This window comes from Dyella marensis (assembly GCF_900112865.1).
GTDB lineage: Bacteria > Pseudomonadota > Gammaproteobacteria > Xanthomonadales > Rhodanobacteraceae > Dyella_D > Dyella_D marensis_A.
Genome location: NZ_FONH01000007.1, coordinates 115344 through 172561, shown reverse-complemented (window position 1 = coordinate 172561; position 57218 = coordinate 115344). Strand labels below are relative to the sequence as shown.

The following is a 57218-nucleotide window of genomic DNA, read 5'->3' as shown; positions in this document are numbered from 1 at the left end:
TCCCGCGAGAAGCCGGCGAGAGCCATCGTGATGCGGTACTGGTCCTCACCGATCTTGATGGAATCGAAGGGAGGCCAGTTGTCCGGCTGCGGGGTACGCACGGCTGTCTCGAGCAGGTCGAAGACCCGGTCGAAGCCGATGCTGGAACGATGAAGTGGGGAGAAATCAAGCACAGTGCGCATTGCCATATCCTCTTAGAAGCAACATGGAAGTGAGGACTGTTACCGCGCCGCTGGGCACGGTGTCCGCTGACCCCGTAGCGGTCAGCGGGCAGAAAGATAATCATCCGCGAGGCGCTGGCAAGAGGGCTAGGCGGCCGTCATTTAGCCACCGTTTCGGAACTTGTCTGACGGAAGCGAGGCTGCCGGGCTGGCTCGCCGTGCCGACGATAGTTGCCTCATTCGCCCCCAAGACAGCACATACGTTGTTCTGAAAGACCTCATTCAGAACGCCCGCTTCTTGCTCAGACTCGGGACGAGCGTAATGCTGCTTGTCGTCCCATGAGCGCTCGTGAATGTCACCGCACCTGCCAGGTGCCCTCTCCGAAATGCTCATACCCTCCCTCTCCATACTGGAGCATGCATGATCGGCATTCCCTCAACCGGCGGTCTAACCCAGGCTGTCCTTACCGCGGTCTGCTTCGAAGGCCTTTCTGCTGAAACCCGGGAGGGACGGAAAGCAACCTTCGCTATCATCGACGAGAACGGAAAGGTCATCGAAAGAGGTCCCGCCGTTGCCCGGGAGGCCTGGAATGTCACCCTCGCCTGCTACAAGAATTTCCTTATAGGACAAGGACACCTTCGTGTGTTCTCAGGTCCGCCTAGCGCTATAAACTGAGACACTACAAAGCGGCCTGACGGCCGCTTTTTTTGCGCACGAAGAAGGTTTATTTAGGCTTGACTTTGGGCAAGCAAGAGAAAGTAACTCGGGCCGCGGCAGCGGCACGAAACACTCGCCTACGGCGAGACAAAGCCGCGCGCAACGCGACAATCAGACGTGGTCGTTACTGGATCCCGGCCTACGCCGGGATGACGAGCAAAGGGAATTCCAGCCTGCGCCGAATGACGAGCAATAAATAACAGACCACCAAAAACCATATAAGCAAACGCGCCCCGTCTCACACCTTTTGAACGCGCGCCAGCGCATCCTGCCCGGCCATCCCCCCGATGGAACGCGACTGCATGAACGCTGCTGCGTTATTCGTAAAAGCCCTCGAAGCCGAGGGCGTAAGAAGAATCTTCGGCGTCCCCGGCGAAGAAAACCTCGACCTCGTCGAAGCCCTGCGCGATTCAAAGATCGAACTCATCGTCACCCGCCACGAACAGGCCGCCGGCTTCATGGCCGCCACCTGGGGCCGCCTCACCGGCGAAGCGGGCGTGGCGCTGTCCACCCTCGGCCCCGGCGCCACCAACCTGGTCACCGCGGCGGCCTACGCCCAGCTCGGCGCCATGCCGATGCTGATGATCACCGGCCAGAAACCGATCCGCACGCACAAGCAGGGCCTGTTCCAGCTGGTCGACGTGGTCGACATGATGCAGCCGCTGACCAAGTACACGCGGCAGATCGTCTCCGCGCCGACCATCCCCGCACGCGTGCGCGAAGCCTTCCGCCGCGCCGAAGAGGAACGCCCCGGCGCGGTGCACCTGGAGCTGCCCGAAGACATCGCCCGCGACAGCGTCGACGAGGCGATCCTGCTGCCCACCGAATACGCGCGCCGCCCCTCCCCCGACGACGCCGCGCTGGTGCAGGCCGGCGAGGCGATCACTGCGGCGAAGCACCCGATCCTGATGATCGGCGCCGCCGCCAACCGCCAGCGCACCGCGGTGGCCCTGCGCACCTTCATCGACAAGCTCGGCATTCCGTTCTTTACCACCCAGATGGGCAAGGGCGTGGTCGACGAAGACCACCCGCTGTGGCTGGGCAATGCCGCGCTGTCCGACGGCGACTTCGTGCACCGCGCGATCGACGCCGCCGACGTCATCGTCAACGTCGGCCACGACGTGGTGGAGAAGCCGCCGTTCTTCATGCACAAGGGCCGACGCACGGTCATCCACATCAACTTCTCCTCGGCCGAGGTGGACACGGTCTACTTCCCGCAGATCGAGGTGGTCGGCGATATCGCCCACACCGTCGAGCGCCTGACCGACGCGCTGACGCCGCAGGCGCACTGGAACTTCAAGTACTTCGACCAGGTGCGCGAAGCCTTTCATCGCCAGCTGGCCGAACACGCCGACGATCCGCGCTTCCCGATCCACCCGGTGCGCCTGGTGGCCGACACCCGCCGCTACATGCCCGACGACGGCGTGCTGTGCCTGGACAACGGCATGTACAAGATCTGGTACGCGCGCTACTACCGCGCGCGCCAGCCCAATACCGTGCTGCTGGACAACGCGCTGGCCACCATGGGCGCCGGCCTGCCCTCGGCGATGGCGGCCAAGCTGGTGTATCCGGAACGCAAGGTGCTGGCGATCTGCGGCGACGGCGGCTTCATGATGAATGCGCAGGAGCTGGAAACCGCGGTGCGCCTGAAGATGGACCTGGTGATCCTGCTGCTGCGCGACGACGCCTACGGCATGATCCGCTGGAAGCAGGCGGAGATGGGCTATGCCGACTTCGGCATGCAGTTCAGCAACCCCGACTTCGTCAAGTTCGCCGAGGCGCACGGCGCGCACGGCCACCGGCCCGAAAGCGCCGACGCCTTCCTGCCCACGCTCAAGCGCGCCTTCGAACAGGGCGGCGTGCACCTGATCGACCTGGCCATCGACTACAGCGACAACCACCGCATCCTCAACGAAGAGATCCGCCGCCTCAGCGCGGCGGTGTGACCGGAGCGCCTTCATGCTTGAGAAAAAATATCCCTACTACCTGGCCAACAAGGCGCAAACCTCCAAGGCATGGATGGATGTGCTGGACAAGTACAGCGGCAAGGTCGCCACGCGCGTGGCCGTGCCCGATGCCAAGGCCACCGAGCAGGCGATCGCGGCGGCGGTAAAGGCCGCCGAGCCGATGCGCCAGTTCAAGCCCTGGGAACGCCAGGCGGTGCTGCAGCATTGCGTGCAACGCTTCACCGAACGCCGCGACGAACTGGCCTATGCGCTGTGCGTGGAAGCCGGCAAGCCGATCAAGGATTCGGCCGGCGAAGTGACCCGCCTGATCGAGACCTTCGGCATCGCCGCCGAGGAAGCGGTGCGCACTAATGGCGAGACCATCAACCTGGAAATCGCCAAGCGCCTGAACGGCTATCACGGATATACCAGGCGCGTACCGCTGGGGCCGGTGTCCTTCATCACCCCGTTCAATTTTCCGCTCAACCTGGTGGCGCACAAAGTGGCCCCCGCCATCGCCGCCGGTTGTCCGTTCGTGCTCAAGCCCGCCGAGCGCACGCCGATCGGCGCGCTGATCATCGGCGAGGTGCTGGCGGAAACCGACCTGCCCAAGGGTGCGTTCTCCATCCTCAACCTGGACGGCAAGCATGCGTCGCCGCTGGTCGAGGACCCGCGCTTCAAGCTGCTGTCCTTTACCGGCAGCCAGATCGGCTGGGACCTGAAGACGCGCGCCGGCCACAAGAAGGTGACGCTGGAGCTTGGCGGCAATGCGGCCTGCATCGTCGATGCGGACCAGCTGCCGCGCCTGGACCATGTGATCGAGCGGCTGGTGTTCGGCGCGTTCTACCAGTCCGGCCAGAGCTGCATCAGCGTGCAGCGCATCTACGCGCACGAGAGCCTGTACGACGAGCTGAAGAAACGCCTGGTCGCCGCGGTGAAAGGGCTGAAGGCCGGCGATCCGAAGAAGAAGGAGACCTTCCTCGGCCCGATGATCGACGAGGCCGCGGCCGAGCGCCTGCACGGCTGGATCGAGGAAGCGCGCAAGGGCGGCGGCAAGGTGTTGTGCGGCGGCAAGCGCAAGGGGCCGATGCTGGAAGCGACCTTGATGGAGAACGTACGGGGCGATGCGAAGGTCAACCGGCAGGAGGTATTCGGGCCGTTCGCCTTGCTGGCGCCGTTCAAGAGCCTCGACGAGGCGATCGCGATGACCAACGACTCCGACTATGGACTGCAGGCGGGCATCTTCACGGATAGCCTGGCCAACGCGATGCGCGCGTGGAACGAGTTGGAGCAGGGTGGCGTGATCGTCAACGACGTGCCGAGCTTCCGGGTGGATAACATGCCGTATGGCGGGGTGAAGTTGTCGGGCGCGGGGCGCGAGGGTGTGCGCTATGCGATCGAGGATATGACGGAGATTCGGTTGATGGTGATGCGCGAAAGCTGAGCACCGAACCCGACCCAACACCGGCGTAGGTTGGGGTGAGCCGCAGGCGAACCCCAACAGGCGTGCATACGTGCGAGGCCTGTTGGGGTTCGCCTGCGGCTCACCCCAACCTACGTCGGGCGCTGGGCGCAGCGGGTCACGCCACGTTCGCTTCCACCCGCAACCGCACCACATCGCGCAACGGCGGCGCGCCGAAATGCCGGCTGTACTCGCGGCTGAACTGCGACGGGCTTTCATAACCCACGCGATGCGCCGCGGTCGCCACATCGCAACGCTCCGCCAGCAGCAGGCGCCGCGCCTCCTGCAGGCGCAGCTGCTTCTGATACTGCAGCGGGCTGACCGCCGTCACCGCGCGAAAATGGTGATGCAACGACGAAGTGGACATATTCACCTGCGCCGCCAGCTCGTCGATCCGCAACGGGCGGTGATAGTGCTCGCGCAGCCATTGGATGGCGCGGGTGATCTGATGTCCCTGGCTGCCTGCCGTGGCGATCTGTGCCAGGCGTGCGCCCTGTTCTCCCGTCAGCAGGCGATACAGCAGTTCGCGTTCAAGCAGCGGCCCCAGCACCGGCAGATCCTGCGGCGTCTCCAGCAGGCGCACCAGGCGCAGCACCGGATCGAGCAGATCGCCGGTGACCGTGCTCAGCGCAATGCCGCGTGAGGAGACCGCCGAGGCGCGCGGTGCACGCACCTCGGGCAGCAGCTCGCGCACGCGCTGCAGGTCGTAGCGGATCTTCAGGCACAGGCACGGCTCGTCCGGTTGCGCACGCGACACCTGGGCCAGCACCGGCAGGTCCACCGAAGTGAGCAGGTAGCGCCCCGGCTCGAACACCAGCGCCTCCTGCCCCAGCACGATCTGCTTGGCGCCGCGCAGGGCGATGCCGAAACTGGGCTCGTACAGCGTGCAGGTGGGCGTGCTGGTGGAATCGGCGCGGAACACCGTCAGCGAGCCCCAGGGCGTGTCGTGGGTGCCTTCGCCGGGGGCGTATCGTTCAATTCGCGCTGTCAATTCCTCGCAATACTCCTGCAGATGCGCCGGAATCGATTCGTACAAAAGCTTGTGCTGCATGGATTTGCACCGGGAAGCGACGGTCAGATTTTGCCTATTTCTACGAAAGCTGGCGAGCTCCCCCGGACGACTTTGCAGGATCGGGCAACGATCTCGCAGTATCCGTCTAACCCGGCACGGGGGCGGCGACACATACTTTTCAGGTCACCAGCCACCCTCAATGACCTTAGGAGCATCGCCCCATGGCCCTGACCATCCAAGGCTACGCCGCGCAGTCCGCCACCACGCCGCTGGCCCCGCACCGGTTCGAACGGCGCGACCCGCGTCCGGACGACGTGGTGATCGACATCCTGTATTGCGGCGTCTGCCATTCCGATATCCACCAGGCCCGCAACGAGTGGCACAACAGCATCTATCCGATGGTGCCGGGCCACGAAATCATCGGCCGCGTCAGCGCGGTCGGCGCGCAAGTGAGCAAGTTCAAGGTAGGCGACATGGTCGGCGTCGGCTGCATGGTCGATTCCTGCCAGCACTGCGGCGCCTGCCATGCGGGCCTGGAGCAGTACTGCGTCGAAGGTGCCACCTGGACCTACAACGGCATGGACCGCCGCGACGGCCTGCCCACCTTCGGCGGCTATTCCGAGCGCATCGTGTCGTCCGACAAGTTCGTGGTGAGCATCTCCGACAAGCTCGACCCCAAGGCCGCCGCGCCGCTGCTGTGCGCCGGCATCACCACCTGGTCGCCGCTGCGCCACTGGAAGATCGGCCAGGGCAGCCGGGTCGCCATCGTGGGCCTGGGCGGCCTGGGCCACATGGGCCTGAAGTTCGCCAAGGCGATGGGCGCCGACGTCACGCTGTTCACCCGCACGCCGGACAAGGAAGCCGAAGCGCGCCGCCTGGGCGCCGACCATGTGGTGCTGTCCACCGACCCGGCGCAGATGAAGGCGGTGTCGCGCGCGTTCGACTTCATCCTCGACACGGTGCCGAGCCCGCACGATCTCAATCCGTACCTGGAAACGCTGGATATCGACGGCACGCTGTGCCTGGTCGGCCTGCTCGAACCGATCGAGCCGGCGGTGGCCGCGCATAACGTGGTGCTGGGTCGCCGCTCGATCGCCGGCTCCGGCATCGGCGGCATCGCCGAGACGCAGGAGATGCTCGACTACTGCGCCGAGCACGGCATCGTGTCGGATATCGAGATGATCGACATCCAGGACATCAACAAGGCCTACGAGCGCATGCTCAAGAGCGATGTGCGGTATCGCTTCGTGATCGATCTGGCTTCGCTGAAGAAGGCAGCGTAACGCCCGGCGCAGGTTGGGGTGAGCCGCAGGCGAACCCCAACGATGCGATGCGCTTGATGTTGGGGTTCGCCTGCGGCTCACCCCAACCTACGACGTACGGAGAGGTGGGGCTCAGCGCCCCATCTCCTCCAGCTCCATCCCCTTCGTCTCCCGCACCGCCTTCACCACGAACACCAGCGACACCAGCGCGAAGAACGCATACACCCCGTAAGCGAAGCTCAACCCCAGCTCCGACAGCGCCGGAAAACTGCTGGTGATGATGAAGTTCGCCACCCACTGCGCCGCCGCGGCCACCGCCAGGGCGATCGCACGGATCCGGTTGGGGAACATCTCGCCGAGCAGCACCCACACCATCGGGCCCCAGCTCAGGCCGAAGAACACCACATAGGCATTGGCGGCCACCAGCGCCACCATGCCCCACGGCGCCGGCAGGCTCAGCGCCGCGCCGCTACCGGCAGCCTGCGAGAAACACCAGGCCATCAGGCCCAAGGTCACCGTCATGCCGGCCGAACCGATCGCCAGCAAAGGCTTGCGGCCGATGCGATCGACCAGCGCGATCGCCACCAGGGTCACCAGCACGTTGACCACCGAAGTCACTACGCTGATCGAGAACGCATCCGACTCGCTGAAGCCCACCGAATGCCACAACGTGGACGAGTAATAAAAGATCACATTGATGCCGACGAACTGCTGGAACACCGACAGCAGGATGCCCACCCACACCACCGGCAGCAGGCCGGCCATCGAACCGCGCAGGTCGCGCAGGCCGGGGCGGTATTCGGAGCGCAGGCTCTGCGCGATATCGCCGAGCTTGTGCTGCAGCGCATGTTCGTCCTGCAGGTCCAGCACCTGGCGCAGCACCTGCTTCGCTTCGTCCATGCGCCCCTTGGCCACCAGATGGCGTGGCGATTCGGGCACGCCCAGCACCAGCGAGCCGTAGATCAGCGCCGGCACCACCGCCACCAGGAACATCCAGCGCCAGGCTTCCAGTCCGAGCCACAGCTTCTGCGAGGCGCCGCCGGCGGTGCCGGCCAGCCACGCGTCGCTGAGCAGCGCGGCGAAAATGCCCAGCACGATCGCCAGCTGCTGCAGCGAACCCAGCCGCCCGCGCACCCGCGCCGGCGAAACTTCAGCGATATACGTCGGCGCGATCACCGACGCCACGCCCACGCCGATGCCGCCGACCAGGCGCCACAGCACCAGGTCCCACACGCCGGCCACGAGCCCCGAGCCCAACGCGCTGATGGCAAGCAGCACCGCCGCCACCTGCATGGTGCGCACACGGCCCCAGCGATCCGCCAGCGGGCCGGCATACCAGGCACCCAGCGCCGAGCCGAGCAGCGCGCACGACACCGCGAAACCGATGCGTCCCGCACCGAGCCCGAAGCTGCCGCGCACCGCATCCACCGCGCCGTTGATCACCGCGGTGTCGAAGCCGAACAGGAATCCGCCCAAGGCCGCAGCCGCGGCGATCAGCACCACCCGCGCGGTCGCGCGGCCCTCCCCTTCCACGATCTCCACTGCATTCATGCTGCGGCGCTCCCCGTGCCGTGTCATCGAAACAAAGTCGGCCGATTCTGCGTGGCGCCCGCCGGCGCTGCGGATGAATACGTATGCAGTCTTTGCTGCCGCGCAGCACGTTTTCCGCACCGATCCAGCGGCCATGCGCCCCACCGCCATGTGCGCCGGTTAAGCTGCAGCGCTTGGTGACCGCGCGATGGCGCGCAATGGAATGGACCGATGTCGCTGATCGTACTGCTGTTGCTCGGCCTGCTCGCCTGTCTCGCCCGCCGCAGGCGGCCCCGGCTCGCCCGCGCCTGCGGCATCCTCGCGCTGCTGCTGGTGTTCGCCATCGGTTGCGGACCGGTGCCGGCCTGGCTGATGCGCGGACTGCAGGGCGACTACGCCAGCGCGCCGTCCCTGGTGTGGGGCGCGCATGACGCGATCGTGCTGCTCGGCGCGGGCACCGCCAGGGACCCGATCCACCGCACGCTGGAACCGAGCTTCTTCGCCAACGGCCGCATCCTCGCCGCGGTCGAGCAGTACCACTCCTGCCACGCGGCCGGGGGCGACTGCAAAGTGCTCGCCAGCGGCGGCGACGCGCTCGGCAATGGCGAGCCCGAGGCCGTGGTCTACCGCGATGCGCTGGTCCATGCCGGGGTGCCCGCGGCCGACGTATTGGTCGAAGAGCGCAGCCTCAGCACCTGGCACAACGCCCAGTACAGCAAGCCGATCCTCGCCGCCTACGGCCCGCAGCGCACCGTGCTGGTGACCTCCGGCCTGCACATGCGCCGCAGCCTGCTGTACTTCGCCCACTTCGGCATCGAACCGGCGCCGGTGCGCGCGGACCTGGTCGAGCCGTTGTGGTCGGTCTACCCGTTGTCGTGGAATTTCACGGTGGCGGATGCGGCCCTGCACGAGTATGTGGGGATCGCGCGCTATCACGTGTACAACGCGCTGGGCTTGAATGCACCGAAGGCGAAGTAGCCCGCTCGACTGCACCGGTCGCAGGAAGCGCGACGTCCGGCTGGCATCATCCGTGGCGATCGGCACCGCTCGCTGACGCGGCATACCCATCCTGCAACCCTCAGGACCCCTGGCCCCATGACCACCCTCGTCTTCGTCCACGGCTGGAGCGTCACCAACACCTCGACCTATGGCGCCCTGCCCGCACGCCTGCAGCAGCAGGCCGCCGCGCAGGGCATGGGCGTGCGCATCGCGGACCTGTGGCTGTCTAAGTACGTGAGCTTCGACGACGCGGTCACCATGGCCGACCTGGTGCGCGGCTTCGACCACGCGCTGCGCGACCTGCACCTGGACGGCCCCAGCTTCGCCTGCGTCACGCATTCGACCGGCGGCCCGCTGGTGCGCGAATGGTTGCGCGCACAGCGCGAACGGCCCGGGGCCTACAGCACGATCCGCCTCACGCATCTGGTGATGCTGGCGCCCGCCAACTTCGGCTCGGCGCTGGCGCAGCTGGGCAAGGGCCTGCTCGGGCGCATGCGTTCGGCATTCGACGGCGTGGAGCCCGGGCAGCGCATTCTCGACTGGCTGGAACTGGGCAGCCCCGAGTCGCTGTCGCTCAATGTGGATCACATCCATGGTGCCGATCCGGCCGAGCAGGGGCAGTTCCTGTTTGCGCTGACCGGCGACCGTCCCGATCGCGCGATGTACGACCACGTCAACAGCTACACCGGCGAGGATGGCTCGGACGGCGTGGTGCGCATCGCCGCCGCCAACCTCAATGCCGCGCATGCGGTGCTCACCTGCAAGAGCAACGGCGCGAATGCCGACGTGCTCGGCCTCAATCTCGTGCGTGCGCCGCGCACGGCATTCAAGCTGATTCCAGGCGCATCCCACTCCGGCGCGACGCAGGGCATCATGGCCGCCGCGCCCGCCGCCACCATCGACGCGGTGCTGCGCTGCCTGCGCGTGGCGGATCGCGCGAGCTACACCGCGCTGTGCGATGCCTTCGACGCGGAAAACGCACAGCGCGACGCCGACAAGGTGGAACTCGAACCGGTCGGCCCCTTCCCGCCGCGCGTGCACATCCACGATCCGCGCAGCCTGCTGATCGTGCGGCTGGCCGACGAAGCCGGCGAGCCGCTGCCCGATACGCGCTTCCTGCTCGCCGCCGGCACGCCGGCCAATCCGGACTGGATGCCGCGCGGCTTCATGCTGGATCGCCAGGCCAACAGCCGCGCACCGGCGGTGGTGTCGTTCTTCCTCGACTATTCGCTGCTCGCGGGCGACTCGCGCGTGGCCGATCCGCGCAACAGCCGGCAGACGCTGCGGCCGGTGATGGACGGGCGCCGCCCGTATACCGCGCTGATCCAGCCGACCATCGTCACCGGCCTGGTGCATCACCTGCCGGCGTCGACGGTGGACGACCTGTTCGCCGCGCTGGGCCCGCACCAGACCACCGTGCTGGACGTGGTGCTGCCACGCAAGGTGCACGAGGGCGTGTTCCGCCTGACCCAGGACTTCGGGCCGGAGGACTTCCGCAAGCCCGACCCGGGCGCCGTGATCGGCTGAGCCAACCCCGCCGTCCGCGCGAGGGCGTTGCATCCAGCGATGAACACCTGCGCACCCGCCCTGCCCGCCGCTTACCCGCGCGGCCGATTTCGCTTACCCTCGCCCGCCATGGATACCGCGGTGGACGAGGACGCGACGCTGATGCTGGCCTACGCGCAGGGCGACCTGGGTGCGTTCGAGGCCCTGTACGCGCGCCATCGCGGCACGTTGTACCGCTTCCTGCTGCGCGCCTGCCGCCAGCCGGCCGTTGCCGACGAACTGTTCCAGGAAACCTGGAGTCGCGTGATCGCCGCGCGCGAGCGCTACCAGCCGCAGGCGAAATTCACCACCTGGCTGCTGCAGATCGCGCATAACCTGCTGGTCGACAGCTATCGCCGCAAGCGGCCGACGCTGGACGGCGAAGCGGGCGAGCTGGCGATCGCGCAGATGGAGGCGCCTGCGCAGGAACAGCCCGAGCACGCCCTGTCGGACTTCGAACAGCGCCGCCGCCTGCAGCGCGCCATCGAGCAATTGCCGGACGAACAGCGCACTGCCGTGCTGCTGCGCCTGGAACAGGAACTGAGCCTGGAGGAAATCGCCGACGTCACCGGCGTGGGCCGCGAGACCGTGAAATCGCGCCTGCGCTATGCCATGAACAAACTGCGCGAGCAGCTGGCCGAATGAATACGCATCGCCCTGACGACGCCCGCTCCAATGACGAACGCCTGCCCGGCGAAGACGAACTGGACGCGCTGTACCGCAAGCTGCCGCGCAAGGAGCCCGCTCCCGCGCTGGACGCGGCCGTGCTGCGCGCGGCGGCGGCAGCGGTGCGCAGCGGCGAACCGGCCGCCGCGACGCTGCGTCCGGCGCGCCGCGCGCGCTGGCCGGTCGCGCTGGGCAGCGCGGCGATCCTGGTGCTGGCCGCCGGACTGGGCTGGCGCATGCGCGACATGCCGGCGAGCACGCCGCCCGCGCAGGCAGGCGCGGTGACCGTGCAGGAAGCGAACGCGCCTGCCGCTGCCGCGCCCCCGGCGAAACCTGAAGCGGTCGGGGAAATCCAGGCCGATGCACAGCACGCGCCGCCTCCGCCTCCCGCGCCGCCGCCCGCGCATCTCGCCGCGGATGCCGTGATGGCCAAGCGCGCCGCTCCCGCACCAAGCCCGAATCTGCAGGAACAGGCGACTGCCGTACCCGCCGCGCCCATGGCCGCACCGGTCGCCGGGGTTCCGGCCGCTACCGACCGGGCCGCGCCGGTCGCCGCGGAACAGGCGCCATCGTTCGCGGCGAAATCCGCGCAGCGCGTGATCGAACAGCGCCGCCCCGAACCGGCGGCCATGGCCCATTCAAACGCCGAGGCGGCCTCCGGCGTCACGGCCGCGCGCGCCATGGCTCCGCTCGCCGCGCCGGCCCCGCCGCCGATCGATACCGCCCGCGACGAGCACGACACGCCCACGCAGGAACTGGACAAGATCCGCCGCCTGCTCGCCGCCGACCGCCGCGACGAAGCGCGCCAGCGCCTGGCCGACTTCCACCGCGATCACCCCGACTATCCGCTGCCCGACGACCTGCGCACGCAGCTGCTCACGCCATGAGCGTGAGCCATACGCTCGCCGGTCCCTGCCAGCACCTCGAAGAGATCAAGAAGAGCCGCTTCCTCGCCCAGGCCGCGCCGGTCGACACGCCGGAGCAGGCGCTGGCCTTCGTGCGCCAGGTCGGCGATCCCGCCGCCACGCACAACTGCTGGGCCTATCGCATCGGCCAGGATTACCGCTTCAACGACGACGGCGAACCCGGCGGCACCGCGGGCCGGCCGATCCTGCAGGCGATCGAGGGCCAGGGCATCGACCGCGCGGTGGTAGTGGTGACGCGCTGGTACGGCGGCATCAAGCTCGGCGCCGGCGGGCTGGTGCGCGCCTATGGCGGCACGGCAGCGGAATGCCTGCGGCTGGCGGAACGGGTAGCGATCGTGGCGATGGCGCGCCTGGGTCTGCATTGCGAATTCGCGGAGCTGGCCTTGCTGAAGGCGCGATTGAAAGAAGGCGAGGCGCAGGTCGAAGAGGAGCGCTTCGGCGCCGACGGCGTGGAACTGGTACTGCGCCTGCCGGAAAGCCGCGTGGCGGAAACGCAGGCGCGCATCGTCGACATCACGCGCGGGCGTGCGGTGGCACGGCGACTGGATTGAACGCTTGAGCCCCTCTCCCTTCGGGAGAGGGGTTGGGGTGAGGGTACGGCCGGAGCGCAAGGTTGATATGCACTGCTCCGCCCGCACCCTCATCCGGCTGCCGCCACCTTCTCCCGGAGGGAGAAGGATTCCACCTTGAAGGTTGAGGAAAGCAATCGCAACGTTTGGGCGTGCCGCAACGCGGAGCCCCTCTCCCCCCGGGAGAGGGGTGGGGGTGAGGGTACGGGCGGAGCGCAAGAGTGATGCGCACCGCTTCGCCCGCACCCTCATCCGGCTGCCGCCACCTTCCTCGCTCCTCAGAGCCGCGCACATCCATGTGCGCTTCCCGCGTGCTCTCCCACGGGGACTACCTTCGGGTCGCCGGAAGGAGAAGGATTCCACCTTGAGCACACGTCTCACCCGGTGCCGCACACGCTTCGCCGATTGCCCGCAAAACGCCATCGGCCAGCGCTTGCCGCCGCCACGAGAGCTTCTCAGAATCGCGCCTTTCGCATGGCCGCCGCGGCCGCACACTCAGGGACTGATTCCATCCATGCACCGCCTGCCCGGCCTCGACCTGCTGCGCGCCATCGCCATCGTGTGGGTGATGCTGTTCCATTCGTATTTCGTCGGCGGCCTGGGCGACGGGTGGAGCTGGCTGGAGGACAACGGCTGGGCCGGGGTGGATCTGTTCTTCGTGCTCAGCGGTTACCTGATCGGCTCGCAATGGCTCAAGCCGCTGGCCGAAGGCCGGCCGCCGGCATTCGGGCGCTTCTATCTGCGCCGCGCGCTGCGCACCATGCCGGCCTTCCTGGCGGTGCTGGCGGTGTATTTCGCCCTGCCGTCGGCGCGCGAGGCGCCGGGTATCCAGCCGCTGTGGCAGTTCCTCACGTATACGGTCAACTTCCTGATCGACTACGAGCACAACAAGGCGTTCTCGCACGTGTGGTCGCTGTGCGTGGAGGAGCATTTCTATCTGCTGTTCCCGCTGCTGGCCTGGTGGGTGGCGCGGCGCGGCTCGCTGCGCGCGTTCGTGGCGCTGTGCCTGTTCCTGCTGCTCGGCGGCATGGCGCTGCGCTGGTGGCTGTTCGTGCACATGGGCGAGCGCCCTTTCGTCGAGGTGATCTATTACCCGACCTGGAACCGGCTCGACGGCCTGCTCGCCGGTGTCGTGCTGGCGGCGACGCAGGCATACCGGCCGGCGCTGTGGGCGCGGCTGCAGGCGAAGGCGAACCTCGCGCTGCTGGCGGGCGTGGTGCTTACAGGCATCGCGCTGGCGATCTTCCAGGACCGCGCCGGGCTGCTCGCCTCGGTACTCGGCTATCCGCTGCTGTCGTGGGGACTGGCGCTGATCGTGGCCGCCGCCACCAGCCCGGCCTGCTGGCTGGGACGGCATCGCGTGCCGGGCGCGGGCTGGCTGGCGCTGGTGTCCTATAGCCTCTATCTGGATCACAAGCTGGTGTTTCACGCGGTGCAGACCTGGCTCGCCGCGCATCCGGCGATCCAGGGCCTGGCAGCGTTCGCGCTGTATGCAATCTGCGCGCTGGCCGGCGGCGCGCTGCTGCACTACGCGGTGGAACGGCCGTTCCTGCGCCTGCGCGACCGCCTGCAGGCGGGCCGCGCGACGCGGCCGGCGCTGGCGCCGACGTCCGCCGGGGCATGAGCGTCACCCTTTTCGCCCTGCGCGTGTGATTGAATCGCCTGTTCGGGCCCCAATCTCCCACCGGTCCAGACCCGGCGAACCCCATGAGCGACTCACAGGCGAACGAATCCTCCCCCAAGCGCCGCCTCGGCGCCCTGCGCCAACTGTGGCCGTTCCTCAAGCCGCATCGCGCGCTGGCGATCGGCTGGCTGGTGTTCCTGTCGATCTCCTCCGGCTCCACCCTGGTGCTGCCGATGGCGGTGCGGCACATGATCGACCAGGGCTTCGGCGCCGCCAACGCGGCGACCATCAACCTCACCTTCCTGGGCCTGTTCGGCGTGGCGCTGGTGCTGGCCGCGTCGACCGCGGCGCGCTATTTCTGCATCACCCTGCTGGGCGAGCGCGCGCTGGCCTCGATGCGCTCCAAGCTCTACTCGCACGTGATCCGGCTGGACGTGGGCTTCTTCGAGCGCAGCCGCGTCGGTGAACTGATCTCCCGCCTGGGCACCGACACCGAAGTGGTGCAGGCGCTGATCGGCTCGGGCATCTCGGTGGCCCTGCGCAGCATGGTGACCCTGGTCGGCGCGGTGGTGGCGATGGTGTGGACGATCCCGCGCCTGGCCGGCTTCACCGCGCTGGTGATCCCCGCAATGATGCTGCCGATCCTGGTGTTCGGCCGCCGCGTGCGCAAGCTCTCGCGCGCCAGCCAGGACCGCCTGGCCGACGCCGCCGCGATCGCCAACGAAACGCTCAACGCCGCGCCCGCGGTGAAGGCCTATGCGCGCGAGGACATCGAGAGCACGCGCTACGGCAGCGCCATCACCCGCGCGCTGGCCACCGCACGCAAGCGCATCGGCACGCGCTCGCTGCTGACCGCGGCGGTGATCGTGCTGATGTTCGGCGCGATCACCCTGGTGCTGTGGATCGGCGCGCGCGACGTGCTGGCCGGCGACCTGACGCCGGGCCTGCTCAGCCAGTTCGTGCTGTACGCGATCTTCGCCGCCGGCTCGGTCGCCGGCCTGTCCGAAGTGTGGGGCGACGTGCTGCGCGCGGCCGGTGCGATGGAGCGCATCGGCGAACTGCTGGGCGAGCGTGCCGAGGTGACCAGCCCGCCGCAACCGCAGCCTTTACCTAAGCCGGTGAGTGGCGAGCTGCATTTCGACCAGGTGGCTTTCCATTATCCCAGCCGCCCGGACGCACCGGCGCTGCACGATTTCGAGCTGCGCATCCGGCCCGGCGAGACGGTGGCCCTGGTCGGCCCCTCCGGCGCCGGCAAGAGCACCGTGCTGGCGCTGCTGCTGCGCTTCTACGACCCGCAGCAGGGCCGCATCACGCTGGACGGCGTCGACCTGCGCGCGCTGGCGCTGCCGGAACTGCGCGGCGCGATCGCGCTGGTGCCGCAGGAGACGGTGATCTTCAGCGGCACCGCCGCCGACAACATCCGCTTCGGCCGCCAGGACGCCAGCGACGACGAAGTGCGCGATGCCGCGCGCGCGGCCGAGGCGCACGAATTCATCAGCGCGCTCGACGGCGGCTACGCCTCGGAACTGGGCGAGCGCGGCGTGCGCCTGTCCGGCGGCCAGCGCCAGCGCGTGGCCATCGCGCGCGCGATCCTGCGCGACGCCCCGCTGCTGCTGCTGGACGAGGCGACCTCGGCGCTGGACGCGCAGTCGGAAGCCGCGATCCAGCAGGCGCTGGAGCGGCTGGAGAAAGGGCGCACGACGCTGGTGATCGCGCATCGCCTCGCCACGGTGCAGCGCGCGGATCGGATCGTGGTGATGGACGGCGGGCGGATCGTAGCGCAGGGCACACATGAGAGCCTGCTGGCGGAAGGCGGGCTGTATGCGGAACTGGCGAAGTTGCAGTTCGCCGCCTGAGCGGCACGCATTGGCGAATGCGCCGGCGTAGGTTGGGGTGAGCCGCAGGCGAACCCCAACAGGCGATGGGTGATGGCCAGATCCGTTGGGGTTCGCCTGCGGCTCACCCCAACCTACGCCGTTCGCTTACGCCGTCCGGCAGTTACGCATTGAGCGCTGCCACCAGCGCCCGCACCTGCTCCACATCGCTGCGGATCTCGCCGCCTTCCATATCGTGCAATTCGGGGCGCTGATGCCGCATGCCCGAAGGCAGTTGCCGCTTGGCCGACGCATGCAGCTCCGTGGCGCCGGTGGCTTCGGCCAGCGCGGCGATGTTCTGCGGCGTCAGGCCCGCACCGGGCATCACCGCGATACAGCCGTCCGCCCGTTCCACCAGGCGCCGGATCAACGGCGCGCCATCCATCGCACTGGCTCTTGCACCCGAAGTGAGCACGCGCTCGCAGCCGAGTGCAAGCGCATCCTCCAGCGCCTGTTCCGGATCGACGGTGAGATCGAAGGCGCGATGGAAGGTCACGCCCATGCCGCCGGCCGCGCGCACCAGAGGTTTACAGCGCTCGCTGTCGATCCGCCCATCCGCATCGAGCACGCCGATCACCACGCCGTCGCAACCCAGCGCCGCGCAGGTCTCGATATCCCGCTGCATCATTTCGCATTCGATATCGCTGTACAGGAAATCGCCGGCGCGCGGACGCACCAGCACATACAGCGGAATATGCAGGCGCTCGCGCACCATCGCGATCAGCGCCACGGATGGCGTCAGGCCGCCCAGTTCCAGGCCGGTGCACAGTTCCACGCGGCCGGCGCCGCCATCCTGCGCGGCCTGCGCGGAGGCGACGGAGTTGGCCGCCACCTCGAGCAGATAGCGGCCAGCCATCTCAGTACACGCTCTTGGACGGGAACAGGCCGTCCTGCTTGGCGCCGTCGCAGACCGCGTAGCTGAAACCGGATTGGATCGCGAACGCGCCCACTTCGCCCTCGCGATTGATGGCGAGGAAGCCGACCTGCAGATCCTTGGCGGCCTGCGGCCGCTTCTTGACGATGCGCATCACCGCTTCCTCGCAGGCCTGCTGCGGCGAACGGCCCTGGCGCATCAGTTCCACCACCAGGAAGCTGCCGGCATTGCGGATCACTTCCTCGCCCACGCCGGTCGAGGTGGCGCCGCCGACCTCGCCGTCCACGTACAGGCCGGCGCCGATGATCGGGCTGTCGCCCACGCGGCCGCGCAGCTTCCAGGCCATGCCGCTGGTGGTGCAGGCGCCGGCCAGGCGGCCCTGCGCGTCGATCGCGAGCATGCCGATGGTGTCGTGGTTGTCCTTGCCGCCGGCGCCCTTGCCGTAGTCGCGCACTTCGCTGTTGGCGCTGGGCTGGTAGTGCGCGGTCTTCAGCCACTCGTGCCAGGCCTTTTCGGATTCCGGCGTAAGCAGCTTTTCCTTCTTGAAGCCTTGCTCGACCGCAAACTGTTGCGCGCCCTCGCCCACCAGCAGCACGTGCGGGGTGCGCTCCATCACGCGGCGCGCGACCTGGATCGGATGGGCAATGCCCTCCAGCGCGGCGACCGCGCCGCAGCTGCCGTCGCCGTCCATGATGCTGGCGTCGAGGCTGACGTGGCCGTCGCGGTCGGGATAACCCGCTCGGCCCACGCTGTGATTCTTGAGATCCGCTTCGGGGATCATCACGCCGGCTTCGACCGCATCCAGCGCGCGGCCGCCCTTGGCCAGGACCGCCCAGGCGGCGAGGTTGGCGGGCACGCCGAAGTCCCAGGTGGAGATCACGCGCGGCTTGCGGCCGCCGCTCATGCCGGCGGCCTTGCCGTCGGCCAGCGCCGGTGCGATGCGGGAGGAAAGCGCCGCGGCGGTCACGCCCAGCGCAGCGGTCTTGAGAAAGCGGCGGCGGTCGGCCATGAGCGTCTCCAGGCGGAATTAAGTAATCGCCCGAGAGTACAGGCGAATGCCTGCGGCCGGCATGGGCCGGCCGCAGGACTTTAACGATCGTCAGAAATCGTAGCTGACGCCAAAACGCACGTAGCGCGGCGACTCCATCACCTTGACCGTGTCGTACAGGTCGTTGAGTTTGTCCGGCGTGGCGGTGTTGTTGTAGCGGGTGTACAGCACCAGCGGCCGCTGCTGGTTGAGCACATTGAACACGCTCAGGTTGAAAGCCAGCTTGTGATCGGCGAAGGCCGGACGGTAGGTGACATTGAGGTCGATGCGGTATGTCCACGGCAGGTCGCCCATCGAGCCCGGCACCGAGGGCTTGCCGTTGCACCAGTGGTAATACGAGCCGTAGCCGTCGGGCTGTGACTGGTCGGTGCCGTAGAAGCCCAGGCAGTTGTGCGGACCGCCCGAAGCCAGGTTGGCCACGCCGGAGACCATCCATTCCGGCGAGATGCGGTAGGTGCCGTAGGCCTTGACCTGGTGCGTGCGGTTGTTGCCGAGCACGCCGTTGGCGCGGTCCATCACATACGCGTTGTCCCAGTCCTGAGTCACGCCCACCGAGTCGTTGCCGCGCGACACCTGCAGCAGGCCTTCGGAGTTGCCGTAGCTGCGCGAATACACATAGCTGAGGCGGCCGCCCCAGTCGTCCTTGCCCAGCGGATGCTCCAGGAACATCTCCAGCGCGTAGTACTTGCGCTTGGGACCCTGGGCGAAGCCCCAGTCGCCGTTGCTCATCGGCACGCGCAGGTAGCCCTGGGTGGTGAGCACGTCGAAGTTGTTGGTCTTGCCCGGATTGAAGATGTAGCAGGCACCGCGGTTGGCGGTGATCTGGTCGTCGGTGAGGTTGTACATCGCCTTGGTCTTGGCGATGAGCAGGTTGGAGCTGTCGCACACGTCGTCGGAGATCTGCCGCAGCACGCGGAAGGTGCCCTTCACGCCGGTGATCCACTCCGGCGTGATCGCCTTGGTCGCGCCCAGGATGAATTCGTCCTGGTACTCCGCGCCGAGGTTCTTGGAAGCCACCGTGCGCGGATCGGGCGCCTGGCCGGTGTGGCCGTTGACGTCGTAATAGCCGAACGGGGTCAGGCCGGTGGGCATGCCGTTGGCGTCGATGCCGGTGTAGGTGTAGTAGGTGCGGTTCCAGGCGTAGCCGGTGGCGCCGTCGTAGGCGGTGTTGTTGTTGATCGCCAGGTAGTAGCGGCCGGCGTTGCCGTACACCTTCAGGCTGGCGTCGCCGTACACGTCCCAGCTGAAGCCCAGGCGCGGCGACCAGTTGCGGTTCTGCGAGGTGAATTTCTGCCCGCTGTTGTTGTAGTTGGCGAAGGCGTCGTTGCGCAGGCCGACGTTGAGCAGGAAGCGGTCGGTCACCTGCCAGGTGTCTTCGAGGTACTGCGCGTGCTCGACCGTCTTCACGCCCGCCGCGCCGGTCACCACTTCCTTCATCACGTAGTAGCCGTTGCCGCCCGGCGCGCCGATGCCGTTGGCCGGATCGACCGGCGCGGTGGCGTCGTTGTTGTGCGCATAGGTCCAGGTCAGGCTGTTGCTGCCCTGGTCGATGGTGCGCGGGGTCTGGTCGTCGATGCCGAGGTTGAGCTTGTGGTCGCCCAGGCGCCATTCCAGGTCGATGCGCAGGTTGGTGTTCTGCGAGCCCTGGGTGGATGCGGGCACCGAGAACGTCGACTGGCTGTTGCCGATCGGACGGCCGCCGGTGAGCGCCAGGTTCTGGTCCTGGATGTTCTGCAGATACGGCAGGTTCGGGTCATAGCTGACCGGCGCCGAGTAGTCGTGCAGGCGCATCTTGCCGTACATCGCGCTCAGCGTGATGTTGTCGGTGAGATAGCCGGTGTACTTGATGATGTATGCATCGCCGCCGGTCTTGGTGCGGTCGGAATACGACTGGAAGGCGCCGGCGCGATGGGTGTCGTAGTCGAAGGCATAGTTGCTGCCGGAGCCGTGCTGCTCGCTCTGGATACCGGTCAGCTCGAGCAGGTGGTTGTCGGTGATGTTCCAGTTGAGCTTGGCGTACCACTTCGGCGTGGTGTAGGTGTAGTTGCTGCGCGAGGGGCTGCTGGCGTCGCTGGTGGCGGTGTTGCTGCCCTGCTCCTTGTCGGCCTCGGCGGCGACGAAGAAGTACAGGCGGTCCTTGATCAGCGGGCCGCCGACATAGGCGCTATAGGTGGTGCGCCAGGATTTGTCGTCCTGGCGGTACTGATACAGCTTGCCGGCGTAGCGGTTGCGCGCGTAGACGATGTCGTCCGGGGAGGACATCAGCGAGCGCGGCGTCCACTGCACCTGGGCGCCGTAGTGCCAGTCGTTGGTGCCGCTCTTGCCGACCTGGCTGATCACGCCGCCGTCGGAACGGCCGTACATCGAGCTGTAGCCGCCGGTCAGCACTTCCTGCTGGTCGATCGAGCCGTACGGCAGCTGCAGCGCGCCCTGGCCCTTGTACGGATCGGTCGTGTTGAAGCCGTTGATGTAGTACGCGTTCTCCGCACCCGAGGCGCCGCCGAACGAAACCAGGTCGCCACCGCCGCCGATGCGGCTGGTGAAGTTGGAGCCCGAGGTGACCGTGCCCGGCGCCAGCAGCGCGATGTCCTCGGCGGTGCGCGCCAGCGGCAGCGCATCGAGCTGCTGCGCGGTGATCACCGTGCGCGAATCCACGCTGCTCACGTCGATCGGCGGCAGCGCGCTGGCGGTGACCTGCACGCCCTGCAGATTGGTGGTGCCCACGGCCGCGGCCGCGCCGGCGAAGTCGACCTGGGTGCCGCTGCTGACGCGCAGCGAGACCTGGTCGTGCGTCGCCACCACGGCGCCCTGCCGCTCCAGCATCACCTTGTAGTTGCCGACCGGCAGCGCGCCGGCCTGGTAGCGGCCGTCCGCACCGACCGGGATGCGGCGCGACACGCCGTTGTCGCCCTGCACCACCACGGTGCTGCCGGCGGCGTCGCCGCCGACGGTACCGAAGATCGAACCGGTGGTCGCCTGCGCGAAGACCGTGCCGCTGAGGGCCAGGCCCAGCACGCACGCCAGAATGTTGCGGGACAGCTCGTGTCCGCGATGCTTGATTGCCAACATGCTTCACCTCCCAATGAATGTTGTCGTTGTCATGTCCCCCTCCTGCGGCCACGTCGGGCATGCGGCCATGTGTCCGGACTGGAACCGGTCCTTGTGCGCGGGCGCGGGGCCCGCGCCTTTCAAACTTCTGCGCGCGCGGCGAGACCTGCCGCGCCGAGCACGCCCAGGCGGCCGTGCTCGATCAGGCGCACGGGCACGCCCGCGAGGAAATCGCGCATCACGCCTTTGTTGAAGAAGCGCTCGCGGAAGGCGCTGTACGGCAGGAATTCGCGCAGCTGCGGCAGGATGCCGCCGGCCAGGAAGACGCCGCCGGAGGCCTTGAACAGCACCGCCAGGTCGCCGACGAAACCGCCGAGCATCGCGCAGAACGTATGCAGCGTGTCCAGCGCCAGCGCATCGCCGCCGTCGAGCGCCGCCGCGCTGATCTGCTCGGGTTGCGCGTGGACCGCGGACAGGCCGTCGAGCTCGCCGATCGCGCGATAGAGATTCACCAGGCCGGGGCCGGACAGCACGTGGCCGGTATGCACGTAGTCGCGTCCACGCGAGAGCAGCTGCAACAAGGCCATCTCGCGTTCGCTGCCCGGTGCCAGCGCCACGTGGCCGCCTTCGCTGGGCAGCACGGTGACGCCGTTGCCGTCCGGCACCAGCAAGGCGCAGCCCAGGCCGGTGCCCGGCCCGACTACCGCGACCGGGCCGGCCGCGGCCGGCGCGTCGATCACGGCGAGGCTGTCGTCCGCCCCGAGGTATTGGGTGGCGAAGGCCAGCGCCTCGAAATCGTTGACCACCTGCAGCCGGCGCAGCCGCAGGCGTTCGCGCAGCTCGGCCAGGCGCACCGGCCAGCGCAGGTTCTCGGCGACCAGTTCGCCGTCGCGCACATAGCCGGCGACGGCGATGGCCGCTTCATCGACGGCATGGCCGGGATGGCGGGCGAGGAAGTCGGCGAGGATCTCGGCCAGGCCCGGCCAGTCGGCGCCCGCATAGCGCTCGTAGGCCAGCACGCCGCTGGCGCCGGCCGGCGCCGCGGCATCGACCAGGCCGATGCGCGCATGCGTGCCGCCCACGTCCGCCGCCAGCACGAGCTTGGGCCTTGGCACCACCGCTCCCCACGCACGTTCCTGCATCGACTCTCCCCGTCATTCGCTGGACACGCGGATGCCGTGCCCTTGTCATCGGGCCGATGCTAAGGCGGAATGGTAACGTTATCAACGGTTGCGGGAGATACCTTAAGTGGTGGCGTGTGCGCGCCGTCACGCTACGCCATGTGTGCTGCTTACTCCTTATATATGGAGTGTTTGGTCTTCGATGGAAATGCGGCGCGGCACCGGCGCCGCGTTTTCACGCCGCGCCTGCATGAGACCGTCCCGCTTCATTCCTGGTAACGCTATCTCCAGGATGCGAAGCCGGCGGCATCCGCGGCGTTCTAGAACGGAAGTCGCGTCGCCGGCCCCGTGCCGCTTCGGCTAGGATGGTCTCTCGCGCCCAGGGGAGAGCGTCGCGTTGCGCAGGCCTACGATCAAAGACGTCGCCAGCCTAGCCGGCGTATCGCCGATGACGGTGTCGCGCGTAATCAACCTCGAGCCGACCGTGCATGCCGACACCGTGCAGAAAGTGCGGCGCGCGATCGAGACCCTGCACTACCGGCCCGACGCCACGGCGCGCAGCCTGCGCGGCACGCGCTCGTTCACCATCGCCCTGGTCTACGACGACAATCCCAACGCCAACTACATCCTCAGCCTGCAGAACGGCGTGCTCGGCGCCTGCCGCGAGCATGGCTACGAGTTGCTGATCTATCCCTGCGACCCGCGCTCGCCGCGCCTGACGGACGAGCTGTCCCTGCTGGCCAAGAACGCGCGGCTGGCCGGCCTGGTGCTGACCCCGCCGATGTCGGAGAACGCGCGCCTGCTGGCCAGACTCAAGGCCAACGACGTGGCCTATGCGCGGATCATCGCCGCCCGCGGCGATCCGAAGGACGGCGCGGCCTGCGTCTACGTCGACGACCACAAGGCGGCGTACGCGATCACCGCCTACCTGATCCAGCTCGGCCACACCGCGATCGCCTTCCTGTGGGGCGATCCGCATTACCGCTCCAGCCCGGAGCGCTACGAGGGCTATGCGGATGCGATGAAGGAGCACGGCATTCCCGTGCGCAAGAAATACGTGCTGGAAGGCACCTACACCTTCGAGGACGGCTTCCGCCGCGCGCGCAAGCTGCTGGCCGGCAAGGATGCGCCCAGCGCGATCTTCGGCAGCAACGACGAGATCGCCGCCGGCGCGCTGGCCGCGGCCCGCTCGGCGGGACTGGATGTGCCCTGGGACCTGTCCATCGCCGGCTTCGAGGACAACCCCTTCTCGCGCCAGGCCTGGCCGGCGCTCACCACCGCCAGCCAGTCGACCAGCGAGATCGGCCGGCACGCCGCCTCGCGCCTGCTCGAGCAGCTGCAGAAGGGCGCCCTGCCCGGCAGCGAACGCTTCGTGCCGGAACTGGTGATCCGCGGTTCCACCGCGCCGCCGCGCGCGAGCCGCAAGAGCCGGGCGGCTACCGCGACAGGCCCATAGAAAAAAAGTCCCGCATCTTGCGATGCGAGACTTTTCTGTTTCTGACCGATGGCCGACGCAACGCCGGCCCGGCGTATCAGCCTGCGATCTCGACGCCCGAAGCCTGCGCGCCCTTCGGACCCGTAGTCACTTCGAACTTCACCCGCTGGCCTTCCTGCAGGCTACGGAAGCCCTTGGAATTGATCGCCGAAAAGTGGACGAACACGTCCTCCCCACCATCCTCGGGCGCGATGAAGCCGAAGCCCTTGGCGTCGTTGAACCACTTGACCGTACCGAAACGCATTGCGTGAACCTCTGAATCATGGATTGGATGCACCATGGCTTCCTGCAAACCACCACAACCCCTTGGTTCGCCGCCCCTGGCACGGGCGGAAGTATCAACATGTTTCAGGTCAAAGCGCAATATGCGGGTGCGTATAGCGCGGACGGGGTAGGCCGACCTGCTCAAGCTTTGAGCAAAGCCTCCAGGATGCGGGGTACTTCCGCGGTCGCTGCCTTAAGGTGCGCGAAGATTTCGTCAATGCTGATCTCCGCTTCGTCGCCGCAGCCGGCGGCGAAATTGGCGACCAGCGCCAGGCAGGCGTAAGCCAGTTCCAGCTCGCGCGCCAGCGCCGCTTCGGGCATGCCGGTCATGCCGACCAGATCGCAGCCGTCGCGCTTCATCCGCGCGATCTCGGCGCGCGTCTCCAGGCGCGGGCCCTGGGTGGCGCCGTAGCAGCCGCCGTCGATCACCGCGATGCCGGCCTGCCCCGCCGCGTCCACCAGCTGGCGGCGCAGCGCTGCGGTGTACGGCTCGCTGAAATCGATGTGCTTCACCTCGGCGCCTTCGGCGTCGCAGAAGCTGGTGTAGCGGCCGTGGGTGTAGTCGATGACCTGGTCCGGCACCACGATCGCGCGCGGCCCCATGTCGTCGCGGATGCCACCGACAGCATTGACGCCGATCACAGTTCGCGCACCGAGCGAATGCAGCGCCCACAAATTGGCACGGTAATTGACCCGATGCGGCGGCACGCCATGGCTCTCGCCGTGGCGGGCGAGGAAGGCCACGCGCTTGCCGGCGAAGTCGCCGATGACCACGTCGGCCGAGGTCTTGCCGAACGGCGTGTCGACGCCGTGGCGCGTGGTGTTCTCCAGGCCCGGGAAGCTGTAGAGGCCGCTGCCGCCGATGACGGCCAGATCGATAGTCACGGTGAGGTCTTCCTTCGTTTCGTAGGGCGTAGGTTGGGGTGAGCGCAAGCGAACCCCAACGTATGGCTCATATCGCGCGGCAATGTTGGGGTTCGCTGGCGCTCACCCCAACCTACCCGGCTCCGTCGCCAGCCGCGCGGCGAAGGCCTGCAGGTGGCGGGCCAGCGCCTCGCGCGTGCGCTCGTCGGCGAGCTGCCCGTCGACGATCTTGGTATGCGCCTGGAACACCAGCACCTCGCCCTGCGGCTCGGTGCGCGCGCCGGCGCGGCGCAGTACCAGGCGCAGCGAGTCCTGCGCACGCACGGTGCCGGTGGCACCGGGGCTGGCGCCGACGATGCAGACGATCTTGCCGGCCAGCACCGAGGCCTTGCGCTCGTGGCCGGGGCGCGAGATCCAGTCGATCGCGTTCTTCAGCACGCCGCTGATGCCGCCGTTGTATTCCGGGCAGGCCAGCAGCAGGCCGTCGGCCGCCTCGACCGCGTCCTTCAAGGCTTTGACGGGCGCGGGGTCGCCCTGCTCTTCCACGTCCTGGTCGAACAGCGGCAGCTCGTGCAGGCGATGCACGGCGATGGCCATGCCGGCCGGGGCGAGTTCCTGCGCGGCATGCAGCAGCGCGGTGTTGAACGAGGCGGCGCGCAGGCTGCCGGAGATGCCGAGGATGTTCATGCGTTCCCTTTGCGTCGCGGCTCAGCGCAGCGCGTAGATGCCCGGCAGGTTGCGGCCCTGCTCGTAGTAGTCCATGCCGAAGCCGAACACGTAGCGGTCGGGCAATTCCACGCCGTTGAAATCGGCGGCGATGCCTTCGACCAGGCGGTCGTGCCGCTTGCTGCACAGCGAAACCACCAGCACGCGGCTGGCGCCGCGGCGCAGGCAGTCGTCGCGCACGGCCTTGAGGGTGTGGCCCTCGTCGAGGATGTCGTCGACCAGCAGCACGACGCGGCCGGCCAGCGACACCTGCGGCTCTCGCAGCCAGTGCAGCTCGTTGCCGGTGGTGGCGCCGCGGTAGCGGGTGGCGTGCACGTAGTCGAATTCGAGGTCGGTGCGGATGGCCAGGGCCAGGTGGCCGCCGAATACCAGCGCGCCGTTCATCACGGTGAGGAACACCGCGCGCTCACCGTCCAGCGCGGCGTCGATGCGCCGGCCCATGTCGGCGATCACGCCTTCCAGCGCGGCGCGGTCGAACAGCAGGTCGGCGTTGGCCAGCGCGTCGGCCAGCGAGGGAATGGTGGGGGTAGCGTCGGTGCTCATGCCTTGCCTTCCTCGGCGTCCAGCGCCGTGATGCGCGCGATGAAACGCTCGCGCTGCGGGTTGTCGGTCAGTCCTTCCCAGGTGGCGCCCAGCGCGCCGCGCAGCGCGGCCAGGCGCTCCGGCGCCACGGCGGCGCGGCCCTGCACGGCGGCGATGGCGGCGTCCACCACGTCGGGGAAGCAGGCCAGCACCAGGTCGCAGCCGGCATCCAGGTGGGCGGCCACGCGCGCCGCCACGCCGCCGGCGGCGCCCGCGGCGGCCATGCTGATGTCGTCGCTGATCACCGCGCCCCGGAAGCCCAGTTCGCCGCGCAGCACCTGCTGGATCCACACCGTGGAGAAACCGGCAGGCTGCGCGTCGACGGCGGGATAGACCACGTGGGCCATCATCACCGCCTCCACCCGCGCCTCGATGCCTTCGGCGAACGGATGCAGGTCCTCGCGGCGGATCTGCTCCAGCGGGCGCGGGTCGACCGCCGCCGCCTTGTGCGTATCCACCGCCACCGAGCCATGCCCGGGGAAATGCTTGAGCACCGCCGCCATGCCGCCCAGGTGCATGCCTCGCACGTAGGCCTGGCCCAGTTCCGCGGCCACCGCCGGGTCGGCATGGAAGGCGCGCGCGCCGATCGCGGCGTTGCCGCGCGCCAGGTCGACCACCGGCGCGAAGCTGAAATCCACGCCGATCGCGCGCATCTCGCTGGCCATCACCCAGGCGTGTTCCTCGGCCAGGCGGATCGCCTCGTCCGGATTGCGGTCATGCACCGCGCCGATCTTCGCCAGCGCCGGCAGGCGCGTGAAGCCGTCGCGGAAGCGCTGCACGGGGCCGCCTTCCTGGTCGACCGCGACGAGGAAGTCCTCGCCGGCGACCTCGCGGATCGCTTCGATCAGCGCGCTCACCTGTTCGCGCGAAGCGAAGTTGCGCGCGAACAGCAGCACGCCGGCTACGCCCGGTGCCACCAGCTGCCGGCGTTCGGTATCCGACAGTTCCAGCCCGGCCAGGCCGATCATCAGCATCAGGCTTGCTCCCCTGCGTCGTCGGCCTCGCGTTCGGCGGCGCTCCACCGCACGTACGGATGCTCGATCAGGTTGACGTTGTAGTAGCGCGCCAGCGCGCTCACCTCGCGCCCCAGCCAGTCGGGGCGCGGATACGGCGCATCCGGCGCGTCGAGTTCCACTTCGGCCACCACCAGTCCGGCGTTGGCGCCGAGGAACTCGTCGATCTCGAACGTTACGCCGTCCACGGTGACAAGGTGACGAAACTTCTCCAGCACGCCACCGCACAGGCCGGCCAGCATGGCCTCGGCATCGGCCACCGGGATGGCGTATTCGAATTCGGCGCGCTCGATGCCGAGTTCCGCCGACTTGATGTTGAGCCAGGCCTGCTCGCCGGCGATGCGCGCGCGCACCGAGGCGCGCGCCTGTCCCATGCGCAGCGCCTCGGCGCCGACCAGGTAACCCTGGGCGATGCGCTCGGAGCTGTCGATCAGGCTGCGCCAGCCGTCGCCGCGCAGGAGGAACTTGCGTTCGATCTCCACGCCCATGGCGTCAGCCGCGCTCGAACAGGGCGATGGATTCGACGTGCGCGGTGTGCGGGAACATGTCCATCACGCCGGCGGCGCTGAGCCTGAAACCATGCTTCTGCACCAGGATGCCGGCGTCGCGCGCCAGCGAGCCCGGATGACAGGACACGTAGACGATGCGCTGCGTCGCGCGGTGCGGCAGGTACTCCAGCACCTTGTCGGCGCCGGCACGCGGCGGATCGAGCAGCAGCTTGTCCCAGGCCTGGCGCGCCCACGGCGCATTGCGCTGGTCCTCGAACAGGTTGGCGACTTCGAAGCGTGCGTTGGCAAGGCCGTTGCGCATGGCGTTCTGCGCCGCGCGCTCGACCAGCCCGTGCTCGCCTTCCACGCCGACCACTTCGGCCACGCGGCGGGCGATCGGCAAGGTGAAGTTGCCCAGGCCGCAGAACAGGTCCAGCACGCGGTCGGTCGGCTGCGGATCGAGCAGTTCCAGCGCGCGCGCCATCATGCGCCGGTTCATGCCGGCATTGACCTGCACGAAGTCCAGCGGACGGAATTCCAGTTCCACGTCCGGCACGCCCTCGCCCGCCTCGATGCGGAAAGCCAGGCGCGGCTGCTCGGGCCACAGCGGATGCACGCTGCTGATGCCGCCGGGCTGCAGGTAGATGGCGAAATCGTGGGCCTGGGCGAAGGCGGTGAGCTTGGCCAGGTCCTGCTCGCTGAGCGGCTTCAGGTGACGGAACACCAGGGCGACGGTGTCGTCGCCGGCGGCGAATTCGATCTGCGCGATATCGCCGGCCGCGTCCAGCGAGCCCACCAGTTCGCCGAGCAGGCCGATCTTCGGCCCCAGCGCCGGATGCACCACTTCGCATTGCTCGATGTCGGCGACGAAGCGCGGGTTGTCCTCCTCGCGAAAACCCACCAGCACGCGGCCCTTCTTCACCACGTTGCGCACCGACAGGCGGCCCTTGCGGCGATACGCCCAGGGCTGGTCGGTCAACGGCGGCAGCCACGCGGCCGGCGCTACCTTGCCGATGCGCTCGAAGTTCTCGGCCAGCACGCGCTGCTTGGCGGCGATCTGCGATGCGGCGTCCAGGTGCTGCAGCGCGCAGCCGCTGCACTGGCCGTAGTGGCGGCAGCGCGGCTCGACGCGGTGCGGCGAGCGGGTGCGCAGTTCCACCGTCTCGGCTTCGTCGAAGCTGCGATGGCGGCGGCGGATGCGCAGCAGTACCTCTTCGCCCGGCAAGGCGCCTGCGACGAACACGGCCTTGCCGTCGATGCGGGCGACGCCGCGGCCGTCGTGGCTGAGATCGGTGATGGTGGCTTCGAACTCTTTCATCGTGACCTTGGAAAACATGACCCTTAAAAGCACGCGCGCCCGGATCATGCAGTCCGGGCGGCGCGGAGAAACGGGGAAAGCGCGGTGGGGATTACTTCTGCTTCCACGCGCCCGAGGGGTCCTGATAATACCAGCCGGACCGCGCCCGCTCGATCCAGCCCTTGGCGAAGGTGGCGCGGATCTGCGCTTCCCACTCCGGATGGCCGTTGGCGTTGGCCACCTCGCGGTACAGCGCGCTGCGGTCGCGGTTCTCGTCGGCCACGCTGGCGTTGACTTCGGCACGCTGGTTCAGCGGCACCTTCGAGGCGTCGCGCACGGCGATCTGGCCGTCCTTGGTGAAGCCCACCGCGCCGCTGTCGAACAGCGCGCCCAGGCTGCCCTGGAAGCGCTGCTGCATGCGGCCGCGGATCGCCTCGGTGGTGGCGGTCTGGATGCGCACGTCCGGCGTGCCGGGCGTATCGGCCGCATAGGCGGCCGGGATCAGCAGGTCCAGCAGCATCGCCGACGGCTGCTTGCCGGGCTTCTCGGCCGGCTTGGGCTCGTCCTTGCCGTCATTGCCCTGGTCCGCCGGCTTGGCCTTGTCCAGCACGGTGCCGATGAACTGGTCGGCGGCCTTCTGCGCGGCGGCCTCGGGGAAGTAGACGTTGATGGTGACGCAGCCGACCAGCGCGACGAGCAGCGAGGTCAGCAGGACGTAGGCGAGCTTGCGCATGGTCGACGCTCCATGGAGGGAAAGGGAGAACTTCATGTTCGGGGCGATGCTCAATGGACTTCGGGGCCGCCGCTCTCGGCGGCGGACTTCAGGCGGCGCACCAGGGTCGGCCAGTCCACCTGGGTCTGGTGGCCGACCACCTGCAGTCGCGGCAGCCCGCTGCCCTCGACGATAGTGTAGCCATCGCCGTCGCTGTCCAGTCCGCTCATGCGGCACACCGTGCCCTGCAGCACGCAGTTGAGGCCGATGCGCTTGTAGCTGAAGGTCTTGAACAGCCGCAGCATCGCGCCCTGCAGGCCGGCGGCGATGCCGCCGCCGCCCACCGAGACCAGGCTGTTGACCGCGCGCTGGCTGATGCGCCCGCCGCTGCCGGCGAGCAGGCGCGCGTCGAAGGACACCGGATTCCAGTTGACCAGGCGCAGCTTCTGCACGCTGCCGTCCATGCGGCCGGTGATGCTGCCGATGTCGAACACGCTGGTGATCGCGCCCAGGTCGAGCTGGCGCAGGGCGAGGTCGCCGGCCAGCACCGGGCTGTTGCCGAACGGATCCTGCAGCGACATGCGGGTGACGTCGACGAAGCCGTCGAACACGTTGAGCGACAGGCCGCCTTCCATCTCGATGCGATCGTCGACCCAGCGCATGGCCGGGATCGCGCCGCCGAGGGTGCCGGGGAATTCGGGCCAGCCCATGGCGCGGCTGAAAGCGGCCATGTCCACGCCGGTGAGTGCGAGCGAGGTGGACAGGCGCCGCCCCTTGGCCGCGGCCGGGCGCCAGTCCAGGTCGGTCACGTGCAGGCGGCCGCCGAGCAGCGGTATGTCCACCGCCCTCTGCAGGCCGAGATTGCCGTCGCGGCTCTGCCAGGAAGTCTGCGCCGCGCCGTGCGCCAACCGGTAGACCTGCGCGCCGCGCCAGGCCAGCGTGGTGGCCGGGCGCGCGCCGCGCAGCGCCCAGTCCATGCCGCCGCGCAGGCCGTCGATGGCGAGGCGGCCGTCGCCGTCGGCGATGTCCAGGCCGTCGGTCTGGAACGAGAATGCCTGCGGGCCATCGGCGCCGAGGTCCAGCGTGGCGCTGAGCTGGCCGGCGATGCGCGCATTGCGCAGTCCCAGCGTGGCCAGCCAGGACTGGCCGTAACGCTGGTAGGCCGCCGGGAAGCTGGCCTGGAAGCGGTCGAGCTTGAGCTTCTGCAGCTGGCCCTTGGCGTCGAAGCCCAACGAGCCGTCCAACTGCAGCGCATCGGCGTCGCCCACGCGCAGGCGGCTGAAGTCGAGCGCACCGTTGCGCGAGCTGGCATCCAGGCCCAGTTGCACCGGATGGTCCGGCAGGCGCGCATAGATCGGTCCCAGCAGCAGTTCGCCGCCGCGCAGGCTGGCGTCCAGGCCGATCCGCGCCGGACCGCCGGTGGTGTCGACGTTGAGCCGCCCGGAGCCGTTGAGGCGCTGCCCGGCCAGGGTGCCGGCGGGCGTATCGAAACCCAGGTCGGCCAGGCCGAACTGGCCGGAGGCCTGCACCCCGCCCTCCTGCACGTCCAGCGCCAGCTCCGCATCCAGCCGGCCGGCGGTGGCGCGGCCGGACCACATGGTGCCGAGCAACCCCTGCAGCCAGCCGGCGGGCAGGCCCTTGAGGCTGATCTGCGCGTGCGTGGGCTGGTCCAGCGGCAGCGCCGCGCTGGCCAGCGACTTGCCCTGGTCGATGTCGACCTGCAGGGTGTTGGCCGCTTCGTCCAGCACCAGGTTGACCTTGGCGTCGTTCCAGGCGCCTCCCGGCGCGCCGGCCAGGCGCAGGCCGCCGTCGAACAGCCAGCGCAGGTGCGGGTCGCGCGACAGCGCGCCCTGCATGTCCAGCCCGACGCGCCGCCAGCCCAGCACCGGCAGCTCGGCCCTGGCCGCGCGCAGGCTGAGCCGCAGGCCGCCGTCGCCGTCCTCGGCGATGCGCATCTGCACGTCCTGCAGCCGCACGCCGGGAACCGCCACCAGCCGGGCCTCCAGCACGATATCCGCGCGGGCCGGCAGGGCCACGGCGAAACCGAACACGATGCACAAATAGAACAAAAGGTGGCTTGATGTCGGGCGCATGTCGCGCCATTCTGCCAAAACCAGCTGAACGACATGGACTCGTCATGTTCAACACCCCCTCCAACGGCGCGCCCGCCGTTCGGTCAGGCAAGCCTTCCGGCCATCCATCCGGCGCTCATCCATCCGACCCTCATGCCTTGCGTGTCCTGGTAGCCGACGACGATCCGGCCAGCCGCCTGTTCCTGGTGGAGGCGATGCGCACGCTGGGGCTGGACGCCGAAGCCTGCGACGACGGCACCGCCGCGATCGCGCGCGGACGCCGCGAAGCCTACGACCTGCTCCTGCTCGACTGCCGCATGCCCGGCGCCGGCGCGCAGCAGGTGCTGAAGGAACTGCGCGGCGATCCGGCCGCGCCTTCGGCCGAAAGCACCGCGGTGGCGACCAGCGCGGAGATGGACGCGGCCGAGCGCCAGCGCCTGCTCTCCGGCGGTTTCACCGACGTGCTGCAAAAACCCTGCGACCTGGCCGACCTGCGCCGCATCGTCGCCCTGGTGCAGCCGGACGCGCAGCCCCTGCTCGACGACGCGCAGGGCCTGGCCAGCACCGGCAGCGAACCGATCATGCGCGCGATGCGCACCCTGCTGCGCGACGAACTGGTCGGCATCTACCAGGACCTGGACACCGCCGTGCTGACCGAAGCCGGCTTCGGCGACCGCCTGCACAAGCTGCGCGGCTCCTGCGGCTTCTGCGGCGCCACCGCCCTCGCCGCGCGCGTGGCGCAGCTGCAGGAGCAGCTCAAGCAGGGCCGTGCGATCGCACCGGCGCTGCACGAGCGTTTTCGCGCGACGCTGCTGGAAACCATCGAGGCGCTGGGCGCGTCATCGCCATAGCCACGCCGCAGGTTGGAGTGAGCGCAGCGAACTCCAACAGAGCGTTACGTCAGCACTGAACGCCTGTTGGGGTTCGCCTTTGGCTCACCCCAACCTACGCGGGCTACGCGGGCATCGCGAGGTTTCACACAACGCTCCGCTCGGCCCCTCACCCTGCCCTCTCCTCGGAGGGGAGAGGGTGAAAGGGTGTCGCAAAGGCGCAGCGCTAAAGCTGGCCTCAGTCCCCGCTCTGAGGCCATTTCTTTTTGGTTACTTTTGCTCGAGGTCCCCCTTGAGGGGATTGGGCCAGCAAAGAAAAAGTAACTCGGGCGCCGGCAGGCGTCCGAAATGCCCGCTGCATAAGCGGCCAGGTCACCGGATCGCGACCATCAGGCGATACCGTTACTGGATGACTCGCTTCGCTCGCCCCTTCGGGGCCGCCCTTCGGGCGTTCTTCGCGCTACGCGCTCGTCCGGCCTGCGCCGGAATGACGAGCAAAAAAATCAGCGCCGCGACAACGCCGCGGCCAGCACATGCCAGGCGCGCAGATCGGCGCCACCCAGATGAAAGCGGATCACTTCGCGCATCATCGCGCGCAGCGCGGACAGCCCGGCCGCATCCGGCATCGCATCCGCCGACAGCGCCAGCAGATCGCTGCCGCGCAACGCATGCGGCAGATCCGCACGGCAGGCTGTCGGCCCCAGCTCCACCTGATAACGGTAATGGCACTGCGGATCGACCGGCTCGCCCGACTCCCCCTCGTAATCGAGCTGCAGGCCATAGCCGATCGCATCCAGCAGATCGCGCTCGAAACGCCGCAGCGTCCACGCCAGCGGCTCCCCGCCGGCCATCCGCGCCAGCGTCGCCGCATAAGCCTGGAACAGCTCCGGATGCGGATCCTGGCGGCCGGTCAGCCGCACCACCAGCTCGTTGAGATAGAGACCGGCGAGGCCGGCGTCGCCGCCCAGGCGCTGCGGGGCGCCGGTATGTTCGGCGCCCTGCAGGGTCGCCAGCTCGCCGCGCAGCAGCAGGTCCAGCGCCAGCGGTTGGAACGGCTCCAGCTGCGCACGCTGCACTTTCGCGCGCTCGCGCCGCACGCCGCGCGCCACCACGCCGAGGCGGCCGTGTTCGAGCGTGAGGCATTCCAGCAGCAGCGAGGTCTCCCGGTAGGGCCGCGCGTGAAGCACGTAGGCGGGCTGCTGGAGAAGCTGCATGCGTCAGGGGGAGGGAGCGAACGCGGCGCGCGGCTGCCCTGCCCCGTTACCCGTCAGTCCGTGTATCCGAACTTCTTCAGCATCGTCTCGTCGTCGACCCAGCCCTCGCGCACCTTCACCCACAGGCGCAGGTAGATCTTGCGTTCGAACAGCTGCTCCATCTTGCGGCGCGCGGCCGAACCGATCGCCTTGAGCTGCTGGCCGCCGTTGCCGATCACGATCGCCTTCTGGCCGTCGCGCTCGACCCAGATCACCGCGTGGATTTCGGCGACGCCGTCCTCGCGGTCCTTGAACTGCTCGATCTCCACCGTGGTGGCGTAGGGCAGCTCCTGGTCCAGGCGCAGCATCAGCTGTTCGCGCACCATTTCGGCGGCGAGGAAGCGTTCGCTGCGGTCGGTGATCTCGTCCTCGCCGTACATCGGCGCACGCACCGGCAGGCGCTTCAGGATGCCCTGCTCCAGCTCCTTCAGGCCTTTTTCCTTCAGTGCGCTGACGTAGTAGACCTCGTCGAAGCTGTGCTGCTCCATCAGGCCGGCCACGAACGGCAGCATCGCCGACTTGTCCTTGGCCAGGTCGACCTTGTTGATCGCCAGCAGGCGCGGGATCTTCTGCTCGGCCAGGGCGTCGTACAGGGCCTGGTCCTCGTCGGTCCAGCGACCGGACTCGATCACCTGCACGGCAAGATCCACTTCGCTGATCGCCGAGCGCGCGGCACGGTTGAGGCTGCGGTTCATCGCGCGCTTGGCGCCGCGGTGCAGGCCGGGCGTATCCACGTAGAGAATCTGCCCCGCCTCGTTGGTGGCGATGCCCAGGATGCGGTGACGGGTGGTCTGCGGACGCGGGCTGACGATGGACAGCCGGAACCCGATCATGGCGTTGAGCAGGGTGGACTTGCCCACGTTGGGCCGGCCCAGCAGCGCCACCGCGCCGCAGCGGAAATCCTCGTGCGGCAGCTCGGCCGGCTGGAGGGCGTCGAAATCCTGGTCGTGGTCGCTCATGGTCTGGTTTCCTGCAATTGGCGCAGCACGGCTTCGGCCGCATCCTGCTCGGCGGCGCGGCGGCTGCCGCCGCGGCCCTCCGCGCTGTAAGGCATCGGCTCGGCGATGGTGCAGGAGACATCGAATGTCTTCGCATGATCCTCGCCGTAGCTGTCGGTCAGTTCGTATTGCGGCAGCGGCCAGCCGCGGGCCTGCAGCCATTCCTGCAGGCGGGTCTTGGCGTCCTTGGACGAGCGCGGGATGGCCGCGATGCGCTCGGCGAACAGGCCCCGCACCGCTTCCCGGCACTGGGTGAAATCGCTGTCCAGGTAGATCGCGGCCACCATCGCCTCGAAGGCGTCGGCGAGGATGGAATCGCGGCGGTAGCCGCCGCTCTTCAGTTCGCCGGAACCCAGTTTCAGCTCGTCGCCCAGTTCCAGCTCGCGCGCGATCTGCGCCAGCGCCTGGCCGTTCACCAGCTGCGCGCGCAGGCGCGACAGCTCGCCTTCGCTGGCGTTGGGATGGGCTTCGTAAAGCAGTTCGGCGACCACCACGCCAAGCAGGGCGTCGCCGAGGAACTCCAGCCGCTCGTTGTTCGGCCTGCCGGCGCTGCGGTGGGTCAGTGCCAGTTGCGCCAGCGCCGGGTCGCGAAAACGGTAAGTCAGCTTGGCCAAAAAAACCTCAGTAGCCGATGTTGCCCCGCAAGGGCACGCTCTTTTCGAAATGCAGCAGGAAGTCGATGTTGTAGAGGAACGGCACGCGCTTCTCGTACATCACGTTCAGCTGCGCGGCGTTGTTGGCGCGGGTGATGGTGATGTCCTTGGGCTTGATGGTGGCGTCGTCCACGTACTGGAAGCCCAGCTTGAACATCAGGTCGCGGCGGATCTCGTCCAGGGTCTTGCCCTCGACGCCGGCGCTGGCGATCTGGGTCATCGCCTTGTTCACGCCCATGAACTCCGCATAAGGCGGTACCAGCTTCATGGCCATGTAGCCGAAGAAGGCCAGCACCATCAAGACGATCAAGAACCCGATCAGGGTGATACCCGACTGCTTCGCTTTCATAGTCCCCTCGCTATGCCGACCGGTGCGGCACCCGCTTGCGTATGTGGAAATGGTGCCACGAAGCCGGCCTCCCGGCATCGCGCAGGCGGATTTTGGCGTCGCGCCGGGCCGCCGTCACCTGGCGCGACCCGACCGCCATCACGCTTTGCTCAATGAATCACTTTGCCCATGCGCGAGAAGTCGACCCAGCCCGCGTCCGGCCCCTTCCAGCTCAGCCACACCAGGAAGGCCTTGCCCGCCAGGTTCTGCTCCGGCAGGCAGCCCCACCAGCGGCTGTCGGTGCTGTTGTAGCGGTTGTCGCCCATCACCAGGTAGCAGCCCTGCGGCACCACCGAGGGCACCTTGTCGCTGGGGATCGGCGGCGGGCGGTTGTAGGCCGGCATGCGCGCGGTCAGGTGGTTGACCACCGTGCCTTCCTCGGTGCGCAGGTGCTCGTTCCATACCGTGGCGCCCATTTCCAGCATCAGGCGGTCCTCGTCGCGCTTGGGATTGCCCTGGTAGGGGCCGACCTGGTCGGCGGTCACCGCCTGGCCGTTGATCAGCAGCTGGTCGCCCTGCATCTCGATGCGGTCGCCGGGCAGGCCGATCACGCGCTTGATCCAGTTCTGGCTCGGCACCGGCGCCTGCGGGTCGGCGCAGGTCTGGTCGCCGCTGCGCACCAGCTTGCCGTCCACCCGGCACAGGTAACCCGGGAAGCGGAACACCACCACGTCGCCGCGCTTGGGCTCGCCCAGCGCGAGGAACTTGTTGTTGAAGGCCGGCATGCGCAGGCCATAGGCAAACTTGTTGACCAGGATGAAGTCGCCCACGTCCAGCGTCGGCATCATCGAGCCGGACGGGATGCGGAACGGCTCGGCCACGAAGGAGCGCAGCACCAGCACCACCAGCACCACCGGGAACAGCGAGCGCGCCCAGTCGACCGGCATCGGGTCCTGCGGCTCCTCCTGCCCGGCCGCCTCGGCCCCGGCCTTGCGCGACTTGTAGAAGAACAGGCGGTCCAGGCCCCAGATCACGCCGAACAGCACGGTGAGGGCAAGCAGAATCGCCGAAAAATCGAAATCCATGAGAGCTCCTTCAGAGCGTAAATCGCGGAGGGGTCATAGGCTGCCGGCCCGACGTGCCGGCGATGCTGCGGTAGCCCCCTGTCCGTTCCATGTCCTGCCCGCGCTGGTTTACTTGTCGACCTTGAGCACGGCGAGGAAGGCCTCCTGCGGAATCTCCACGCGGCCCACCTGCTTCATGCGCTTCTTGCCTTCCTTCTGCTTCTCCAGCAGCTTCTTCTTGCGGCTGACGTCGCCGCCGTAGCACTTGGCCAGAACGTTCTTGCGCAAGGCTTTCACCGTGGAGCGCGCGATGACCTGGGCGCCGATCGCGGCCTGGATCGCCACGTCGAACTGCTGGCGCGGGATCAGCTCCTTCATGCGCTCGACCAGGTCGCGGCCGCGGCGGTCGGCGTGGCTACGGTGCACGATCAGCGACAGCGCGTCGACGCGGTCGCCGTTGATCAGCACGTCGGTGCGCACGAACGGGCCGGCGTCGAAGCGCTCGAAGTGGTAGTCCATCGAGGCATAGCCGCGCGAGACCGACTTCAGGCGGTCGAAGAAGTCCAGCACCACCTCGGCCAGCGGCAGCTCGTAGCTGATCTGCACCTGGGTGGCGAGGTACTGGATCGAGCGCTGGATGCCGCGCTTCTCCTCGCACAGCGTGATGATGTTACCGATGTAGTCGGCCGGCGTGAGGATGTTGGCGACGATGATCGGCTCGCGGATTTCCTCCACCTGCGGCGAGGCCGGCAGCTTGGCCGGGTTGTCCAGCAGCATGACCGAGCCGTCGCTCTTGAGGATCTCGTAGACCACGGTGGGCGCGGTGGTGACCAGGTCCAGGTCGTACTCGCGCTCCAGGCGCTCCTGCACGATCTCCATGTGCAGCATGCCGAGGAAGCCGCAGCGGAAGCCGAAGCCCATCGCTTCGGAGCTTTCCGGCTCGAAGAACAGCGCGGCGTCGTTGAGGCGCAGTTTTTCCAGCGCCTCGCGCAGCGCGGGGTAGTCGTCCGCGGCGACCGGGAACAGGCCGGCGAACACGCGCGGCTGCATGGTCTGAAAACCGGGCAGCGGCTTGTCGGCGGGCTTGCCGGCGTGGGTGAGCGTGTCGCCCACCGGCGCGCCGTGCACGTCCTTGATCGAGGCGGTGATCCAGCCCACCTCGCCGGCGCCGAGCTTGTCCAGCTTCTTGCGCTTAGGGGTAAACACGCCTACTTCGCTGACTTCGTGATTGCGGCCGGTCGACATCACCAGCAGTTTCTCGCCGGGCCGGATCTCGCCCTGCATCACGCGCACCAGCGAGACCACGCCGAGGTAGTTGTCGAACCAGGAATCGATGATCAGCGCCTGCAGGCGGTCGGTGTCGCGCGGCTTCGGCGGCGGGATGCGCGCGACGATCGCCTCGAGCACTTCCACCACGTTCTGGCCGGTCTTGGCGCTGACAGCCACGGCGTCGTCGGCGTCGATGCCGATGACTGCCTCGATCTCGCCTTTCACCTTGTCCGGGTCGGCGGTGGGCAGGTCGATCTTGTTGAGCACGGGCACCACTTCCAGGCCCATCTCCACCGCCGTGTAGCAGTTGGCGACGGACTGCGCCTCCACGCCCTGGGCGGCGTCCACCACCAGCAGCGCGCCTTCGCAGGCGGCCAGCGAGCGGCTCACTTCATAGGAGAAGTCGACGTGGCCGGGCGTGTCGATGAAGTTCAGCTGGTAGGTCTTGCCGTCGCGCGCCTTGTACGGCAGCGAGACCGACTGGGCCTTGATGGTGATGCCGCGCTCGCGCTCGATCGGATTGCTGTCGAGCACCTGGGCTTCCATCTCGCGCTCGGCCAGGCCGCCACAGATCTGGATGATGCGATCGGCGAGCGTCGACTTGCCGTGGTCGATGTGGGCGATGATGGAGAAATTGCGGATCAGGTCCATGGAACACGCTGGCTGCGGTCACCGCCTGCGCGGAGCACAGGCAGCGTATCACCGGGATGGCGATACGAACCCGGCATTATCGCATGGAAAGCGCAGCGGCCGGGCGGTCTCGCCCGCCGGAGAGCCTGAACGAAACGAGGCGGCCCGGAGGCCGCCTCGTTTTTGGGAGCGATTCCCGCAGGCATCACTCGTCGTCGTCGCCCTTGGGGATGGTCAGGCCGACGAAGCCGCTCTGGTCACCGTGGCGCACCAGCAGCAGTGCCGTGTCGCCGGGCTTGAGCCCCTTGGTGGCGTCGCGGAACGCAGCGGCGCTGCCGACGCGCTGCTGGTTGACCATCAGGATGACATCGCCCGGCTGCAGGCCGGCACGGGCCGCGACCGGACCGGTAACGTCGCTGACCAGCACGCCCTCGCCCGCCTTGAGGCCAAGCTGCTGGCGGGTGTCGCTGTCCAGGTCCTGCACCGCCAGGCCCAGCGCGGTGGAACCACCGCCTGCCGCCGGCCCGCTCTTGCCGCCGGCCGCGGCGGACGTGGCCTTGCCGTCGCGCTTCATCTCGCCGATGGTCACCGGCACGTCCTGCTTCTTGCCGTCGCGCAGGATGGACAAGGTGGCCTTGCTGCCCGGCGCGGTCATGCCGACCAGCGGCGGCAGGTCGGCGGCCTGGGTGATCGGCTGGCCGTTGTAGCCGACGATGATGTCGCCAGGCCTGAGGCCGGCCTTCTCCGCACCGCTGCCCGGGGTGACCTGAGTCACCGCGGCGCCTGAATTGCTGCCGAGCTTGAGCGCCTTGGCGATGTCGTCGGTGATCGGCTGCATCATCACGCCGAGCTGGCCGCGGGTGACGTAGCCCTTTTCCTTGATCTGCTTGACCACGTTCATGGCCACGTCGATCGGGATCGAGAACGCCACGCCGAGGTAGCCGCCGGTGTTCGAATAGATCTGCGAATTCACACCGACCACGCGCCCCTGCAGGTCGAACAGCGGGCCACCGGAGTTGCCGCGGTTGATCGGCACGTCGGTCTGGATGAACGAGGTGTAGGGCTGGTCCTGGCTGCCCAGGTTGCGGCCGACGGCGCTGACGATGCCCTGGGTCACGGTGTAGTCGAAGCCGAACGGCGAACCGATCGCCAACACCCACTGGCCTGGCTTCAAGCTGCGCGAGTCGCCGATGCTCACCGCCGGCAGGCTGCCGCCGGCATCCACTTTCAGCAGGGCGATGTCGTACTGCGGATCGCTGCCGATCACCTTGGCGGTGAGGGTGCGGCGGTCCTGCAGGCGCACGGTGACCTGGTCCGCGTCATCCACCACATGGGTATTGGTGAGGATGTAGCCGTCGCTGGAAATGATGAAGCCCGAGCCGAGCGAGGTGCGCTGCTGCTCTTCCGGCGAAGGCACCATCGGCATGCCGAAGAAGCGGCGGAAGATATCCAGCTGCGGGTCGTCCGGCATGGCGCCGCCACCGCGCGCCTGCGGCGTCGTCTTGCGCGCGCTCTTGCCGCTGTACTTGGCTTCGACGTGGACCACGGCCGGGGCGTTCTTCTGCACGATGCCGGTGAAGTCCGGCAGCCCGCCGACGGCCGGCGCGGTACTGGCCGTGCCGTTCGCCGCCTGGGCCTGCGCTCCGCTCGCCACGGCAAGCGACACCACCGCGCAAGCCGCTGCGCGACGCAGGATCGATCGACTCATGTGTTCCTCCTTTTCAGGTCTGTGAGGTTTGCTTCTCAGGCTGGAAAAAACACCGCCCACGCGCCCGCCGTCCCTGGAACGGGACCGGCGGGCATAAGGGGGTGACACAAGCAGGACGCGGCGGGCGGACACGCCGCCACGTCACTGGGCCAGCGGATCCTGGGCCGGGGTTTCCTGCGCCTGCGGGGCCTGGGGCGTCCGCTGCGCCTGCGGCACCAGCAGCAGGTAGCTGCCGTCGCCGTTGTTGATCGCGCGGTAGCGATCCAGCAGGTAGGGGTTCTGGCGATTGCGCGAATACAGGAAGGTGTTGGCGCCGTCGTCGCCGCCGACCGTGGCGGAGGCCTGCTGGGTCAGGGCCGAGGGCAGGCCCGCGTAGTTGTTGAGCCATTCCGGCGCGGCGGCCGGCCCGTCCGCACGGGCCGCGACGGCGCTGGCGCGTGCGGCCGGAGCGCGCTCGCCGGCGGTGGCGACGCGCGGCGTGGCGTTGTCGCTGCCGGGACCGGCCGGCTGGGTAACCATCAGCGCGGCGACGGCGACCGTCGCGGCGATCGCACCGCCGGCGGACCAGCGCAGCCAGTGACGGCGGCGCCCGCTGCCGACAGCGACCGTCTCCTGCTCGATCGCCAGCATCACGCGGGCCGAGAATCCGGTCGATGCCAGCAGCGGCAGCTGCCGGCGCAGGCCATCGCGCGCCACGTGATAGTGCGACCAGGCCTGCTGCAGGCTGGCGTCATGGTCGAGTCGGCGCAGCAGGAAACGGAGTTCCTCCTGGGTCAGTTCGCCGTCCATGCCGGCGGAAAGCATGCCGTTGGAGAGATGTTCGCGATGAGTGTCAGTCATGTGTGGTCCTCACGGTCCGACAACAGGGGCCGCAGTTTCTCGTCGATCGCTTCGCGTGCCCGGAAGATACGCGAACGCACCGTACCGATCGGACAGCCCATCGCCTCGGCGATTTCTTCGTAGCTCAGGCCGTCCACTTCGCGCAGCGTAATGGCGGTCCGCAGCTCTTCGGGCAGGGCTTGGACAGTGGCGAAGACGGTTTGTTCAATTTCCTGGCGCAGGAGTTCGCGCTCGGGGGTGGCGGTTTCCTGCATGCGGTCGGAGCCGGGCACGAAGACCGCGTCGTCGATCGCGATATCGTCCGCCGGCGGACGCCGCCCCAGGGCCACCAAGTGGTTTTTCGCCGTGTTCACGGCGATCTTGTACATCCAGGTATAGAAAGCGCTTTCGCCGCGGAACGAGCCGATCGCGCGCCAGGCGCGCACGAATGCCTCCTGGGCCACGTCCTCGCACTCGGCGTAGTTGTTCACATAGCGGGAAATCAGCGCGATGACCTTGTGCTGGTACTTGCGCACCAGCAGGTCGAATGCCCGCTTGTCCCCTTTTTGGACCCGCTCGACCAGAGCGCTGTCCAGTTCGTTTTCGCCCATCCGGGCCGTCTCCTTCTGACTGCTGCCACCTGCTTGGAGGGATTCCGCGAGCTCGGGATGGTCCGCTAGGACAAGAACCGCACCACCAAGTTCAGCGCGGCCTGCTCCGGTGCCATCGTACCCAACGCGGCAGGCACCCCGGCGGCCGACCTCCCGCTGTTGATATAGGGACGGGCCGGGGCCAGGCAAGCGGCAATGGTCACTCCTCGGCGGCGTCCGCCGTGGCCAGCAGGCGCTGGCGCTCGTGCAGCAGCTTCTCGAAGGCCGGCGGCGGCAGCGGGCGGCAGAACAGATAGCCCTGCAGCTCGTCGCAGCGGTTGGCGCGCAGGAAATGCAGGTGCTGCTCGATCTCCACGCCCTCGGCCACCACGCCGCGCTTGAGGCGATGGGCCATCTCGATGGTGGCGCGCACGATGGCTTCGTCGTCCGGGTCCACGCCGATGTTGCGCACGAAGCTCTGATCGATCTTGATGCGGTCGGCCGGCAGCTTGCGCAGGTAGTCGAGCGAGGCGGCGCCGGTGCCGAAGTCGTCGATGGCGATGCGGCAGCCCAGCTTGTGCAGGCCGTGCAGGTTTTCCACCAGGTTCGGGGCGGCCTTGATGCTGATGCTCTCGGTCACCTCCATTTCCAGCAGGCCCGGATCCAGGCCGCTGTCCTGCAGCGCGGAGGACACGATGTCGAGCAGGTTCGGCTGCATCAGCTGCACCGCCGAGAGGTTCACGCCCAGGCGCAGCCGCAGGCCGAACTTGCGCTCCCATTCCTGCGCCTGCTTGCAGGCGGTGCGCAGCACCCACTCGCCGATCGAGACGATCAGGCCGGTCTCCTCCGCCAGCGGGATGAAGAAGCCGGGGCCGATGAAGCCCAGTTCCGGATGCTCCCAGCGCACCAGGGCTTCCATGCCGACGATGTCCTCGCTGGCCGCGTCCACCTGCGGCTGGTAGAACACGCGCAGTTCGCCATTGTGCTCGGCGTGGCGCAGGCCGGACTTCAGCGCCATGTTCTGCTGCTGCGCCTGCTCGGCGCTGATCTCGTAGATCTGGTAGTTGTTGCGGCCCAGGCTCTTGGCCGCGTACATCGCCTCGTCGGCGTGCTTGAGCAGGGTCTCGGCGTCCGGCGCGTCGTCGGGGAAGAAGCTCACGCCGATCGAGGCGGTGACCTGCAGCTCGGTGCCGTCGTCGATGCGGAACGGCGCCTCCATCACCTGCACGATCTTCTCGGCGACGCGCAGCACGTCCTCGCTCTTGACGATGTGGCGCAGGATCACCACGAATTCGTCGCCGGCGTAGCGCGCCACCGTGTCCGAGGCGCGCACGCTGGTGCGCAGGCGCTGGGTGGTGGTGATCAGCACCTGGTCGCCGACCGCGTGGCCGAGCGTGTCGTTGATGGTCTTGAAGCGGTCCAGGTCGACGAACAGCATGGCGAAGCATTCGCCGGTGCGGTTGGCCTCGCGGATGATGGTGTCCAGGCGGTCGTTGAACAGCAGGCGGTTGGGCAGGCCGGTGAGCGCGTCGAGCAGGCCTTCGGCGCGGCCCTGCTCGCGCGTGCGGCGCAGTTCCAGCGCATGCGCGAAGCGCGCCGCGGCGCAACGCAGCACCGGCTCGACGATGGCCAGCTCGCCGAACGGCTGCCGCGTGCCGGCCAGCAGCGCGCCCAGCACGGCATGGCGCTCGTCCAGCAGCGGCAGGCCGGCGAAGCCGCTCAGGTCCAGCTGTTCGAGCAGCGGATCCATCGCCGCCAGCCGCCGCGCTCCGCCCGGATGCAGCATGGCCTGGCCGGACAGCACCAGGCGCAGCGAACTCTGCAGCTGCGGGCTGGGCCACAGTTGTTCCTCGCCGCTCCAGCACTGCGCGAGCTGCAGCGGCGCGCCGCCTTCTTCCGGGCGTGCCGACCAGATCGCCAGGTAATCCAGCCCCATGTCCTCGAACAGCGTGCGCGCCGCCTCGGCGATGCTGTCGTCGCCGCTGCTGGTGGCGAACAGCCGGGCCAGCATGGCCAGCGCCACTTCGGCGCGCGCGCCGGCGCGGTCGCTGCGGAACACGAAGGCTACCGCCTCGCGCCCGGCGTGGCGGATCTGCCGCGCGCTGGCCTCGCCGCTGTCGTAGCCCTGGCGCGAGCGCCGCCGGCACGGATGCCAGCGGCGCGAGTCGTCGGCCAGCGCCTGTTCCGGCGCCAGGCCCTGGAATTCCAGCAGCTCGGCCAAGGGCAACCCGACCAGGCGTTCGCCGGACAGGCCGCTGCGCCGCAGCAGCGCGGGGCTGAGTTCGAGCAGTCGACCGCGCGCGGTGTCGACGATCAGCCACTCGCTCTCCACTTCGTCGAAGGCGAAACGGTAGTCGCCGCCCGTCGGCGCCGCGCCGCCCTGCGCGGCCGCGGGCAACACCGCGCCGGTGCGCTGCAGGCGCTGCCAGCGCGCGATCAGTTCGCTGTCGATCTGCGCGGCGTAGAGCCAGTCCGAGACCCCGGCCGGAAGCTGGGCCGGCTTGATCGCCGCGCCCTCGGTCAGCACCGCGATCAGCGGCGCGTCGGCGCAGGCCGGCAGGCGCCGCAGCTGTTCGACCGAGGCCAGCGCGTCGCGCGCGTCGCCCTCCAGCACCATCACCACCAGGGCGAGGTCGGGACGCCCTTCGAGCAGGATGCCGGCGTGCGTGGTGTCGCGCGCGGAATGCACGGCGAGGTGGCCGTCGCGGTCGAGCGCATCGAACACCGCACGGCGCAGTTCGCGCTGCGCGGCGACCACCATGATGCCGCCCTGCCCGGCCACCGCCGCGCTCAAAGCACCCACCGTCCGTCGCGCAGGCGCGGCCGCAGGGCCGGCTTGACCTGGCAGCTGAGCCGCACGATCACGTCGCTCAAGCCTTCGACCAGCGACTCGGACGCGTCCAGCAGCACCACCCGGCGCACATGCCCGGTCGGCGTGCGCGAGAGCTGCCGCAGCAGGGCGACGTCCGGCGCGGCCAGCGGCAACGGCAGCCGGCGCAATAGATAAATGCCGAAATGATTGCTCTGCTGGATGTAGCGCAGCACCTGGCCGAGCCGCGCATGCGGCGCCTTCTCGGCGTGCTCCTCGCGCAGGTTGCCCAGGCCTTCCTCCGGGCTCCACAGATAGATGGCCTGGCCGGTGCGGCGGACCACCGTGCGGAACTGCGCGATCAGCGCCTCGCCGTCGGCCTCCTCCAACGCCACCAGGGAGCTGCGCGCGCCCAGGATGCGCTCGAGGATATCGGCGCCAGGCTGGAGGGCGGGAGCGGCAATGGAGGTGTTCATTCTGGGCGGTAAGTTACGCGGTCCGGTGGGCTACGCCTAGCGTCCGTTCCAGCCTTCCCGGATTCGCCCGCGGGTTTCTTGCGTCAGCGCACAAGCCGCTCTTTTACGCGATTTTCATGGAACTTGCGGGCCTGCCGGGCCATCTCGCAATCCACGCTACGGCAGGGTATGGTTCGAGCCTTTCCACGCTGGACCCGACCCATGTTCGAAGGATTGCGCTTCAACCACTGGAAGACGAGCCTGGACGACAGCGGCATCGTCACCCTGACGCTCGACCGCGCCAACAGCAGCGTCAACGCGCTCTCGCGCGAGGTGCTGGACGAGCTCGGCCAGATCGTGGAGCGCCTGTCGATCGAGAAGCCCGCCGGCGTGCTGATCCACTCGGCCAAGCCGGGCGGTTTCGCGGTCGGCGCGGACATCAAGGAGTTCGTCGAATACGCCAGGGACGGCACCGTCCTGCAGAACATCGAGAACGGCCAGCGCGTGTTCGAGTCGCTGGCCCGCCTGCCCTGCCCGACCGTGGCCGCCATCCACGGCGCCTGCATGGGCGGCGGCACGGAACTGGTGCTGGCCTGCCGCCAGCGCATCGCGGCGGACGACGAGAAAACCAGGATCGGCCTGCCCGAGGTGATGCTCGGCATCCATCCCGGCTGGGGCGGCACGGCGCGCCTGCCGCGCCTGATCGGCGCGCTCGATGCGCTGCCGGTGATGCTGACCGGCAAGGCCTTGTCGGCCAGGCGCGCCGCCGCGCTCGGCGTGGTCGATCGCCTGGCGCCGCCGAACGAACTGCTGGCCGAGGCGCGCGCCCTGCTGCGCCGCCCGCACGCGCGTCCGGCCGCGCGGCGCCTGAAGGCCTGGGCGACCAATACCTGGCCCGCGCGCCAGATCCTGGCGCCGATGGTGCTCAAGCAGACCGCGGCCAAGGTGCGCAAGGAGCATTACCCCGCTCCGTTCGCGCTGATCAACGTGTGGCAGCGCGGCGGCTCCAGCATCCAGCAACGGCTGAAGTTGGAAGCGCGCTCGGTGGCCAAGCTGGCCGAGACCAGCACCGCGCGCAACCTGATCCGCATCTTCCTGCTGCAGGAACGCCTCAAGGGCCAGGGCAGCGGCGTGGAACACGGCATCGAGCATGTGCACGTGGTCGGCGCCGGCGTGATGGGCGGCGACATCGCGGCCTGGGCGGCCTTCAAGGGTTTCCAGGTGACCCTGCAGGATCGCGAGATGAAGTTCATCCAGCCGGCGCTGGACCGCGCGCGGGCGCTGTACGAAAAGAAGCTGAAGACGCCGGAGAAGGTCGAGGAAACCGCGCGCCGCCTGCGCGCCGACGTCGAGGGCAAGGGCGTGGCCGCGGCGGACCTGGCGATCGAGGCGATCTTCGAGAACGCCGAAGCGAAGCAGGCGCTGTACGCCAGCATCGAGCCGCAGTTCCAGGCCGACGAGATCCTGGCCACCAACACCTCCAGCATTCCGCTCGACGAACTGCGCCGCGGCCTGAAGGCGCCGCAGCGTTTCCTCGGCCTGCACTTCTTCAATCCGGTGGCGCAGATGCCGCTGGTCGAAGTGGTGCGCCACGACGGCCTCGATCCGGAGGTGGAGAAGCGCGCGCTGGCCTTCTGCAAGGCGATCGGCAAGCTGCCGGTGGCGGTGAAGGGCACGCCGGGCTTCCTGGTCAACCGCATCCTGATGCCCTACCTGCTCGAAGCGATCCGCCTCTACAACGAAGGCGTGCCCGGCCCCGTGCTGGACAAGGAAGCGAAGAAGTTCGGCATGCCGATGGGGCCGATCGAGCTGGCCGACACCGTCGGCCTGGACGTATGCGCCTCGGTCGGCAAGGAGCTGGCGCCGTTCCTGGGCCTGGAACTGCCGCCGGGCATCGAGGACAAGCTCGCCGCCGGCAAGCGCGGCAAGAAGGACGGCCAGGGTTTCTACGTGTGGCAGGAAGGCAAGCCGCAGAAGCCGGAAGTCGATCCCGACTACGCCGTACCGGCCGACCTGCAGGAGCGCATGCTGCTGCCGATGGTCAACGAGGCGGTGGCCTGCCTTGCCGATGGCGTGGTGGACGATGCCGACCTGCTCGATGCGGGCGTGATCTTCGGCACCGGCTTCGCGCCGTTCCGCGGCGGCCCGATCCAGTACGTGCGCAGCGAAGGCGCGGCGGTGATCAAGGGCAAGCTGGAGCGCCTGGCGCAGCGGCATGGCGAGCGCTTCACGCCGAAGCAGGGATGGGACCTGGCTATCCTGGCGCAGCCGCCGGAAGCCTGAAGCCAGGCGTGACATGAAAAAGGCCGGCGTCTTCGCCGGCTTTTTTTATGGCGCCTGTATCTCGACCGTCACGTCATCCCGGCGCAGGCCGGACGAGCGCGTAGCGCGAAGAACGTCCGCAGGACGGCCCCGAAGGGCGTGCGAAAAGCTCCAGAGCGGGCTTTGAACGTCTTCGCCGTCACAAGGCGTATCGCTACTGGATCCCGGCCTGCGCCGGGATGACGTTCAAGTCTTTTCGCGATTCCCGTGTTCCGGCGGCGCTTACCAGACCAGGTCGTCCGGCACGCCGTCCTCGCCGACACCGCCCGCGCCCGGCTCCGAAAGCAGCGCCAGGTGATGCGCATCGATCTGGCGTACCTGCTCGGCGATGGCGCGGGTGACGACCAGGTAGTGGCCGCCCTGCTGCACCACGCCCAGTTCGCCGGCGTTGATCGCGGCCAGCTGTGCCTGGTCGACATAGACGCGGCGGATCTTGCCGCCGTATTCGAAATGACGCGCGTGCTCGGCGTCTTTCTTGTTCAGCGCCTGCCCCTGCAGCAGCTCCTGCACCTTCTGCTTGCGCTCGCGCTTGAGTCGCGCTTCCTCGGCCGCGGCCTGCTCCGCCTGGCGGCGCTCGGTGCTCTCGGCCTGCTTGCGGATGGCGTAGGCCTTGGCCAGGTCGATCTCGCCGTCGCGCGGTTTGTGCGCCGGCGGCTGCTGCGGCTTGCCGCCCTGGCCGGTCGGCTTGTGCGCCGGCTTATTGGCCGACTTGTGGAAAGGCTTGTGCGCCGGCTTGCCGGCCGGCGGCTGCGACGCGCGCTTCTCGTCGCGCACCTGTTTGACGATGCCGCTCTTCAGCAGCTGATCGCGCAGGGAATCGGCCATGATCGATAAACCTGTCTTGCGTGTGGATCGGAACGTGGGACAACCAAGGTATCAATAATGCGGCGGCGGCGGCTCGCTGTGCGGATCGAGCGAATGCGAAGTGCGCAATGCCACCAGTTCGTGGCGCAGATCGCGCAGCAGCTGTTCCAGCATCAGGATGCGCTGCGCCTGCTCGGTCTCGGTGGCGACCAGGGCGTTGACCGTATCGTCGAGAAAGGTCAGGCGCACTTCCAGTTCGGTCAGGCGTTGTTCGAGCGTATCGGACACGTCACACCCTCAGGCTGCGGCCGCGGCCGATGCCGTAGTACGCCAGGCCGGCCTCTTCGACGGCGGCCGGATCGTACAGATTGCGGCCGTCGAAGATCGCCGGGCTCTTCAGCGCAGCGCGGATGCGCGCGAAATCCGGACTGCGGAACGCCTTCCACTCGGTGACGATGGCCAGCACGTCGGCGCCGTCCAGCGCCTGGTAGGCGCTGTCGCACAGCACCAGGTCCGGCCGGTCGCCGTAGATGCGGTGGGTTTCCTCGCGCGCTTCCGGATCGAACGCGCGCACCTTGGCGCCGGCGTCCCACAGCGCTTCCATCACGCGGCGGCTGGAGGCCTCGCGCATGTCGTCGGTGTTCGGCTTGAAGGCCAGACCCCACAGGGCGATGGTGCGGCCCTTGAGGTCGCCGTCGAAATGGCGCGAGACCAGTTCGAACAGCTTGCCCTTCTGCTCGTGGTTGACCGATTCGACCGCGCCGAGCAGGCGCGCCTCGTAGCCGACGCCGCGCGCCGTGCGCTCCAGCGCCTGCACGTCCTTGGGAAAACAGGAGCCGCCGTAGCCGGCGCCGGGATAGATGAAGTGGTAGCCGATGCGCGGATCCGAGCCGATGCCCTGGCGTACCAGTTCGACGTCGGCGCCGACGCGCTCGGCGATGTTGGCGATCTCGTTCATGAAGCTGATCTTGGTCGCCAGCATCGCGTTGGCGGCGTACTTGGTCAGCTCGGCGGAACGCTCGTCCATCACTACCGTGCGGTCGTGATTGCGGTTGAACGGCGCATAGAGCTTGCGCAGCACACCCACCGCGCGCTCGCTGGAGCTGCCGATGATGATGCGGTCCGGGCGCAGGCAGTCTTCGACCGCATCGCCTTCCTTCAGGAATTCGGGGTTCGACACCACGTCGAATTCGACCTGCACGCCGCGCGCCGCGAGCTCGTCGGCGATCGCCTTGCGCACGCGGTCGGCGGTGCCCACCGGCACGGTCGACTTGTTCACCACCACGGCGTAGCGGTCCAGGTGCTGGCCGATGGTGCGCGCCACGCCGAGCACGTATTTGAGGTCGGCGCTGCCGTCCTCGTCCGGCGGCGTGCCGACGGCGATGAAGAGCACCTGGCCGTGCGCGATCGCCGGCGCCGCGTCGGTGGTGAAATCCAGCTGGCCGCTGGCGTGATTGCGCTTGACGATGGGCTCCAGGCCCGGCTCGTAGATCGGGATCTCGCCGCGCGTCAGGCGCTCGACCTTGGCCGCGTCGATATCCACGCAGGCCACATGGTTGCCCATCTCGGCCAGGCAGGCGCCGGTGACCAGACCTACGTAACCGGTGCCGAAAATGGTGACTTTCATCGTCCTAGGGGTTCCGCGCAGCGACAGACCGCGAATTCTAGCAGGCGGCTATCGCGCGTCGCGCCGTTCCCGGTCCGATCCGGGATCTTAAAAAAGCAACGGGGCGCGAATCGCTTCGCGCCCCGTGCGGCATGACTTGCTGCGAGAGCTGCGCTTACTTCGCGCCGCCCTGGTCGCCGCCGGCCCCGGCCGGGGTGGCGCCGGTCTTCACCAGGGTCACGTCGAAGATGATCGTCGCGTTCGGCGGGAAGCCGTTCTGCGGCTGCGCGCCGTAGGCGATGTTCGACGGGATGAACAGCTTGTAGTGGCCGCCCACCTGCATCAGCTGCAGGCCTTCGCGGAAGCCCGGGATCACGCCGGAGAGCGGGATCGAGGCCGGACCGGTGTTGCCTTCGTGCTTGGACGAATCGTCGAACACTTCGCCGTTGACGAAGCTGCCGACGTAGTTCACCTGCACGGTGTCGTTCGGACCCGGACGGGCACCGGTGCCCTGGCTGATCACCTGGTACTGCAGGCCCGAGGCGGTGGTCTTCACGCCCGCTGCGGACTTGTTCTTGGCTAGGTAGGCGTCGCCTTCGGACTTGTTCTTGGCGGCGACCTTCTCGTACTCGGCCTTGGCCTTGGTCTGCAGATTGGCGACGAAGGCGTCACGCACCTGCTTGGCTTCGGCTTCGGTCATGGTCGGCTTCTGGCCCGACAGCGCGGACTGGACAGCACGGGCCACGGTGGCCGGGTCCACTTCCTCGCGCACGAGCGGCGGGAGCTGGCTGGCCAGGTCCCAGCCGACCACGTAGCTGGCCTTGGTCTTGTCGACCGCGCCGGCCGCCGGAGCGGCGGTCTTGGCGGCCTGGGCGTGCGCGCCGGCGGTGAGGCCCAGCGCAACCGCCAGGGCGGCGGCCGTCAGCGTGGGACGCAAGAATTGCTTCATTTGAAACTCCCTCGTTTTTGGATGTCCCGGTGCTCACCGGACGGGCCTCCCCATTGGAGGCAGCGCCACGCATTGTGAGGCGCCTTCCCGGTCTTAGCAACGATGTCGAACGTCGACCATCAGGCCATATAAAGGTTCAAAGCGCATGACATCGTGGCATTTTGCGATTTTCTTCACGAATGACCATTCGGTCGCCCGTCGCGTTCGAGCGTATCCCGCAGCGCGGCCTGCAGACGCGCATGCACCTGGACCAGCACGCGCCACAGCAGCCAGGTCAGCGCCAGGCCCACCAGAACCAGCACCAGCGCCACTTCCCGCGGGGGCAGGATGGTCGAGGCCAGCGCCGCCACCAGCAGGCCGAGCACCCACATCGCGGCCAATGGCACGAGTCGTGCCAACACCGAGCGGATCTTGACGTTGAGTGCACCGCCCACGCGTTCCGGAATGCTCAGCTCCGCCAGCAGCATGCCCAGTGCGGCCGCCTTGCGGTACGCCGCGACGATCATCGGCAGCGACAGCAGCGCCGCGATCGACCACGCCACCGAGCGCTCGACCAGCGGGCGATGGTTCAACCACTCCCAATGGAAGAACTGCCGGCGATACAGGTAGGCCATGATCAGGAACACCGCCACCACCAGCATCATGTTGATGATCACGTGCCACACCAGGCGGCGGATCATCTTCATCACGATGGCGCCCTGGCCGCTGAGGCTCAGGTTGCCCATCCAGTCGGTATAGGCAGTGAACATGCCGCTGACGCCGGCCGGCACGCGCCGGCCGAGGAAGCCGGCAAGCGGATCGGCCGCGCGGATCAGGTACGGCGTAAGGAAGGTGGTGATGGCCGACACCGCCACCGCGACCGGATAGAGAAAGCTGCTGGTTACCTTCAAGGTCAGGCCCAGCGAAGCGATCACGAACGAGAACTCGCCGATCTGCGCCAGGCCCATGCCCACGCGCAGCGAGGTGCGCCCGCCGTTGCCTGCGACGAAGGTACCGAAGCTGCAGGTGATCACCTTGCCCAGCACCACTACGATGGTGACCACAGTGATCGGCAGCGCGTACTGCGCCAGCAATGCGGGATCGATCAGCATGCCGATGGCGACGAAGAACACCGCACTGAACATGTCGCGCACCGGCGTGATGATGCGCTCCACCCGCGCCACGTTGTCCGATTCGCCGACGATCGCGCCGATCAGGAAGGCGCCCAGCGCGACGCTGTAGCCCATCTCCGTCACCAGCAGGCAGAAGCCGAAACACAGGCCCAGCACCGCCACCAGCAGCACGTCGTCGCGGGCCACCCGCGCGATGTAGTCCACCACCCGCGGCACCAGCAGCAGGCCCACCACCAGCGAGACCACCATGAACAGCATCAGGCGTCCGATCGCTTCCATCGCCTGCCCTGCCTCCAGGTCGCCGGTGCTGGCGATGCCGGTGAGCAGGGCCATCAGCACCACGGCGAGCACGTCCTCGATGATCAGGATGCCGAAGATCAGCTGCGCGAAGCGTTCGCGCTTGAGGTCGAGGTCGTCCAGCGCCTTCATGATGATGGTGGTGGAGGAGATCGACAGCATGGCGCCGAGGAACATCGAGTCCATCGGCGTCCAGCCGAAGAAGCGGCCGATCTCGTAGCCGATCCACACCATCAGCACGATCTCGCACAGCGCCGCCACCAGCGCCGCGCCGCCCACCGCGCGCAGCTTCTTGAGGCTGAATTCCAGGCCCAGCGCGAACAGCAGCAGGATCATGCCCAGCTCGGACAGCGTGCGGATGGTGTCCTCGTCGTGGATGAAGATCACCGGCGACGTGTAGGGCCCGACCAGCACGCCGGCGATGATGTAGCCGAGCACCACCGGCTGGCGCAGCCGCTGGAAAATCACCGTGGTGAGGCCGGCGACCAGCATCACCGTGGCGAGGTCCTGGATGAAGTGCAGATCGTGCATGGAGGCTTCCGTGTCGAGTCATCGCAAGACTACACGCGGACGCCGGGCGTGCACCCTTAAGCGCCCCGCCTCCGTGCGCATGTCATGCCGAGTCCCCCGCCGACACACGAAGCGAAACATTTGTGAAAAATTTTCCGGGCGGACGCTTGACGAAACTCCGAACCCTATTTATTCTTTCGGGCTCCACAGCAGTGGGGCCATAGCTCAGCTGGGAGAGCGCCTGCATGGCATGCAGGAGGTCGGCGGTTCGATCCCGCCTGGCTCCACCAAATATTTTAGATCACGTCCCCATCGTCTAGAGGCCTAGGACATCACCCTTTCACGGTGGCGACCGGGGTTCGAATCCCCGTGGGGACGCCAGCTTCAAACCGGTTGCTTCGAAAGCGGCAACGGCAAGTTGGGAATCAGGGGCCTCTTGGTTTTACTGGTTTCAGCTGTTCGAAAATGCGGAGCGGTAGTTCAGTCGGTTAGAATGCTGGCCTGTCACGCCGGAGGTCGCGGGTTCGAGTCCCGTCCGCTCCGCCACTTTTCCAAGGAACCCGCCTCGCGCGGGTTTTTTGTTGCCTGCGCTTCGGCCAATGCCCTTCCCCGGCAAACCGAAGCCTTACAGCTCGTGTCCCGGCGGCAAGTCCACCGGCCGGTGCTGCTCCATCGGTTCCAGCGTGCCGCGCGAATGCCCCTGCTCGGCCAGGTATTCCAGCCAGCGCGAGAGAAACCCGTTCATGCGCAGGCGATGCTGCAGCACCGTGTGGGCCGGCGGGAACGGCCCGAGCACCTGCCACAGATGGCGGCCCGGATGGCAATGCAGCGCCTCGGCCACATGCGCGTCGGTGTACATGCGCAGCTGCGCCGAGGGCGACGGATGCCCGGTGTTGGCATCGACAAAGTCGTAGGTCAGTTCCAGTTCCAGCGTATAGGGATGGCGCTCCTGCACCTGCAGGCGCACGTCCAGCCCGTCGTCCACGCTCGACACATAGAAGCCTGGCGCCAGTTCGTGCGGTGCGAACAGGTGCGCCAGGCGATGGTAGTTCTCCGCATACAGTCCCATCAGGAAGCCGAAGCGATCCGGCAGCAGGGACTGGCGACTGTCCAGCACGGCACTCATAGCGGCGGTGGGTACTCCGTTGACTTCAGAACATGGTCCGCTCGATACCGAAGCGGTCAAGGATCTTGCTGGCGATTTCCTCGATCGACACGTGGGTGGTGTTGAGGCTGGGAATGCCTTCGCGCCGCATCAGCTTCTCGGCCTGTTCCAGCTCCCACCGGCACTGCTGCAGCGTCGCATAACGGCTGCCGGCGCGCCGCTGTTCGCGGATCTGCGCCAGGCGCTGCGGGTCGATGGTGAGGCCGAACAGCCGGTCCCGGTAGGGACGCAGGCGCGCCGGAAGCTCCAGCTTGTCGAGGTCGTCGTCGGTCAGGGGATAGTTGGCGGCGCTCACCCCGTAATGCAAGGCCATGTACAGGCAGGTCGGGGTCTTGCCCGAACGGGACACGCCGACCAGGATCAGATCGGCCTGGGCATAGTCCACGTCGATGCCGTCGTCATGGGACAGCGCGTAGTTGGTGGCGTTGATGCGCGCCTCGTACTTGTCGAAATCGACCAAACCATGCGAGCGGTTCACCGCGCCCGAGCGCTTGGCGCCGAGCTCTTCTTCCAGCGTGCCGATGAACGGCGCGAACACGTCCAGCATCAGCGCCCCGCTCGCCGCCACGATGTCGCACAGGTCGCGCGAGGCCATGGTGTTGACCACGATCGGCCGCTCGCCGCTCTGGGCGAAGCGCGTCTTGATGCGCAGCGCGGCGGCCTCGGCCTTTTGCGCATCGTCCACGAACGGCAGGCGATGCTTGTCGAACTGCACGCCCTCGAACTGGGCCAGGATGCTGTTGCCGATCGTCTCCGCTGTAATACCAGTGGAATCGGAGATGTAAAAAACGGTACGCCGCATACCTGTTCCACCGGGCCCGGAAAAGTTGGGCGCCACCTTAGCGCAAGCACGAATCCCTGTCTTTGCTTGACCCTCGCCTGACTGGTATGCAGTTGGCGCGGCAGTGGGCGGCAATGGTCTTCTTGTGCCGTGCACCATCGGCGGCGGACAATACCAGTTCTTTGCGGCCGATTTTTGGCCGCTCCCCCTACCGGTTTTCCCCTAATACAGAGCTCTTAAGGAGACTCCCTTGAACGATCTGGTGCTTTGGCTCGACTCGCTGCGCATGACCGACCTGGGCAAGGTCGGCGGCAAGAACGCGTCGCTCGGCGAGATGATCGGCAACCTGGCCAAGCTTGGGGTATCCGTGCCCGGCGGCTTCGCCACCACCGCCGACGCCTTCCAGCAGTACCTGGACAAGAGCGGCGTGGCCAAGCGCATCCAGGCGCGCCTGGCGGACCTCGACGTCGATGATGTCGATGCACTGACCACTGCCGGCAAGGAAATCCGCGAGTGGGTCACCGAGACCCCGCTCCCGGCCGAACTTGACCAGGCCATCCGCGCGGCCTACGCCAAGCTGTGCAAGGACGCCGGCGCCGACGACATCGCCGTGGCCGTGCGCTCCTCCGCCACCGCCGAAGACCTGCCAGACGCATCTTTCGCCGGCCAGCAGGAAACCTTCCTCAACGTGGTCGGCATCGACGACGTACTGCACAAGGTGAAGGAAGTCTTCGCCTCGCTGTACAACGACCGCGCCATCGCCTATCGCGTGCACCAGGGCTTCAAGCACGAGGACGTGTTCCTGTCCGCCGGCGTGCAGTTGATGGTGCGCTCGGACGTGGGCGCCTCCGGCGTGCTGTTCACGCTGGACACCGAATCCGGCTTCCGCGACGTGGTCTTCGTCACCGGCTCCTACGGCCTGGGCGAGATGGTCGTGCAGGGTGCGGTGAATCCCGACGAGTTCTACGTGTTCAAGCCCACCCTCAGGCAGGGCAAGCCGGCCGTGCTGCGCCGCCAGCTCGGCGCCAAGCAGCTGCGTATGGTGTATTCGTCCGCGCCGGGCGAGCGCGTCAAGACCGAGCCGACGCCAGACGAACTGCGCCACCGCTTCTGCATCAGCGACCAGGATGTGGAGGAGCTGTCGAAGCAGGCGCTGATCATCGAGCAGCACTACGGCCGCCCGATGGACATCGAATGGGCGAAGGACGGCAACACCGGAAAACTCTATATCGTGCAGGCCCGCCCGGAGACGGTGAAGTCGCGCGCGCACGCCACCCAGCTGGAGCGCTTCCATCTCGGCGAGAAGGGCAAGGTGCTGGCCGAAGGCCGCGCCATCGGCCAGAAGATCGGCGCCGGCAAGGCGCGCGTGGTGCGCACGCTGGCCGACATGAACAAGGTGCAGCCCGGCGACGTGCTGGTGGCCGACATGACCGATCCCGACTGGGAGCCGGTGATGAAGCGCGCCTCCGCCATCGTCACCAACCGCGGCGGCCGCACCTGCCACGCGGCGATCATCGCGCGCGAGCTGGGCGTGCCGGCGGTGGTGGGCACCGGCAATGCGCTGGAAAAGATTCCCGATGGCGCGGACGTCACCGTGTCCTGCGCGGAAGGCGACACCGGCAGCATCTACGAAGGCATCCTGAAGTTCGACCGCGTCACCGCGGACCTCGGCGCGATGCCCGAGGCGCCGCTGAAGATCATGATGAACGTGGCCAACCCCGAGCGCGCCTTCGACTTCGGCCAGCTGCCGAACGCCGGCATCGGCCTGGCCCGCCTGGAGATGATCATCGCCAGCCACATCGGCGTGCATCCGAAGGCCCTGCTCGAATACAGCAAGCAGGACGCCGCCACCAAGGCCAAGATCGACGAGCGCATCGCCGGTTATGCGGATCCCGTGTCGTTCTACATCGACCGCCTGGCCGAAGGCATCGCCACCATCGCCGCCTCGGTGTTCCCCAAGCCGGTGATCGTGCGCCTGTCGGACTTCAAGTCCAACGAATACGCCAACCTGCTCGGCGGCTCGCGCTACGAGCCGCACGAAGAGAACCCGATGATCGGCTACCGCGGCGCCAGCCGCTATGTCGATGCCGGCTTCGCCGAGTCGTTCGCGCTGGAGTGCAAGGCGGTCAAGCGCGTGCGCGAAGTGATGGGCCTGGACAACGTGTGGGTGATGATCCCGTTCGTGCGCACCCTGGGCGAAGGCCGCAAGGTGGTCGAGGTGCTGGCCAAGAATGGCCTTTCGCAGGGCGCCAGCGCGCACGGCGAGCAGGCGCTGAAGATCATCATGATGTGCGAGGTGCCGTCCAACGCGCTGCTCGCCGACGAGTTCCTGGAGATCTTCGACGGCTTCTCGATCGGCTCCAACGAC

General features: G+C 68.0%; 48 protein-coding genes and 3 tRNA genes (2 of these 51 cut by a window edge). 17 read left to right on the top strand and 34 right to left on the bottom strand.

Annotated features, from left to right (window positions below):
- Positions 1-182, bottom strand: the 5' portion of a protein-coding gene (locus BM172_RS12430) for an Hsp20 family protein (RefSeq protein ID WP_026633210.1). Its footprint begins 286 nt before the window's first position; 182 of the gene's 468 nt are visible here — the first part of the coding sequence; its start codon is at positions 180-182; its stop codon lies off the left edge, out of view.
- A 999-nt stretch (positions 183-1181) separates the two neighbouring features.
- Between BM172_RS12430 and BM172_RS12420 the strand changes: the two genes are divergently transcribed.
- Positions 1182-2825, top strand: a complete 1644-nt coding sequence (locus BM172_RS12420) for an acetolactate synthase large subunit (protein ID WP_026633211.1) — start codon at positions 1182-1184, stop codon at positions 2823-2825.
- A gap of 13 nt (positions 2826-2838) precedes the next feature.
- Positions 2839-4269, top strand: a complete 1431-nt coding sequence (locus BM172_RS12415; protein ID WP_026633212.1) for an aldehyde dehydrogenase family protein — start codon at positions 2839-2841, stop codon at positions 4267-4269.
- A gap of 136 nt (positions 4270-4405) precedes the next feature.
- On the opposite strand, the gene BM172_RS12410 is transcribed toward BM172_RS12415, so the two are convergent.
- Positions 4406-5338: an AraC family transcriptional regulator gene (locus BM172_RS12410; protein WP_051548283.1), complete on the bottom strand. Its 933-nt coding sequence runs from the start codon at positions 5336-5338 to the stop codon at positions 4406-4408.
- 182 nt (positions 5339-5520) lie between these two features.
- Between BM172_RS12410 and BM172_RS12405 the strand changes: the two genes are divergently transcribed.
- Entirely contained in the window at positions 5521-6582 is a 1062-nt protein-coding gene (locus BM172_RS12405; RefSeq protein ID WP_026633214.1) for an NAD(P)-dependent alcohol dehydrogenase, read from the top strand.
- 111 nt (positions 6583-6693) lie between these two features.
- On the opposite strand, the gene BM172_RS12400 is transcribed toward BM172_RS12405, so the two are convergent.
- The gene (locus tag BM172_RS12400; protein WP_081804979.1) at positions 6694-8139 is read right to left on the bottom strand and encodes a sugar porter family MFS transporter; all 1446 of its coding nucleotides are present in this window, start codon (positions 8137-8139) and stop codon (positions 6694-6696) included.
- A gap of 183 nt (positions 8140-8322) precedes the next feature.
- On the opposite strand from BM172_RS12400, the gene BM172_RS12395 reads away from it, so the two are divergent.
- The 7 genes from BM172_RS12395 to BM172_RS12365 all read left to right on the top strand — a co-directional run bounded on the left by BM172_RS12395 (position 8323) and on the right by BM172_RS12365 (position 16276).
- Entirely contained in the window at positions 8323-9069 is a 747-nt protein-coding gene (locus BM172_RS12395; RefSeq protein ID WP_026633216.1) for a YdcF family protein, read from the top strand.
- A 117-nt stretch (positions 9070-9186) separates the two neighbouring features.
- The gene (locus BM172_RS12390; RefSeq protein ID WP_026633217.1) at positions 9187-10617 is read left to right on the top strand and encodes a lipase family protein; all 1431 of its coding nucleotides are present in this window, start codon (positions 9187-9189) and stop codon (positions 10615-10617) included.
- Between the two features lie 108 nt (positions 10618-10725).
- On the top strand, positions 10726-11280 hold the full coding sequence (locus tag BM172_RS12385; RefSeq protein ID WP_026633218.1) for an RNA polymerase sigma factor: 555 nt from the start codon (positions 10726-10728) through the stop codon (positions 11278-11280).
- Positions 11277-12188, top strand: a complete 912-nt coding sequence (locus tag BM172_RS12380) for a hypothetical protein (protein ID WP_035322150.1) — start codon at positions 11277-11279, stop codon at positions 12186-12188. The genes BM172_RS12385 and BM172_RS12380 overlap by 4 nt, the downstream gene beginning before the upstream one ends.
- Positions 12185-12778: an IMPACT family protein gene (locus tag BM172_RS12375; protein ID WP_026633219.1), complete on the top strand. Its 594-nt coding sequence runs from the start codon at positions 12185-12187 to the stop codon at positions 12776-12778. The genes BM172_RS12380 and BM172_RS12375 overlap by 4 nt, the downstream gene beginning before the upstream one ends.
- 532 nt (positions 12779-13310) lie before the next feature.
- On the top strand, positions 13311-14420 hold the full coding sequence (locus BM172_RS12370; protein WP_026633220.1) for an acyltransferase family protein: 1110 nt from the start codon (positions 13311-13313) through the stop codon (positions 14418-14420).
- Positions 14421-14503: 83 nt separating this feature from the next.
- The gene (locus BM172_RS12365) at positions 14504-16276 is read left to right on the top strand and encodes an ABC transporter transmembrane domain-containing protein (RefSeq protein WP_026633221.1); all 1773 of its coding nucleotides are present in this window, start codon (positions 14504-14506) and stop codon (positions 16274-16276) included.
- A gap of 142 nt (positions 16277-16418) precedes the next feature.
- On the opposite strand, the gene BM172_RS12360 is transcribed toward BM172_RS12365, so the two are convergent.
- The 4 genes from BM172_RS12360 to glk all read right to left on the bottom strand — a co-directional run bounded on the left by BM172_RS12360 (position 16419) and on the right by glk (position 22406).
- Positions 16419-17150: a copper homeostasis protein CutC gene (locus tag BM172_RS12360; protein ID WP_026633222.1), complete on the bottom strand. Its 732-nt coding sequence runs from the start codon at positions 17148-17150 to the stop codon at positions 16419-16421.
- 1 nt (position 17151) lies between these two features.
- A complete protein-coding gene (locus BM172_RS12355) occupies positions 17152-18177 on the bottom strand; it encodes a glycosylasparaginase (RefSeq protein ID WP_026633223.1) in 1026 nt (341 codons plus the stop codon).
- A gap of 90 nt (positions 18178-18267) precedes the next feature.
- Positions 18268-21285, bottom strand: coding sequence for a TonB-dependent receptor (locus BM172_RS12350; protein WP_051548284.1), 3018 nt, complete (start codon positions 21283-21285; stop codon positions 18268-18270).
- 119 nt (positions 21286-21404) lie between these two features.
- A complete protein-coding gene (gene glk / locus BM172_RS12345; protein WP_035322151.1) occupies positions 21405-22406 on the bottom strand; it encodes a glucokinase in 1002 nt (333 codons plus the stop codon).
- A gap of 376 nt (positions 22407-22782) precedes the next feature.
- Between glk and BM172_RS12340 the strand changes: the two genes are divergently transcribed.
- Positions 22783-23841 carry a LacI family DNA-binding transcriptional regulator gene (locus BM172_RS12340; RefSeq protein WP_035322152.1) on the top strand — a complete coding sequence of 353 codons (1059 nt, stop codon included), beginning with the start codon at positions 22783-22785 and terminating at the stop codon, positions 23839-23841.
- Positions 23842-23917: 76 nt separating this feature from the next.
- Here the strand turns inward: BM172_RS12340 and BM172_RS12335 are convergent, their stop codons facing one another.
- The 9 genes from BM172_RS12335 to BM172_RS12295 form a co-directional block, all read right to left on the bottom strand.
- Entirely contained in the window at positions 23918-24124 is a 207-nt protein-coding gene (locus BM172_RS12335) for a cold-shock protein (RefSeq protein ID WP_026633225.1), read from the bottom strand.
- A gap of 161 nt (positions 24125-24285) precedes the next feature.
- On the bottom strand, positions 24286-25029 hold the full coding sequence (locus tag BM172_RS12330; RefSeq protein ID WP_026633226.1) for an S-methyl-5'-thioinosine phosphorylase: 744 nt from the start codon (positions 25027-25029) through the stop codon (positions 24286-24288).
- A 102-nt stretch (positions 25030-25131) separates the two neighbouring features.
- The gene (locus tag BM172_RS12325) at positions 25132-25695 is read right to left on the bottom strand and encodes an NADPH-dependent FMN reductase (protein ID WP_026633227.1); all 564 of its coding nucleotides are present in this window, start codon (positions 25693-25695) and stop codon (positions 25132-25134) included.
- 21 nt (positions 25696-25716) lie between these two features.
- Positions 25717-26277: a hypoxanthine-guanine phosphoribosyltransferase gene (locus BM172_RS12320; RefSeq protein WP_026633228.1), complete on the bottom strand. Its 561-nt coding sequence runs from the start codon at positions 26275-26277 to the stop codon at positions 25717-25719.
- Positions 26274-27290 (bottom strand): beta-N-acetylhexosaminidase, encoded by a 1017-nt coding sequence (gene nagZ / locus BM172_RS12315; protein ID WP_026633229.1) that lies wholly within the window; start codon positions 27288-27290, stop codon positions 26274-26276. The genes BM172_RS12320 and nagZ overlap by 4 nt, the downstream gene beginning before the upstream one ends.
- Positions 27290-27817, bottom strand: coding sequence for a CYTH domain-containing protein (locus BM172_RS12310; RefSeq protein ID WP_026633230.1), 528 nt, complete (start codon positions 27815-27817; stop codon positions 27290-27292). Before BM172_RS12310 ends, nagZ begins: the two co-directional genes overlap by 1 nt.
- Before the next feature lie 4 nt (positions 27818-27821).
- Entirely contained in the window at positions 27822-29135 is a 1314-nt protein-coding gene (rlmD, locus tag BM172_RS12305) for a 23S rRNA (uracil(1939)-C(5))-methyltransferase RlmD (protein ID WP_026633231.1), read from the bottom strand.
- Between the two features lie 91 nt (positions 29136-29226).
- Positions 29227-29847, bottom strand: coding sequence for a YdbL family probable chaperone protein (locus BM172_RS12300; protein ID WP_026633232.1), 621 nt, complete (start codon positions 29845-29847; stop codon positions 29227-29229).
- Positions 29848-29897: 50 nt separating this feature from the next.
- Positions 29898-31919 (bottom strand): hypothetical protein, encoded by a 2022-nt coding sequence (locus tag BM172_RS12295; RefSeq protein WP_026633233.1) that lies wholly within the window; start codon positions 31917-31919, stop codon positions 29898-29900.
- Positions 31920-32056: 137 nt separating this feature from the next.
- Between BM172_RS12295 and BM172_RS12290 the strand changes: the two genes are divergently transcribed.
- Positions 32057-32749: a response regulator gene (locus BM172_RS12290; RefSeq protein ID WP_035322153.1), complete on the top strand. Its 693-nt coding sequence runs from the start codon at positions 32057-32059 to the stop codon at positions 32747-32749.
- Positions 32750-33231: 482 nt separating this feature from the next.
- Here the strand turns inward: BM172_RS12290 and recO are convergent, their stop codons facing one another.
- The 11 genes from recO to BM172_RS12235 form a co-directional block, all read right to left on the bottom strand.
- On the bottom strand, positions 33232-33942 hold the full coding sequence (recO, locus tag BM172_RS12285) for a DNA repair protein RecO (RefSeq protein WP_026633234.1): 711 nt from the start codon (positions 33940-33942) through the stop codon (positions 33232-33234).
- Between the two features lie 53 nt (positions 33943-33995).
- On the bottom strand, positions 33996-34940 hold the full coding sequence (gene era, locus BM172_RS12280) for a GTPase Era (protein ID WP_051548285.1): 945 nt from the start codon (positions 34938-34940) through the stop codon (positions 33996-33998).
- Positions 34937-35593, bottom strand: a complete 657-nt coding sequence (gene rnc, locus BM172_RS12275; RefSeq protein WP_026633236.1) for a ribonuclease III — start codon at positions 35591-35593, stop codon at positions 34937-34939. The genes era and rnc overlap by 4 nt, the downstream gene beginning before the upstream one ends.
- A 7-nt stretch (positions 35594-35600) precedes the next feature.
- Positions 35601-35981, bottom strand: a complete 381-nt coding sequence (locus tag BM172_RS12270; protein WP_026633237.1) for a DUF4845 domain-containing protein — start codon at positions 35979-35981, stop codon at positions 35601-35603.
- Positions 35982-36130: 149 nt separating this feature from the next.
- Positions 36131-37045 (bottom strand): signal peptidase I, encoded by a 915-nt coding sequence (gene lepB / locus BM172_RS12265; RefSeq protein WP_026633238.1) that lies wholly within the window; start codon positions 37043-37045, stop codon positions 36131-36133.
- 108 nt (positions 37046-37153) lie between these two features.
- Entirely contained in the window at positions 37154-38944 is a 1791-nt protein-coding gene (gene lepA / locus BM172_RS12260; protein WP_026633239.1) for a translation elongation factor 4, read from the bottom strand.
- A 184-nt stretch (positions 38945-39128) separates the two neighbouring features.
- Positions 39129-40631, bottom strand: a complete 1503-nt coding sequence (locus tag BM172_RS12255) for a DegQ family serine endoprotease (protein WP_026633240.1) — start codon at positions 40629-40631, stop codon at positions 39129-39131.
- A gap of 141 nt (positions 40632-40772) precedes the next feature.
- Positions 40773-41471 (bottom strand): sigma-E factor negative regulatory protein, encoded by a 699-nt coding sequence (locus tag BM172_RS12250; RefSeq protein WP_026633241.1) that lies wholly within the window; start codon positions 41469-41471, stop codon positions 40773-40775.
- Positions 41468-42061 carry an RNA polymerase sigma factor RpoE gene (gene rpoE, locus BM172_RS12245; RefSeq protein WP_026633242.1) on the bottom strand — a complete coding sequence of 198 codons (594 nt, stop codon included), beginning with the start codon at positions 42059-42061 and terminating at the stop codon, positions 41468-41470. Before rpoE ends, BM172_RS12250 begins: the two co-directional genes overlap by 4 nt.
- A gap of 199 nt (positions 42062-42260) precedes the next feature.
- Complete coding sequence (locus tag BM172_RS12240) at positions 42261-44801, bottom strand: putative bifunctional diguanylate cyclase/phosphodiesterase (protein WP_035322166.1); 2541 nt, start codon at positions 44799-44801, stop codon at positions 42261-42263.
- Between the two features lie 29 nt (positions 44802-44830).
- Positions 44831-45325, bottom strand: a complete 495-nt coding sequence (locus tag BM172_RS12235; RefSeq protein ID WP_026633244.1) for a hypothetical protein — start codon at positions 45323-45325, stop codon at positions 44831-44833.
- A gap of 201 nt (positions 45326-45526) precedes the next feature.
- Between BM172_RS12235 and BM172_RS12230 the strand changes: the two genes are divergently transcribed.
- The gene (locus BM172_RS12230) at positions 45527-47587 is read left to right on the top strand and encodes a 3-hydroxyacyl-CoA dehydrogenase NAD-binding domain-containing protein (RefSeq protein WP_026633245.1); all 2061 of its coding nucleotides are present in this window, start codon (positions 45527-45529) and stop codon (positions 47585-47587) included.
- Positions 47588-47848: 261 nt separating this feature from the next.
- On the opposite strand, the gene BM172_RS12225 is transcribed toward BM172_RS12230, so the two are convergent.
- The 5 genes from BM172_RS12225 to BM172_RS12205 all read right to left on the bottom strand — a co-directional run bounded on the left by BM172_RS12225 (position 47849) and on the right by BM172_RS12205 (position 52925).
- Complete coding sequence (locus BM172_RS12225) at positions 47849-48451, bottom strand: DUF2058 family protein (RefSeq protein WP_026633246.1); 603 nt, start codon at positions 48449-48451, stop codon at positions 47849-47851.
- Between the two features lie 51 nt (positions 48452-48502).
- Positions 48503-48718, bottom strand: a complete 216-nt coding sequence (locus BM172_RS12220) for a SlyX family protein (RefSeq protein WP_026633247.1) — start codon at positions 48716-48718, stop codon at positions 48503-48505.
- A 1-nt stretch (position 48719) separates the two neighbouring features.
- A complete protein-coding gene (locus tag BM172_RS12215; RefSeq protein WP_026633248.1) occupies positions 48720-50057 on the bottom strand; it encodes a UDP-glucose dehydrogenase family protein in 1338 nt (445 codons plus the stop codon).
- A 154-nt stretch (positions 50058-50211) separates the two neighbouring features.
- A complete protein-coding gene (locus BM172_RS12210) occupies positions 50212-50985 on the bottom strand; it encodes an FKBP-type peptidyl-prolyl cis-trans isomerase (protein WP_026633249.1) in 774 nt (257 codons plus the stop codon).
- Positions 50986-51158: 173 nt separating this feature from the next.
- The gene (locus tag BM172_RS12205; RefSeq protein ID WP_026633250.1) at positions 51159-52925 is read right to left on the bottom strand and encodes a cation:proton antiporter; all 1767 of its coding nucleotides are present in this window, start codon (positions 52923-52925) and stop codon (positions 51159-51161) included.
- 193 nt (positions 52926-53118) lie between these two features.
- Between BM172_RS12205 and BM172_RS12200 the strand changes: the two genes are divergently transcribed.
- From BM172_RS12200 to BM172_RS12190, 3 genes are all read left to right on the top strand, one after another.
- Positions 53119-53194, top strand: a tRNA-Ala gene (locus BM172_RS12200).
- Between the two features lie 15 nt (positions 53195-53209).
- A tRNA-Glu gene (locus BM172_RS12195) sits at positions 53210-53285 on the top strand.
- Between the two features lie 88 nt (positions 53286-53373).
- Positions 53374-53450, top strand: a tRNA-Asp gene (locus BM172_RS12190).
- 79 nt (positions 53451-53529) lie between these two features.
- Here BM172_RS12190 and BM172_RS12185 read toward each other — a convergent pair.
- A complete protein-coding gene (locus tag BM172_RS12185; protein WP_026633251.1) occupies positions 53530-54030 on the bottom strand; it encodes a DUF1249 domain-containing protein in 501 nt (166 codons plus the stop codon).
- Between the two features lie 25 nt (positions 54031-54055).
- Positions 54056-54871 (bottom strand): posphoenolpyruvate synthetase regulatory kinase/phosphorylase PpsR, encoded by an 816-nt coding sequence (ppsR, locus tag BM172_RS12180; RefSeq protein WP_026633252.1) that lies wholly within the window; start codon positions 54869-54871, stop codon positions 54056-54058.
- Between the two features lie 229 nt (positions 54872-55100).
- Between ppsR and ppsA the strand changes: the two genes are divergently transcribed.
- Positions 55101-57218, top strand: partial view of a phosphoenolpyruvate synthase gene (gene ppsA, locus BM172_RS12175; RefSeq protein WP_026633253.1) — the 5' portion only. The gene runs 270 nt beyond the window's last position; only the first 2118 of its 2388 coding nucleotides appear in the window; the start codon lies at positions 55101-55103; its stop codon lies off the right edge, out of view.

Bases quoted from the DNA above. Each gene is read 5' to 3' on its own strand.
- BM172_RS12380 (WP_035322150.1), top strand. From the start codon at position 11,277: ATGAATACGCATCGCCCTGACGACGCCCGCTCCAATGACGAACGCCTG.
- BM172_RS12270 (WP_026633237.1), bottom strand. From the start codon at position 35,981: ATGAAAGCGAAGCAGTCGGGTATCACCCTGATCGGGTTCTTGATCGTC.
- era (WP_051548285.1), bottom strand. From the start codon at position 34,940: ATGAGCGACCACGACCAGGATTTCGACGCCCTCCAGCCGGCCGAGCTG.
- BM172_RS12205 (WP_026633250.1), bottom strand. From the start codon at position 52,925: ATGCACGATCTGCACTTCATCCAGGACCTCGCCACGGTGATGCTGGTC.
- glk (WP_035322151.1), bottom strand. From the start codon at position 22,406: ATGCAGGAACGTGCGTGGGGAGCGGTGGTGCCAAGGCCCAAGCTCGTG.
- lepA (WP_026633239.1), bottom strand. From the start codon at position 38,944: ATGGACCTGATCCGCAATTTCTCCATCATCGCCCACATCGACCACGGC.
- BM172_RS12395 (WP_026633216.1), top strand. From the start codon at position 8,323: ATGTCGCTGATCGTACTGCTGTTGCTCGGCCTGCTCGCCTGTCTCGCC.
- BM172_RS12350 (WP_051548284.1), bottom strand. From the start codon at position 21,285: ATGTTGGCAATCAAGCATCGCGGACACGAGCTGTCCCGCAACATTCTG.
- BM172_RS12375 (WP_026633219.1), top strand. From the start codon at position 12,185: ATGAGCGTGAGCCATACGCTCGCCGGTCCCTGCCAGCACCTCGAAGAG.
- lepB (WP_026633238.1), bottom strand. From the start codon at position 37,045: ATGGATTTCGATTTTTCGGCGATTCTGCTTGCCCTCACCGTGCTGTTC.
- BM172_RS12370 (WP_026633220.1), top strand. From the start codon at position 13,311: ATGCACCGCCTGCCCGGCCTCGACCTGCTGCGCGCCATCGCCATCGTG.
- BM172_RS12355 (WP_026633223.1), bottom strand. From the start codon at position 18,177: ATGGCCGACCGCCGCCGCTTTCTCAAGACCGCTGCGCTGGGCGTGACC.
- BM172_RS12295 (WP_026633233.1), bottom strand. From the start codon at position 31,919: ATGCGCCCGACATCAAGCCACCTTTTGTTCTATTTGTGCATCGTGTTC.
- BM172_RS12310 (WP_026633230.1), bottom strand. From the start codon at position 27,817: ATGGGCGTGGAGATCGAACGCAAGTTCCTCCTGCGCGGCGACGGCTGG.
- BM172_RS12400 (WP_081804979.1), bottom strand. From the start codon at position 8,139: ATGACACGGCACGGGGAGCGCCGCAGCATGAATGCAGTGGAGATCGTG.
- BM172_RS12250 (WP_026633241.1), bottom strand. From the start codon at position 41,471: ATGACTGACACTCATCGCGAACATCTCTCCAACGGCATGCTTTCCGCC.
- BM172_RS12235 (WP_026633244.1), bottom strand. From the start codon at position 45,325: ATGAACACCTCCATTGCCGCTCCCGCCCTCCAGCCTGGCGCCGATATC.
- BM172_RS12210 (WP_026633249.1), bottom strand. From the start codon at position 50,985: ATGAAGCAATTCTTGCGTCCCACGCTGACGGCCGCCGCCCTGGCGGTT.
- BM172_RS12360 (WP_026633222.1), bottom strand. From the start codon at position 17,150: ATGGCTGGCCGCTATCTGCTCGAGGTGGCGGCCAACTCCGTCGCCTCC.
- BM172_RS12255 (WP_026633240.1), bottom strand. From the start codon at position 40,631: ATGAGTCGATCGATCCTGCGTCGCGCAGCGGCTTGCGCGGTGGTGTCG.
- BM172_RS12410 (WP_051548283.1), bottom strand. From the start codon at position 5,338: ATGCAGCACAAGCTTTTGTACGAATCGATTCCGGCGCATCTGCAGGAG.
- nagZ (WP_026633229.1), bottom strand. From the start codon at position 27,290: ATGCTGATGATCGGCCTGGCCGGGCTGGAACTGTCGGATACCGAACGC.
- BM172_RS12320 (WP_026633228.1), bottom strand. From the start codon at position 26,277: ATGAGCACCGACGCTACCCCCACCATTCCCTCGCTGGCCGACGCGCTG.
- recO (WP_026633234.1), bottom strand. From the start codon at position 33,942: ATGCAGCTTCTCCAGCAGCCCGCCTACGTGCTTCACGCGCGGCCCTAC.
- BM172_RS12185 (WP_026633251.1), bottom strand. From the start codon at position 54,030: ATGAGTGCCGTGCTGGACAGTCGCCAGTCCCTGCTGCCGGATCGCTTC.
- BM172_RS12365 (WP_026633221.1), top strand. From the start codon at position 14,504: ATGAGCGACTCACAGGCGAACGAATCCTCCCCCAAGCGCCGCCTCGGC.
- BM172_RS12325 (WP_026633227.1), bottom strand. From the start codon at position 25,695: ATGAACATCCTCGGCATCTCCGGCAGCCTGCGCGCCGCCTCGTTCAAC.
- BM172_RS12335 (WP_026633225.1), bottom strand. From the start codon at position 24,124: ATGCGTTTCGGTACGGTCAAGTGGTTCAACGACGCCAAGGGCTTCGGC.
- rpoE (WP_026633242.1), bottom strand. From the start codon at position 42,061: ATGGGCGAAAACGAACTGGACAGCGCTCTGGTCGAGCGGGTCCAAAAA.
- BM172_RS12405 (WP_026633214.1), top strand. From the start codon at position 5,521: ATGGCCCTGACCATCCAAGGCTACGCCGCGCAGTCCGCCACCACGCCG.
- ppsR (WP_026633252.1), bottom strand. From the start codon at position 54,871: ATGCGGCGTACCGTTTTTTACATCTCCGATTCCACTGGTATTACAGCG.
- rlmD (WP_026633231.1), bottom strand. From the start codon at position 29,135: ATGAAAGAGTTCGAAGCCACCATCACCGATCTCAGCCACGACGGCCGC.
- BM172_RS12420 (WP_026633211.1), top strand. From the start codon at position 1,182: ATGAACGCTGCTGCGTTATTCGTAAAAGCCCTCGAAGCCGAGGGCGTA.
- BM172_RS12225 (WP_026633246.1), bottom strand. From the start codon at position 48,451: ATGGCCGATTCCCTGCGCGATCAGCTGCTGAAGAGCGGCATCGTCAAA.
- BM172_RS12415 (WP_026633212.1), top strand. From the start codon at position 2,839: ATGCTTGAGAAAAAATATCCCTACTACCTGGCCAACAAGGCGCAAACC.
- BM172_RS12215 (WP_026633248.1), bottom strand. From the start codon at position 50,057: ATGAAAGTCACCATTTTCGGCACCGGTTACGTAGGTCTGGTCACCGGC.
- BM172_RS12240 (WP_035322166.1), bottom strand. From the start codon at position 44,801: ATGGTGGTCGCCGCGCAGCGCGAACTGCGCCGTGCGGTGTTCGATGCG.
- BM172_RS12300 (WP_026633232.1), bottom strand. From the start codon at position 29,847: ATGCGCAAGCTCGCCTACGTCCTGCTGACCTCGCTGCTCGTCGCGCTG.
- BM172_RS12230 (WP_026633245.1), top strand. From the start codon at position 45,527: ATGTTCGAAGGATTGCGCTTCAACCACTGGAAGACGAGCCTGGACGAC.
- BM172_RS12385 (WP_026633218.1), top strand. From the start codon at position 10,726: ATGGATACCGCGGTGGACGAGGACGCGACGCTGATGCTGGCCTACGCG.
- BM172_RS12390 (WP_026633217.1), top strand. From the start codon at position 9,187: ATGACCACCCTCGTCTTCGTCCACGGCTGGAGCGTCACCAACACCTCG.